This window comes from Candidatus Blochmannia sansabeanus (nom. nud.) (assembly GCF_059935345.1).
On the sequence record NZ_CP011795.1, the window covers coordinates 576,716 to 634,386 of the forward strand.

At 29.4% G+C, this 57,671-nt stretch carries 44 protein-coding genes and 3 tRNA genes (2 of these 47 running past the window's edge); 17 read left to right on the forward strand and 30 right to left on the reverse strand.

From position 1 onward, the window contains the following. Window positions 1-1,657, reverse strand: partial view of a DNA gyrase subunit A gene (gene gyrA, locus Bsans602_RS02475; RefSeq protein ID WP_500836949.1) — the 5' portion only. Its footprint begins 899 nt before the window's first position; only the first 1,657 of its 2,556 coding nucleotides appear in the window; the start codon lies at window positions 1,655-1,657; its stop codon lies beyond the left edge, outside the window. 247 nt (window positions 1,658-1,904) lie between these two features. Between gyrA and ubiG the strand changes: the two genes are divergently transcribed. The 4 genes from ubiG (at window position 1,905) to yfaE (ending at window position 6,838) form a co-directional block, all read left to right on the forward strand. Beyond that, entirely contained in the window at window positions 1,905-2,639 is a 735-nt protein-coding gene (ubiG, locus tag Bsans602_RS02480) for a bifunctional 2-polyprenyl-6-hydroxyphenol methylase/3-demethylubiquinol 3-O-methyltransferase UbiG (protein ID WP_500836950.1), read from the forward strand. A gap of 451 nt (window positions 2,640-3,090) precedes the next feature. Then, a complete protein-coding gene (nrdA, locus tag Bsans602_RS02485; protein ID WP_500836951.1) occupies window positions 3,091-5,373 on the forward strand; it encodes a class 1a ribonucleoside-diphosphate reductase subunit alpha in 2,283 nt (760 codons plus the stop codon). Window positions 5,374-5,442: 69 nt separating this feature from the next. Continuing rightward, a complete protein-coding gene (gene nrdB, locus Bsans602_RS02490; RefSeq protein ID WP_500836952.1) occupies window positions 5,443-6,573 on the forward strand; it encodes a class Ia ribonucleoside-diphosphate reductase subunit beta in 1,131 nt (376 codons plus the stop codon). Further along, window positions 6,548-6,838 carry a class I ribonucleotide reductase maintenance protein YfaE gene (yfaE, locus tag Bsans602_RS02495; protein ID WP_500836953.1) on the forward strand — a complete coding sequence of 97 codons (291 nt, stop codon included), beginning with the start codon at window positions 6,548-6,550 and terminating at the stop codon, window positions 6,836-6,838. Before nrdB ends, yfaE begins: the two co-directional genes overlap by 26 nt. An 83-nt stretch (window positions 6,839-6,921) precedes the next feature. Here the strand turns inward: yfaE and nuoN are convergent, their stop codons facing one another. The 18 genes from nuoN to fabB all read right to left on the reverse strand — a co-directional run bounded on the left by nuoN (window position 6,922) and on the right by fabB (window position 29,406). After that, window positions 6,922-8,418, reverse strand: coding sequence for an NADH-quinone oxidoreductase subunit NuoN (gene nuoN, locus Bsans602_RS02500; RefSeq protein ID WP_500836954.1), 1,497 nt, complete (start codon window positions 8,416-8,418; stop codon window positions 6,922-6,924). Window positions 8,419-8,451: 33 nt separating this feature from the next. Beyond that, window positions 8,452-9,996: an NADH-quinone oxidoreductase subunit M gene (nuoM, locus tag Bsans602_RS02505; protein ID WP_500836955.1), complete on the reverse strand. Its 1,545-nt coding sequence runs from the start codon at window positions 9,994-9,996 to the stop codon at window positions 8,452-8,454. Between the two features lie 79 nt (window positions 9,997-10,075). Beyond that, window positions 10,076-11,968 carry an NADH-quinone oxidoreductase subunit L gene (gene nuoL / locus Bsans602_RS02510; protein ID WP_500836956.1) on the reverse strand — a complete coding sequence of 631 codons (1,893 nt, stop codon included), beginning with the start codon at window positions 11,966-11,968 and terminating at the stop codon, window positions 10,076-10,078. After that, entirely contained in the window at window positions 11,965-12,267 is a 303-nt protein-coding gene (nuoK, locus tag Bsans602_RS02515) for an NADH-quinone oxidoreductase subunit NuoK (RefSeq protein ID WP_500836957.1), read from the reverse strand. Before nuoK ends, nuoL begins: the two co-directional genes overlap by 4 nt. Before the next feature lie 5 nt (window positions 12,268-12,272). After that, the gene (gene nuoJ / locus Bsans602_RS02520; RefSeq protein WP_500836958.1) at window positions 12,273-12,812 is read right to left on the reverse strand and encodes an NADH-quinone oxidoreductase subunit J; all 540 of its coding nucleotides are present in this window, start codon (window positions 12,810-12,812) and stop codon (window positions 12,273-12,275) included. 37 nt (window positions 12,813-12,849) lie between these two features. Further along, entirely contained in the window at window positions 12,850-13,395 is a 546-nt protein-coding gene (gene nuoI, locus Bsans602_RS02525) for an NADH-quinone oxidoreductase subunit NuoI (protein ID WP_500836959.1), read from the reverse strand. A gap of 23 nt (window positions 13,396-13,418) precedes the next feature. Further along, on the reverse strand, window positions 13,419-14,393 hold the full coding sequence (nuoH, locus tag Bsans602_RS02530) for an NADH-quinone oxidoreductase subunit NuoH (protein WP_500836960.1): 975 nt from the start codon (window positions 14,391-14,393) through the stop codon (window positions 13,419-13,421). After that, window positions 14,393-17,149, reverse strand: coding sequence for an NADH-quinone oxidoreductase subunit NuoG (gene nuoG / locus Bsans602_RS02535; RefSeq protein WP_500836961.1), 2,757 nt, complete (start codon window positions 17,147-17,149; stop codon window positions 14,393-14,395). Before nuoG ends, nuoH begins: the two co-directional genes overlap by 1 nt. A 112-nt stretch (window positions 17,150-17,261) precedes the next feature. After that, entirely contained in the window at window positions 17,262-18,596 is a 1,335-nt protein-coding gene (nuoF, locus tag Bsans602_RS02540) for an NADH-quinone oxidoreductase subunit NuoF (protein ID WP_500836962.1), read from the reverse strand. After that, window positions 18,593-19,120, reverse strand: a complete 528-nt coding sequence (nuoE, locus tag Bsans602_RS02545) for an NADH-quinone oxidoreductase subunit NuoE (protein WP_500836963.1) — start codon at window positions 19,118-19,120, stop codon at window positions 18,593-18,595. Before nuoE ends, nuoF begins: the two co-directional genes overlap by 4 nt. Before the next feature lie 13 nt (window positions 19,121-19,133). Then, entirely contained in the window at window positions 19,134-20,909 is a 1,776-nt protein-coding gene (nuoC, locus tag Bsans602_RS02550; protein WP_500836964.1) for an NADH-quinone oxidoreductase subunit C/D, read from the reverse strand. A gap of 81 nt (window positions 20,910-20,990) precedes the next feature. Continuing rightward, the gene (locus Bsans602_RS02555; RefSeq protein WP_500836965.1) at window positions 20,991-21,671 is read right to left on the reverse strand and encodes a NuoB/complex I 20 kDa subunit family protein; all 681 of its coding nucleotides are present in this window, start codon (window positions 21,669-21,671) and stop codon (window positions 20,991-20,993) included. Continuing rightward, a complete protein-coding gene (gene ndhC, locus Bsans602_RS02560; protein WP_500837394.1) occupies window positions 21,668-22,048 on the reverse strand; it encodes an NADH-quinone oxidoreductase subunit A in 381 nt (126 codons plus the stop codon). The genes Bsans602_RS02555 and ndhC overlap by 4 nt, the downstream gene beginning before the upstream one ends. A gap of 693 nt (window positions 22,049-22,741) precedes the next feature. After that, window positions 22,742-24,025: a bifunctional tetrahydrofolate synthase/dihydrofolate synthase gene (gene folC / locus Bsans602_RS02565; RefSeq protein ID WP_500836966.1), complete on the reverse strand. Its 1,284-nt coding sequence runs from the start codon at window positions 24,023-24,025 to the stop codon at window positions 22,742-22,744. A 93-nt stretch (window positions 24,026-24,118) separates the two neighbouring features. Beyond that, complete coding sequence (accD, locus tag Bsans602_RS02570; RefSeq protein ID WP_500836967.1) at window positions 24,119-24,982, reverse strand: acetyl-CoA carboxylase, carboxyltransferase subunit beta; 864 nt, start codon at window positions 24,980-24,982, stop codon at window positions 24,119-24,121. 339 nt (window positions 24,983-25,321) lie between these two features. Continuing rightward, complete coding sequence (truA, locus tag Bsans602_RS02575) at window positions 25,322-26,107, reverse strand: tRNA pseudouridine(38-40) synthase TruA (RefSeq protein WP_500836968.1); 786 nt, start codon at window positions 26,105-26,107, stop codon at window positions 25,322-25,324. 443 nt (window positions 26,108-26,550) lie between these two features. After that, the gene (locus Bsans602_RS02580; RefSeq protein ID WP_500837395.1) at window positions 26,551-27,687 is read right to left on the reverse strand and encodes a 4-phosphoerythronate dehydrogenase; all 1,137 of its coding nucleotides are present in this window, start codon (window positions 27,685-27,687) and stop codon (window positions 26,551-26,553) included. 504 nt (window positions 27,688-28,191) lie between these two features. Next, window positions 28,192-29,406: a beta-ketoacyl-ACP synthase I gene (gene fabB / locus Bsans602_RS02585; protein WP_500836969.1), complete on the reverse strand. Its 1,215-nt coding sequence runs from the start codon at window positions 29,404-29,406 to the stop codon at window positions 28,192-28,194. 812 nt (window positions 29,407-30,218) lie between these two features. Here fabB and prmB point away from each other — a divergent pair. The 3 genes from prmB (at window position 30,219) to Bsans602_RS02600 (ending at window position 32,564) form a co-directional block, all read left to right on the forward strand. Continuing rightward, window positions 30,219-31,139 (forward strand): 50S ribosomal protein L3 N(5)-glutamine methyltransferase, encoded by a 921-nt coding sequence (gene prmB, locus Bsans602_RS02590; RefSeq protein ID WP_500836970.1) that lies wholly within the window; start codon window positions 30,219-30,221, stop codon window positions 31,137-31,139. Between the two features lie 17 nt (window positions 31,140-31,156). Next, window positions 31,157-32,221 (forward strand): chorismate synthase, encoded by a 1,065-nt coding sequence (gene aroC / locus Bsans602_RS02595; RefSeq protein ID WP_500836971.1) that lies wholly within the window; start codon window positions 31,157-31,159, stop codon window positions 32,219-32,221. Between the two features lie 271 nt (window positions 32,222-32,492). Next, window positions 32,493-32,564: transfer RNA gene (locus Bsans602_RS02600), tRNA-Arg, on the forward strand. A gap of 329 nt (window positions 32,565-32,893) precedes the next feature. Here the strand turns inward: Bsans602_RS02600 and Bsans602_RS02605 are convergent. Continuing rightward, a complete protein-coding gene (locus tag Bsans602_RS02605) occupies window positions 32,894-34,129 on the reverse strand; it encodes an Nramp family divalent metal transporter (RefSeq protein WP_500837396.1) in 1,236 nt (411 codons plus the stop codon). Between the two features lie 350 nt (window positions 34,130-34,479). On the opposite strand from Bsans602_RS02605, the gene Bsans602_RS02610 reads away from it, so the two are divergent. Then, the gene (locus Bsans602_RS02610; RefSeq protein WP_500836972.1) at window positions 34,480-35,667 is read left to right on the forward strand and encodes a NupC/NupG family nucleoside CNT transporter; all 1,188 of its coding nucleotides are present in this window, start codon (window positions 34,480-34,482) and stop codon (window positions 35,665-35,667) included. Window positions 35,668-36,024: 357 nt separating this feature from the next. On the opposite strand, the gene gltX is transcribed toward Bsans602_RS02610, so the two are convergent. After that, window positions 36,025-37,458, reverse strand: coding sequence for a glutamate--tRNA ligase (gene gltX / locus Bsans602_RS02615; protein ID WP_500836973.1), 1,434 nt, complete (start codon window positions 37,456-37,458; stop codon window positions 36,025-36,027). Between the two features lie 164 nt (window positions 37,459-37,622). Here gltX and Bsans602_RS02620 point away from each other — a divergent pair. Together Bsans602_RS02620 and Bsans602_RS02625 are read left to right on the forward strand one after the other, a co-directional pair. Next, a tRNA-Val gene (locus tag Bsans602_RS02620) sits at window positions 37,623-37,695 on the forward strand. Window positions 37,696-37,718: 23 nt separating this feature from the next. Further along, window positions 37,719-37,791 (forward strand) — tRNA-Lys (locus Bsans602_RS02625). Between the two features lie 301 nt (window positions 37,792-38,092). Here the strand turns inward: Bsans602_RS02625 and ligA are convergent. Then, window positions 38,093-39,880, reverse strand: a complete 1,788-nt coding sequence (ligA, locus tag Bsans602_RS02630; protein ID WP_500836974.1) for an NAD-dependent DNA ligase LigA — start codon at window positions 39,878-39,880, stop codon at window positions 38,093-38,095. A gap of 376 nt (window positions 39,881-40,256) precedes the next feature. On the opposite strand from ligA, the gene cysK reads away from it, so the two are divergent. The 3 genes from cysK to ptsI all read left to right on the forward strand — a co-directional run bounded on the left by cysK (window position 40,257) and on the right by ptsI (window position 43,616). Beyond that, entirely contained in the window at window positions 40,257-41,207 is a 951-nt protein-coding gene (cysK, locus tag Bsans602_RS02635; RefSeq protein WP_500836975.1) for a cysteine synthase A, read from the forward strand. Between the two features lie 370 nt (window positions 41,208-41,577). Next, the gene (locus Bsans602_RS02640; RefSeq protein ID WP_500836976.1) at window positions 41,578-41,835 is read left to right on the forward strand and encodes an HPr family phosphocarrier protein; all 258 of its coding nucleotides are present in this window, start codon (window positions 41,578-41,580) and stop codon (window positions 41,833-41,835) included. A gap of 65 nt (window positions 41,836-41,900) precedes the next feature. Further along, window positions 41,901-43,616, forward strand: a complete 1,716-nt coding sequence (gene ptsI / locus Bsans602_RS02645) for a phosphoenolpyruvate-protein phosphotransferase PtsI (RefSeq protein ID WP_500836977.1) — start codon at window positions 41,901-41,903, stop codon at window positions 43,614-43,616. 497 nt (window positions 43,617-44,113) lie between these two features. Here the strand turns inward: ptsI and cysA are convergent, their stop codons facing one another. From cysA to cysP, 4 genes are read right to left on the reverse strand one after another with little or no spacing between them, the layout of a single operon-like run. Next, entirely contained in the window at window positions 44,114-45,181 is a 1,068-nt protein-coding gene (gene cysA / locus Bsans602_RS02650; protein ID WP_500836978.1) for a sulfate/thiosulfate ABC transporter ATP-binding protein CysA, read from the reverse strand. A 22-nt stretch (window positions 45,182-45,203) separates the two neighbouring features. Beyond that, window positions 45,204-46,058, reverse strand: coding sequence for a sulfate ABC transporter permease (locus Bsans602_RS02655; protein WP_500836979.1), 855 nt, complete (start codon window positions 46,056-46,058; stop codon window positions 45,204-45,206). Then, window positions 46,058-46,891, reverse strand: a complete 834-nt coding sequence (gene cysT, locus Bsans602_RS02660; RefSeq protein WP_500836980.1) for a sulfate/thiosulfate ABC transporter permease CysT — start codon at window positions 46,889-46,891, stop codon at window positions 46,058-46,060. The genes Bsans602_RS02655 and cysT overlap by 1 nt, the downstream gene beginning before the upstream one ends. Then, window positions 46,891-47,910 (reverse strand): thiosulfate ABC transporter substrate-binding protein CysP, encoded by a 1,020-nt coding sequence (gene cysP / locus Bsans602_RS02665; RefSeq protein ID WP_500836981.1) that lies wholly within the window; start codon window positions 47,908-47,910, stop codon window positions 46,891-46,893. The genes cysT and cysP overlap by 1 nt, the downstream gene beginning before the upstream one ends. 1,931 nt (window positions 47,911-49,841) lie before the next feature. On the opposite strand from cysP, the gene tkt reads away from it, so the two are divergent. Together tkt and dapE are read left to right on the forward strand one after the other, a co-directional pair. Beyond that, complete coding sequence (tkt, locus tag Bsans602_RS02670) at window positions 49,842-51,848, forward strand: transketolase (protein WP_500836982.1); 2,007 nt, start codon at window positions 49,842-49,844, stop codon at window positions 51,846-51,848. 176 nt (window positions 51,849-52,024) lie between these two features. Then, window positions 52,025-53,179 carry a succinyl-diaminopimelate desuccinylase gene (gene dapE, locus Bsans602_RS02675; RefSeq protein WP_500836983.1) on the forward strand — a complete coding sequence of 385 codons (1,155 nt, stop codon included), beginning with the start codon at window positions 52,025-52,027 and terminating at the stop codon, window positions 53,177-53,179. Window positions 53,180-53,297: 118 nt separating this feature from the next. Here dapE and Bsans602_RS02680 read toward each other — a convergent pair whose 3' ends face one another. Beyond that, window positions 53,298-53,585 carry a hypothetical protein gene (locus Bsans602_RS02680; RefSeq protein ID WP_500836984.1) on the reverse strand — a complete coding sequence of 96 codons (288 nt, stop codon included), beginning with the start codon at window positions 53,583-53,585 and terminating at the stop codon, window positions 53,298-53,300. A 52-nt stretch (window positions 53,586-53,637) separates the two neighbouring features. Beyond that, entirely contained in the window at window positions 53,638-54,531 is an 894-nt protein-coding gene (gene dapA / locus Bsans602_RS02685; RefSeq protein WP_500836985.1) for a 4-hydroxy-tetrahydrodipicolinate synthase, read from the reverse strand. 459 nt (window positions 54,532-54,990) lie between these two features. On the opposite strand from dapA, the gene bcp reads away from it, so the two are divergent. Further along, the gene (bcp, locus tag Bsans602_RS02690) at window positions 54,991-55,482 is read left to right on the forward strand and encodes a thioredoxin-dependent thiol peroxidase (protein WP_500836986.1); all 492 of its coding nucleotides are present in this window, start codon (window positions 54,991-54,993) and stop codon (window positions 55,480-55,482) included. A 227-nt stretch (window positions 55,483-55,709) separates the two neighbouring features. Here the strand turns inward: bcp and upp are convergent, their stop codons facing one another. Beyond that, the gene (upp, locus tag Bsans602_RS02695; protein WP_500837397.1) at window positions 55,710-56,336 is read right to left on the reverse strand and encodes a uracil phosphoribosyltransferase; all 627 of its coding nucleotides are present in this window, start codon (window positions 56,334-56,336) and stop codon (window positions 55,710-55,712) included. Between the two features lie 756 nt (window positions 56,337-57,092). On the opposite strand from upp, the gene Bsans602_RS02700 reads away from it, so the two are divergent. Beyond that, the gene (locus Bsans602_RS02700) at window positions 57,093-57,260 is read left to right on the forward strand and encodes a DUF2633 family protein (RefSeq protein WP_500836987.1); all 168 of its coding nucleotides are present in this window, start codon (window positions 57,093-57,095) and stop codon (window positions 57,258-57,260) included. A gap of 264 nt (window positions 57,261-57,524) precedes the next feature. Here the strand turns inward: Bsans602_RS02700 and ureG are convergent, their stop codons facing one another. Then, window positions 57,525-57,671: the end of an urease accessory protein UreG gene (ureG, locus tag Bsans602_RS02705; protein ID WP_500836988.1), read on the reverse strand. The gene runs 480 nt beyond the window's last position; only the last 147 of its 627 coding nucleotides appear in the window; its start codon lies beyond the right edge, outside the window; its stop codon occupies window positions 57,525-57,527.

Here is a 57,671-nt window from a genome sequence, read left to right on the forward strand (position 1 = left end):
GTTGATATTTTACATAACCTTGATATGACAAAGTCACTACTACATCCTTTTGATTAATTAAATTTTCAATATTAATATTTTCAATATTACTACTAATTTCAGTACGACGAGGATCATTATATTCTTCTTTTATGGTCAGTAACTCTTGTCGAATTACTGCCATAAGACATTTCGGATCCCTCAAAATAGAAATCAAATTTTTTATCTTTTCTAACAAACTACTGTACTCTTTTAATAATTTTTCATGTTCTAAAGTAGTAAGTTTATGTAATTTTAAATCTAAAATAGCTTGAGCCTGATCTTTAGTAAGATAATATTGATTATTACGAATAACATTACTTACTTCTAATTGATTAAATTCAGCAGAATTAATAAAACCTGTTTGCCTCATATCAAGAATGTTACCCAGATCCCAGGATGACGACATTAAAACAGAACTAGCTTTTGTAGAACTATCAGATTTACGAACAAGCTCAATAATCGAATCAATATTAAATAATGCAATGGCTAAGCCCTCTATAATATGAATACGGTTACGAGCCTTTTTTAATTCAAACATAACGCGACGGGCTACTATTGAACGACGATGGCACACAAAAGCAGATAAAACATCTTTTAATGACATAATCTTTGGTTGGCCTTGATGTAAAGCTACCATATTAATGCAAAATGAAGTTTGTAATGGAGTTAAAGAATACAAATTATTTAAAATAATCTCACTAATCGCATCATGTTTGATTTCAATAACTATTCGCATACCATCTTTATCAGATTCATCACGTAAATTATATATTCCTTCAATGCGTTTTATTTTTGCTAGTTCAGAAATTTTTTCCAACAATCGAGCCTTATTAACTTGATAGGGAATTTCATATATTACAATAGATTCCCGACCGCTCTTCACATCAGTTTCAATTTCAGCTCTGGCACGAATACAAATTTTCCCTCGTCCAGTACTATATGCCTCTTGAAGACCACTGCAATCATTAATAATAGCAGCAGTAGGAAAATCTGGCCCAGGGATATATTGCATTAATCCCTCAGTAGTAATCTCCTCGTTGTCTATAAACGCTAGACATCCGTTAATTACTTCAGAAAGATTATGCGGAGGAATATTTGTCGCCATCCCCACGGCAATCCCAGCAGAACCATTAATTAAAAGATTAGGAATTCTAGCAGGTAGCACCCCCGGAATCTTTTCAGTACCATCATAATTAAATTCATAATCTACAGTTTCCTTTTCTAAATCTAATAACAATTCATTTGCTATTTTAGACATACGTACTTCAGTATAACGCATAGCTGCTGCTGGATCTCCATCTACCGATCCAAAATTACCCTGTCCATCTACCAAAGCGTAACGCATTAAAAAAGGTTGCGCCATACGTACAATAGTCTCATATACTGCAACATCTCCATGGGGATGATATTTTCCAATAACATCACCTACTACTCTAGCTGATTTTTTATAACCCTTATTCCAATAGTTACCTAGTACCTGCATAGCGAATAATACACGCCGATGTACAGGTTTTAATCCATCTCGCACATCCGGTAATGCACGTCCAACAATTACCGACATAGCATAATCTAAATAAGAACGCGTTAATTCTTCTTCTATATCAATCTGTGTAATTTCTTTGGCAAAATTATTCATGCATTTATATCCTCTATTTATTCTTTAATTATATGTATACTAGAAACTAACTTAAATTATCTATAATCTATAATATAGACTATTTAGCAATATAAAATTATTCAACAAAAAATAAATGCACTCATTATTGTATACATATCATATAATTTATAACTATATTTTAATAAACTAACAGTTTTGTAAATTGTTTATGTTCCTAAATTAAATATATAAAATTTCACATTTATTGTTTCAGGAAAATCTTAACATGAAAGACATAATTGTCGACAAACTTACAAAAAATCAAAAAAATATAAATAAAAAAGAAATTAATAAATTTAACGTATCCATATCTAAATGGTGGGGTCCTCGCAATATATTTAAACCACTACATCATATCAATTTGACACGTTTTAATTACATTATCGAACACAGTAATGGACTATTTGGAAAAAAAATATTAGATGTTGGATGTGGTGGAGGTATTTTGTCAGAAAGTATGGCAAAAGCAGGAGCAAAAGTTATTGGATTAGACATAAGTACTTCTGCTTTAGAAGCAGCAAAATTACATGCCTTAAACCAAGACCTAAATATTCACTACACACAAGAAACAATAGAAGATCATGCTCTCAATCATATTAATTACTATGATGTAATAACTTGTATGGAAGTTTTAGAACATGTACCAGATCCTGTATCAATTGTTTATGCCTGCTCCACCATGATTAAAATAAATGGATCAGTATTTTTTTCTACATTAAATCGTACTTTTAAATCATGGCTATTGATTATAATAGGAGCTGAATATTGCTTACGCCTTATTCCAAAGGGTACTCACAATTTTAACAAATTTATTACTCCGTCCGAGTTATTGGAATGGATCGACTCTACCATGCTAGAAGAACAAAACATTACTGGCTTATATTATAATCCCTTCACAAATAAATGCACCTTAATACACAACATTGATACAAATTATATTTTGCACACTCAACGAAAATAAATATTCCTATATCTATTAAACAAAAATATTAACGTAATTCCCTAATAAATATTTATATGATTAAAAGATAATTTAATATAACAAACATAATCTTCAAAAATATAACCCAAATCATATGGTCATATTCAAAATAAACAATATTTCTAATAATTCATTAAAACTCAATGCATTTGTTTCGATGCGTTTAAAATTAAAAAGTAATATAATATAATGCAATAATAGTTTTTTATTACACAATTAATTACAATTAATTTTTCAAATACTTATATCAAATTGAAATAATGCAACATTCTTCATTTATATTATTATGTAATTATTATTATTTTTTTACACATAAAAATTATAGTGTCATCATTAATTCATTATTGTATTACAAATCTAAGCTAGAATTTATTCATAACGAATTACTGTGACTAATACTATTAGTATTTTAAAATAGGCATGTACTTATATGAATCAAACTCTACTAGTTACTAAACGAAATGGTCATCACGAACCTATTAATCTTGACAAAATTCATCGAGTTATTAATTGGGCTGCCAAAGGCTTAAAAAAAGTTTCTGTCTCGCAAGTAGAATTACGCTCTCACATACAATTTTATGACGGCATAAAAACTTCTGACATTCAAGAAACAATCATAAAATCAGCAGCAGACTTGATTTCTGAAGAAGAACCAGATTACCAATATCTAGCAGCACGCTTAGCAGTATTTCATTTACGTAAAAAAGCATATGGGCAATTTGAACCGCCAAAACTTTACAATCATGTATTACGATTGGTACAAATTGGAAAATATGATAAACACTTGCTAAATGATTATAATATAGAAGAATTTGAACAAATGGATACATTTATTGATCATTGGCGGGACATGAATTTTTCATATGCTGCTATAAAACAGTTGGAAGGAAAATATTTAGTACAAAATCGAGTAACCGGAGAAATTTATGAAAGCGCTCAGTTTTTATATATATTAACTGCAGCTTGTTTATTTTCTAAATATCCTAAAAAAACCCGCATGAATTATATCAAACAATTTTATGATGCAATTTCAACTTTCAAGATTTCTTTAGCAACACCTATTATGTCTGGAGTACGTACTCCTACGCGCCAATTTAGCTCTTGTGTATTAATCGAATGTGGTGATAGTCTTGATTCTATCAATGCAACATCTAGCGCTATTGTAAAATACGTTGCGCAACGCGCTGGAATAGGTATCAATGCTGGACGCATTAGAGCATTAGGTAGTCCAATACGTAATGGAGAAGCATTTCACACTGGATGTATTCCATTTTATAAACATTTTCAAACAGCAGTAAAATCATGTTCTCAAGGAGGTGTACGTGGAGGAGCCGCTACATTATTTTATCCTATTTGGCATTTAGAAATAGAAAATTTACTCGTTTTAAAAAATAATCGTGGGATCGATTCCAATCGAATACGTCATTTAGACTATGCCGTACAAATCAATAAATTAATGTATCAACGTCTTATTCAAGGAAAATATATTACACTATTTAGTCCATCCGATGTCCCCGGATTATATGAAGCTTTTTTTACTAATCAAAATGAATTTGAGCGCTTATACAATACATATGAAAATAACCCCAATATTAGACACCAAAAAATCAAAGCAATAGAGCTGTTTTCTTTAATGATGCAAGAAAGAGCTTCTACTGGAAGAATCTATATTCAACATACAGATCACTGTAATACTCATAGTCCCTTCAACAGTACCACTACACCAATTCGTCAATCTAATTTATGTTTGGAAATAACATTGCCAACAAAACCTTTAAATAATATTAATGACTATAATGGTGAAATCGCTTTATGTACATTATCTGCTTTCAATCTTGGTAATATTGAAAATCTTGATGATTTATCTGAATTATCTACTCTGATAGTACGTGCTCTCGATGCTCTATTAGATTATCAAGATTACCCTATTCCTGCTGCACAACGTAGTGCTATAAGAAGACGTTCTTTAGGAATTGGAGTAATTAACTACGCTTATTATCTAGCTAAACATGGAGTACGTTATTCAGATGGGAGTGCTAATAAACTCACGCATCGTACTTTCGAAGCTATTCAATATTATTTATTAAAAGCCTCTAATAATTTAGCCAAAGAAAAAGGATCTTGCGAGTGGTTTAATGATACTTCATATGCAAAAGGCATACTGCCTATTGATACATATAAAAAAGACCTGAATTTTTTTATCAATGAACCATTACATTATAATTGGGAAGATTTACGCATTAAGATCAAACAATATGGATTACGAAATTCTACGTTATCTGCATTAATGCCATCAGAAACTTCGTCGCAAATTTCCAATGCTACTAATGGAATAGAACCTCCTAGAGGTTACATTAGCATAAAAACTTCAAAAGATGGAATTTTACGACAAGTAGTGCCTGAGTTTATTAGGCTAGAATCTGCTTATGAATTATTATGGCAAATACCAAATAATCGAGGATATCTTCAATTAGTAGGAATTATGCAAAAATTTATTGATCAATCCATTTCAACTAATACTAATTACGATCCATCTCGTTTCCCGGAATCCAAAATTCCCATGAAACAATTACTTTCAGATCTATTATATGCATATAGACTTGGTATTAAAACATTATACTATCATAATACTCGTGATGGCGCTCAAGATACGCACAAACTAATCTCACATAATCAGTCTAATATATGTGCCAGTGATGCTTGCGTAATTTAAAAATACAGTTACTATTATCTACAGTATCTCAATCATATATTCATGTTTTGATTTAAAATAGGAACAAAAATGACTTATACAATTTTCTCTCAAAATAAAAACAATCAACTACTTGAGCCAATGTTTTTAGGACAACCGGTGAATATTGCTCGATTTGACCAGCAAAAACATTCCATTTTTGAAAAACTAATCGAAAAACAACTTTCTTTCTTTTGGCGTCCAGAAGAAATAGATATTTCTAAAGATAGAATAGACTTTCAATCGTTACCAGAGCACGAAAAACACATTTTTATTAGCAATTTGAAATATCAAACATTATTAGATTCTATTCAAGGACGCAGTCCCAATATAGCTTTATTACCATTAATTTCAATACCAGAACTAGAAACTTGGGTAGAAACTTGGTCATTTTTTGAAACTATCCACTCCCGTTCTTATACTCATATTATTCGCAATATTGTCAATCGTCCATCTTTAATATTTGATGATATTATCAGTAACAAAGAAATTTTAAAACGTGCTAAGGATATTGCAGTGTACTATGATAATTTAATTGAATTAACCAGTTATTATCATATTTTAGGGGCTGGAATCCATCGTATTAATAATAAAACTATCACAATAAATTTACATGAACTCAAAAAAAAGTTATACTTGTGTTTGATTAGCGTTAACGTGTTAGAAGCCATTCGTTTTTATGTAAGTTTTGCTTGCTCTTTTGCATTTGCTGAACGAAAACTTATGGAAGGTAATGCAAAAATCATACGATTTATAGCCCGCGATGAAGCTTTACATTTAAACTCTACCCAACATATGCTCAATTTAATGCGCTCTAGACTAGATGACCCGGAGATGGCTGATATCAGCGCAGAATGTCAAGAAGAAAGTTATGCGCTATTCTTAATGGCTGCAGAACAAGAAAAAAATTGGGCTAAATATTTGTTCAAAGATGGTTCTATGATAGGATTGAACAAAGATATACTGTGTCAATATATTGAATACATTACCAATATGCGTATGCAAGCAATCGGACTGAAAATACCCTTTAACACTAAATCTAACGTAATACCCTGGATTAATTCTTGGTTGTCATCGGACAATGTCCAAGTAGCGCCCCAAGAAGTGGAAGCTAGTTCTTATCTAGTAGGCCAAATAGATTCTAATATTAAGGATGATGAATTTAATGATTTTCAACTGTAAAATATTCATTTTTTCAGAAAAATATCTAAACATACAATTTCATCATAATAATAAAAGATATCGTTCTCTATTAGAAGCGTTGGAAATACACCGTATACCACTGCTAAACTATCAATGCCGATCGGGTTATTGCGGAAGTTGCCGTGCCTTATTAATAAAAGGAAAAGTTAGATATCATAAAGAAACTTTAAGTTATGTTAGTTCCAACGAAATTCTAACTTGTTGTTGCGTTCCTATAGAAAATATTATATTAAAATTATCCTGACTCTGACGCATGCTTATTTAAAGCAATGTTCTTATTAAAGAGTGTATTTCTAAATTTTATTAATCGTATTTAATATTGGTTGTTTAAAACGATACAATTACACTATTTGCGTGTATTAAATGAATAAAGTAAATTATAGGTTGTGGATATAATCCTAAAAATAATATAAAAAAAGATACAACAATTACTAATACTCCATTTGGAGTGATCATCCAACTACTAGACCCAGAATTAGAATTAATACTGAAATAATTTCTACTAGGATTGAGATATAAATGTATTATAATTCTTAAATAATAGATTATACTAATAACACTGCTCATTGCTATAAAAATAGTGAGCCACCATAGTTGACTATCTATTCCTAACACAAATAAATAAAATTTACCAACAAAACCTAATGTCATCGGTATTCCTGCTAAAGATAATATTATAATTGTAAATAATACTGATAATATTGGTTGACGCCAAAAAAGACCACGATATGTAAACAATACATCTTCTGTATATGCACCAGTACAAAAAAATGACATTATAGCAATAACACCAAATGCTCCTATGTTAGCAAGTAAATAACTTATTAGATAAATACCAATAGCTTCTAGAGCAATTGGATTGGTTTTTAATGCCGAAATTATACCAATTAATGTATAACCTACATGTGCAATCGACGAATAAGCTAGAACACGCTTAATATTATTTTGCTTAATGGCCATTAAATTTCCAAATAGCGTTGAAAAACATGCAGTTCCTGATAAAAATATACAAAATATCTTATTATACTGATCAGGAATAATCATGAACAATCGTATCAAAACTGATATTATAGCTATTTTGCTACTAGTTGTTAAATATAATGACACTGCAGAAGGGGCTCCTTGATATACGTCAGGAGTCCATAAATGAAATGGAACCAATGATAATTTAAATCCAAGCCCGACCATCACCATACCTAATCCTGTAATTAACAACAGTATAGACTGATGCGATACGATGACATGTAATACACGACTAATACTAGTAAAAGACAAACAACCAGTTACAGCATATATCAGTGCTATACCAAGTAATATAAATGATGAAGATATCCCAGATAATATAATATATTTAATACTCGCTTCTAAAGAAAATTTTTCAAAGAAAGAATAACCTATTAATCCAAATAACGGTAATGAAATCAATTCTATTCCTAAAAATAATATACCTAAATGACTAGCACTCGCTAATAGAATCCCTCCAATACTAGAAATAAGCAATAACAAATAAAATTCATCACGATTACTTGAATAACTCAGTAACCAATTATAAGCCAATATAGCACTTGCTAAGCTAGCAACCAGCACTAACATTATATATAATATAGAAAAATTATCGATACATATTGATTGAAAAATATTTTGAATGCCTTGATTCCATACCATTCCAAGTGACATCATCGATACACTCAATCCAAATATTGTCAATACAGCATGTAAAAATAAGTTACGACGATATGCGATAGATAGCAGAATAACGACTGTTGTCACTCCAATAATTAGTACAGGAAGTAACGCGATGATTTGCATCCAAGTTATGATCATTAAGAATTATAGCCCTATTATATTACAATGTGATTATATTGAATAATTATATCCTTTTAACCAAACATAAATACTTTGCATAGTTATACATGAAGTATCTAAAATACATTGCGGAGACAAACCAAGTAAAAAAACACATGATAATAATATTATAATGATACACTTTTCTCGTAATGTCATATTAGTTAATAACTTATTACTTCTATCGACAGTAGAAATTACTATTGGACCATAATACATACGTTGTATCAAAATAAGAGAATAAAGTGATGAAAATATTATCCCAAAACAAGCTAGTATTGTAATTGCAGGAGCTACTTTAAAAGTACCAAATAAAATAGCTACTTCTCCAATAAAATTTCCAGTTCCTGGTAACCCTAATGTTGCCGCCGAAAAACATAAAGAAAATGCAGGAATTAAATGTACACGACTCCATAATCCTCCCATTAACCGCATATCTCTAGTATGTATTCGTTCATATAATTGACCACAAAGTATAAACATTCCAGCAACCGATAAACTATGAGAAATCATTTGTATAACAGCACCTTGATATGATAATTGAGCACCACTATAAATTGCAATCAATACAAACCCCATATGAGATATACTAGCGTATGCAATTAAACGTTTAACATCAGTTTGTACAAATGCCATACAAGCTCCATAAAAAATATTCAATAAACCTAAACACATAGCAATTGGCGCAAAAGATTTTGAAGCACAAGGAAATAACGGTAAAATAAACCGAAAAAATCCATAAGCTGCTGTTTTTAATAAAATACCCGCCAAATCTACTGACCCAGCAGTGGGCGCTTGACTATGGACATCCGGCAACCATGAATGAAATGGAACAATTGGCATTTTTACTGCAAAAGCAAAAAAAAACCCTAACATAATCAAATATTCCATATGCGATGATAATATCGTATTTAATAAATCTTGATAGCTAAAAGACCATACTCCGTTCGTACTATAATTTATAGAAACAAGAGTAATAATAGAAAGCAACATTAACAATCCACTACATTGAGTATAAACTAAAAACTTAGTAGCAGTATTAATACGCTCAATCCTGTTTATTTCTTTATGTCCCCATAAAGATATTAAAAAATACATCGGAACAAGCATTATTTCCCAGAAAAAAAAGAACAAAAACATATCAATTGCCAAAAAAACACCAATGACTCCACCTAAAATCCATAATAAATTAAGATAAAAAAGACCTTGAAAACGATTAATTTCACACCAAGAGCATAATACCGCCATGCATCCTAAAAATCCGGATAATGTCACCATTAATAAAGAAAATCCATCTAACGCTAAGTGAAAATTAATCCCGAATCTTGGAATCCAAGGATATATATATTCTAATTGCCATTGAGGAAATACATACCCTGTTGAATATACATCTAACACATGGTTACACTTATTTTTCCATAAAAACAAAGTGGTAAAAAATGTTACACCCATTCCAGATAAAGCAAACCAACGAGGCATCCAATACCCAATGCGTTCTGATTGCCAACATAATAATCCGAAAATAAAAGGAATAAATATTAAGATAAGTAATAACATACTATTTTATTTTTCCCGCCTAAATATATATGCTAATGTTTATATTTTCTTTACATCCATCTAGTAAGATTAAACTAACCTATATATGATCATGTGTTAAAATTATTATTAATATAATAATTGCCCCTATATTCATTGAAACTATATACCAATTTAACTTTCCATTAGCACTTAATGCCAAACCACTCTTAAGCCAACATAATAATGACATAAAAATATTTATAGTTATATTAACTGGATCAGAACAAGATAATTTTTTTGTTATAAACAAATATGGTTTTATAAATATTAATTTATACAACCAATCAAATCCCCATCCGTAGTAACATAATAATATTATGTATCGCTTCACTATTTCAGATAAATGAGGCCTGATAATCCGTCTTGTAATACTATTATCTAAAGAATCCAGCCAAAAAATTGAAGCAAACCAAATACCAAAAATCACTAAAAAACCAGATGCTATTTCAAAATATATTTGGCTATAATTACATACTGTATTGGTATTAGTACTCACAATATCTACTGATAAAGGTAATTTTATCCATCCACCAATAAACGTAGATAATAACAATAATACAACTAAAGGAAAATTTTGAGTAATTTTATTACATATGCGCGGCTCTATTTTATTAGAGCCATGAAACACAACAAAAATCATACGAAACGTATAAATAGGTGTTAAAAATATTCCTATTAATCCTGAAAACAGAAAAAAATAATCATGATTAACCAAAGTTTTTAACATAATCAGTTCTTTCGAATACACTCCAGCGGTAATTATAGGTACTCCAGATAAAGATGCGCCACCTATTAAGAAACATATATAAATGAAAGGTATGGATTTGTATAATCCTCCCATTTTAAAAATATTTTGTTCGTATCTGCAAGCATAAATTAATGAACCTGCCGCTAAAAATAATAATGCTTTAAAAAAAGCATGCGTTACTAAATGAAACATAGCAGCTCCCCAATGACGCCCTCCTAAAGCTAAAAACATGTACCCTATTTGACTAATAGTAGAATACGCTAAAATTTTTTTAATATTACTTTGTAATAATGCTGAACAACTAAAGAACACTATAGTCAATGAGCCGATAATACCAGTCAAATATAAAATATTTGGAGTCATCACAAAAAAATTGTTCATACGAATTATTAAATATACGCCAGAAGTCACCATAGTGGCTGCATGAATTAATGCTGATACCGGAGTTGGGCCAACCATAGCGCTTATGAGCCAAGTTTGCAAAGGTAACTGAGCCGATTTCCCTATTGCTCCAATAAGCAACATAAAAGATATCCATGTAATATTACTAAAAAAATAACACGATTCAGTATGTTTAAATTCTAATTCTAACAATTTACTAAAACTTAAGGTTTGATATTGATCAAAAATCATAAATAGTGCACATATCAGACATATATCTCCAAAACGAGTGATAACAAATGATTTTAATGCCGCCATTCCATTTCTAGAATTAAAATAATAAAATCCAATTAATAAATAACTACATAAACCTACACCTTCCCATCCAAAATACATCAACAATAAATTATCTGATAGTACTAAAAGTATCATATTAGCCATAAACAAATTAGTATAAGCAAAAAAACGAGCATAACCTTCATATCCCCTCATATACCAAGTAGCATATAAATGAATAATAAATCCCACTCCAGTTATTAATGATAACATGATCAAAGATAATCCATCTAACCTAAGCGCTACAGTAATACATAAAGCATTAATAGAAAACCATGTCCAAAGATTCTGAATAAACACAAAGGTCACGTCATTACCAATATTACAATAAAAATTAAATATCATACATACAGTAATGAATAGCGATATACTTACCGTGCCTACTCCTATTATAGCAGAAATACTTTCAGACCATTTTCCTTGAGAAATAGCTAATATAGTGAATCCTAAAAACGGAAACAGTATAGTTAAAAAAAGCAGATTCATCCACGCATCCCACTAATTTTATCAATTTGCAATGTATAACAACGACGATATAATTGAAGTAATAAAGCTAAAGAAATTGCAGATTCAGAGGCGGCTAAAGTGATGACTAGCACATACATAACTTGACCATCTGATTGATCCAAATAAGATCCAACGATTACAAAAGCTGAAGCAGCTGCGTTAATCATAATTTCTAGTCCTAATAACATAAATAACAGATTACGTCTTATTATTAGGCCTACTAATCCTAATACAAATAAAATTATAGATAAACTAAGACCATGCGATAAAGGAATCATATTTTCTATTCTTTCAACTGATCAGACACAATATAATTATCAGATAATTTATGATTTCGTGCTAAATGAAACACAGAAATTAATGCGGTTAATAATAATAATGATGCTAACTCTACCATTAATAGATATGGTCCAAATAATAAAATACCAATTTGTTTTAAATCTATCATTGATTTATTTATGTTAATAAAACAATCTTTTAATCCAAAAGAAACATACAATAAAATAATAAGTAAAATACTTGTTAATAATATAGCGCCACAACCTAATATGGGATTTAAAAATCTACCTTTCCGCGCTCTAAATGTAATAGCAGGTGCATTAAGCATCATTATTACAAATACAAATAAAATCATGATAGCTCCTGCATAGATAATAATCTCCACAGCACCGGCAAAAGAAGCTCCTAAAGAAAAAAAATTACACGATATAGATATAAATGAAACTATTAGATATAATAAAGCATGCACTGGATGATAATGCACGATCACACATATCGTAGATATTATTGCTACAATACCAGAAATATAAAATAAAGCCGTCATGATATATCCCTCACATTGACCTCTCTTAATTTTAAAGTTAAGGCAATATATTTTTAACGCTTATAGGCTGTTCTTCATTTTTTGCGTCTCCCTTTTTCTTATTCAATATTTCTTTACCAGAGAATCGATAAAAATCATATTCTGGATATTTACCAGGACCTGATATTAATAAATCAGATTTTTCATACACTAAATCATGCCTTTTAAAATCACTCATTTCAAAATCTGAAGTTAACTGAATAGCTGCAGTTGGACATGCCTCTTCACACATACCACAAAAAATACATCTAGAAAAATTTATCCTAAAAAATTCTGGATACCATCGTCCATTATCTACAGATTCTCCCTTTTTTAAAGAAATACATCCTACTGGACATGCCACAGCGCATAAATTACAAGCTACACACCGTTCTTGGCCTGAAGCATCTCGAGTCAATACAATACGACCACGATATCTATGTGATGGAATACACGGAACATCAGGATACATCTGAGTCTCACGTGTACTGAATGCCTGCATTCCTATCATCCAAATACTGCGCAATATAGAACCGATATCTATAAAAATCTTTCTCAACTTCATTATATTTAACCTATATCAATAATTTATAACAAAATAATAACAGCAGTACTTAATACATTAAATAAAGTAATAGGGAATAAAAACTTCCAACCTATCAACATAACTTGATCATAACGTGGACGTGGTAATGCCGCACGTATCAATACAAATAAAATCAAAAACAAAAAAGTTTTACCAACAAACCAGATGATAGGAGGGAACCAAGGTCCTTTCCAGCCTCCAAAAAATAACGTTACAATAAACGATGAAATTACAATCATACTGATGTATTCAGAAATGAAAAACAAACTAAATTTGATACCAGAGTATTCAATATGATAACCAGCAGCTAACTCTTGCTCTGATTCTGGTTGATCAAATGGATGTCTATGACACAAAGCTATGCCTGCTAAAAAAAAAGTAATAAATCCCAAAAATTGAGGAATTATGTTCCATAAATATAATTGATCTTCAACTATATTTTTTAAATTAAACGACCCAGATTTAGCAACTACACCCATTATAGATAATCCTAAAAATACCTCATAACTAAGAGTTTGAGCTGCAGCACGTATAGATCCAATTAAAGCATACTTATTATTACTTGCCCAACCTGCAAGTAACACCGAATAAACCATTAATCCTGACGTCATAAGAAAAAATAATACGCCAATATTACAATCCAATATCACCCATGTAGGAGTAAACGGGATAATTAACACACTCATTAATGATGAAATAAAAGCTATTATTGGAGCTAAAATAAATATAACACGATCAGAAAACGGAGGAATCCAATCCTCTTTAAACGTGATTTTAATTAAATCAGCCAATAACTGCAATAATCCATTCCAACCTACTCGATTCGGACCATAACGATTTTGAAATAATGCTAATAATCTACGTTCTAAGAAACTCATATATGCACCACAGGCAACTACCACTAACAAAATAATTATTGCATGAAGAACAACAGAACACCAATGTGATGTAACAATTTCTGATGAACGAAAAATCATTATAGCACTCCATGAACATCATGTGCGTACATACCAGACAAAAATACAGGAATATCCGGAAACCCTAAAGGCAATCCAATATGTCCTTTGGGCAAATTAGTACTAAATTTTATTGGTAAACATAAAATTTGTTCAGCACACGTAAATTTAAGCAACATATTTTTTTGTATTTTTAATTGTAACGCATCTGATTGATTCATCATGACATAGGGATTCGGCATACTTTCCTTAATACACTTAGATCGTTGAGAAGTTTCTTCGCTTCCAAACAAATGCCAATAAGGCACTATTAACCATCGATCAATATTTTTAATTATTTTAAAAGATTGAGGAATCATGTCAAACCAACTTAATATTGCACTATTATTAATGTGTAGTACACGTACTCCTGGATCTCCAGAATATAAATGCCCACCTACTTTATCTTGAAATTTATTCCAAGCTTGAGGAGAATTCCATCCTGGAGCCCATGCAAATGCTACTTGTTTATGCACAGATTGAATATTATGACTCCCTTCCATAGAAAAAGAAAACATCGTGTTATTATCTTTTGATATATAAGGTTCATGCACATCAATATTAGTATGCATAGCCGTACGTCCACTATAACGATGTGGAGCCCGAGCTAATTTTTGTCCATAAATACGAAAAGATGCGCCTGGAGATGTTTGTTTAATGCCAATTAACTCTGGAAAACGATAAACAATCATATCTATGATTTGATCAATATCCAAACTTTTTTTCCTAACATAGTTAGTATAACGATCATGTATTAAATATAACCACCTCCAACTTTCCAAAATAACCGCATTCCTCTCATACACCTGTGGCTTATATACACTAAAAAATCTTTGTGCTCGTCCTTCATAATTAATCACAGTTCCATCGCTTTCAGCGAAGCTAGAAACCGACAAAACTAAATTTGATTTTTCTTGAATCACATTATATTGATGATCCAATACAATTAAATAATTAATTTTCTTTAAAACAGCATTGACTTGAGCTGTCTTTGCATGGCGATATAAATCGTTTTCTAACACAATTAAACCAATAGATGAAGTCTGATTACTACAGATATCAATAAGAGCTGTATCCAAACTTTTGTTACCTAACATCACTAAACCCATACTATTTACTTCACTCACAATAAAAGTAATACCAACATCACTCCCGCGATTTTTTAAAGCACGAGCAATGTTTGCTGCAGAAGCAATTAATTCCTTACTACCTGCATTAGTACCTGAAATAATTAATGGTTTACGAGCTTCCATTAATTTTTGTACAGCTATATTTAATTTATTGTTCAATTTATTATAATCAAAATCTTTAACTGCAGGAGCAGTATTATCTAATGCATGAGCAATAGCAAAACCGAAACGTGCTTGATTTTGTGCTGAATCATAATATGTTAATGCAGCAATATCATCTAATTTTGTTTGATCGGTACCGGTAATTAATATAGGATTTCTAACGTTTTGAGAATTATTTATAACAGCTGCAGATTGCCAATCAAAAATTCCCTGAGCTTCCGCTTCCTTGCGAGCTTTCCCTTTAGAAGCTTGTCGTACTGATAACGCTAAGCGCGCTCCAGTTTGAGTTAAATCTTCTCCCAATATCAATATCGTATCGTAACTTTCTATTTCACGTAATGACGGAACATAAATTCCACTATTACGCAATATTTCAACTATGAATAATAATCGTTCTTGTTCACAACTATTAATACCAGTATAAAAATTATCTGGTCCTACTAGCTCCAACAAAGCAAAATTACTCTCCACACTAGCACGAGAAGATCCAATACCAATTATTTTATTACAATTATATTTCAGTGCATTAACAGATTCTTGTATCGCTTGTTCTTCATTAAGAACAACCCAATCATCGTCTTTTTTCTGCAATGGATTCTTAGGTCTATTATCAATATTGACATAATCGCAACCAAATCGACCACGATCACACAAAAAATAAGTGTTAATATTACCATTATACCGATTTTCAACACAAGATAACTTCCCGTAACGCTCACCTATAATAATATTACATCCAATACTGCATTGCTGACAAATACTAGGGGCAAAAAGCATATCCCACTTACGTGCATAATATTTTGATTGTGTTTTATTGGTAAACACCCCAGTAGGACATACTTCTACTAAATTACCAGAAAACTCACTTTGTAACATACCATCTGTAGCTCGTCCAAAATAAATGTTATCATGTGCCCCAAATACACCTAAATCATCCCCACCAGCATAATCACTATAATAACGTACACAACGATAACAATTAATACATCTATTCATTTCATGAGAAATAAATGGCCCTAAATATTGATTATAATGTGTACGCTTAGTAAATCTATAACGACGATATGTCTGCCTTGTCATCACTGTCATGTCTTGAAGATGGCAATGACCTCCTTCTTCACATATAGGACAATCATGAGGATGATTAATCATTAATAGCTCTAATATATTCTTTCTAAATTCTTCTACCTCATCATCAAAAACAGTGATCACACTACCGTCCGATACTGGCGTCATACAAGACATCACTAAATAACCTTCCATATCATTTATCTTATTATCACGATATTTTTTAACGGCACATTGTCGACAGGCTCCAATACTACCTAAAGCAGGGTGCCAACAAAAATAGGGAATGTCGAATCCAAGAGACAAACATACTTCTAGTATATTTTTCGAGTCTTCTACTGTATACTTCTTCCCTTCTATGTAAATAGAAACCATCATTTTAATATACCAATTTTATTTTTGTTTAACGTCTCAAAAATTAATCAATGAATACATCCCGTTCGTTTTAACCAAATTAAGTATACATAATTAATTTAGTTAACTATAAAAACTAATTAATTTGCTGCACACAACGAATATACTTTGCTTCTTGTTGATCGAATGTACAAACTCCCAATTCAAATTCATTCCGAAAATATATTAAAGCACTTTTCAAAGGTTCTATAGCGCCTGGAGCATGAGCGCAAAAAGTTCTTCCAGGTCCAAGTGTTTGACATAATTGCTCTAATAACTCTATATCTCCAGGTCTACCATCTTTATGTTCTAAAGAAATCAATAACTTTACTATCCATGGTAAGCCATCTCTACATGGAGTACACCAACCGCAAGACTCCCGTGAAAAAAATTCTTCTAAATTACGTACTAAAGAAACCATACTTACAGTATTATCTATTGCTATTGCCATACCAGTTCCAAATCTACTACCAGAAGCTGCAATATTTTCAAAATCCATAGGCACATCTAAATGATCTGGAGTTAAAAAATCTGTACTTGCTCCCCCAGGTTGCCATGCTTTTAAAGTCAATCCAGCGCACATACCTTGAGCATAATCTTCTAAAATTTCTCTAGCAGTTGTTCCAAAAGGTAACTCCCATACTCCTGGTTTTTTTACTTTTCCGGAAAATCCCATCAGTTTCGTACCTGCATCATTACTTTTTTTAGAAGAAATATTCTTATACCAAGTCACTCCGTGCTCAACAATTCCTGGAATATTGCATAATGTTTCAACATTATTAACACATGTAGGTTTACCCCACAAACCTACATGATTAGGGAATGGTGGTTTAAAACGCGGCACTGCTCGGCGACCTTCTAAAGCATTAATCAATGCCGTTTCTTCCCCACAAATATATCTTCCTGCTCCTGTGTGTAAAAACAATTCACAATCAAACTCACTATTAAAAATATTTTTACCAACCAATCCAATTGATTTGATCTCACTAATAGCACGATTTAAATACTCAGCTACGGTCATATATTCATATCTCAAAAAAATATACGCTCGTGACACTCCCAAAGCATAACTTGCAATCAACATACCTTCTAATAATAAATGAGGTAATCGTTCCATTAAAAATCGATCTTTATAAGTCCCTGGCTCCATTTCATCTGCATTACATATTAGATAACGAGAACAACTTGGCTTATTTTGCCACATCATAGACCATTTTATTCCAGTAAAAAACCCACCACCACCACGACCTCTTAAACCAGAATTACTAACTAATTCAATAATCTCCTTTGGAGACATACAGGTAATTGCTTTATGTGCAGCCCTATACCCATTTTTAGATTGATATTCACGTAGCCATACTGGTTTTTCATCACAACGCATTCTCCACATAAGTGGATTATTTTCTATATTGAAATTATAAGTACTACTCATAGATACTGTCCTAATAGTTTAGTAATCATTTCTGGAACCATATTAAAATAAATATCTTTGTTTATCATAATTACTGGTGCTTTATGACACATACCTAAACAACAAGTAGGCAATAATGTAAATCGATTATCTAAAGTGGTATCGCCTATCCTAATGTTTAACACACACGTTAATGTTTTTTTAATTTTTTCACATCCAATTAAATAACATACTATACTATCACAATACCTAATAATATGACGACCTACTGGTTGACGAAAAATTTGATTATAAAATGTAGCTACACCTTCTAAATCAGCAACAGAAATACTTAACATTTCAGAAATCAATACAATTGCTTCATCTGATACCCATCCACGATTTTTCTGGATAATTTTTAACGCTTCAATAGAAGCAGCCCGTATATCTTCATAGTGCGCGCACTCTTCTTGAATAGCGTTATTTTCTTCTTGACTTAATTGAAAACCACCACCATCACTATTATGTAAACTGACAAATACATGATTAATTTTATTTATAACCATATCGCCTCACTAATTAACGATCCACATCAGACATAACAAAATCAATACTACCTAAATATACAATTAAATCAGATACTAAACGTCCGCGAATCACATATGGAATTTGTTGTAAATGCGGAAAACTGGGAGTACGAATACGCGTACGGTAACTCATAGTATTTCCATCGCTAATTAAATAATAACTATTAATGCCTTTAGTAGCCTCAACCATTTGAAAAGATTCATTCGCTGGTATAACAGGACCCCAAGACATTTGAAGAAAATGAGTGATAAGTGTTTCTATATGTCGTAAAGTATATTCCTTCATAGGTGGAGTAGTTAAAGGGTGATCTGCTTTAAACGATCCTATTGGCATATTTTGTAGACATTGCTTCAAAATACGTACACTTTGATATATTTCTTCTACTTTTAACATCACTCTACTATAGGAATCACTAATGCCATTTCCTATTGGAATATCAAAATCAAAATTTTCATAACCAGAATAAGGACGCGATTTACGTATATCAAAATCAATACCAGTAGCACGCAATCCTGCGCCAGTTATTCCCCAATCCAATGCGTCCTTGGCATTATATGCTCCGATGCCGCAAGCACGTTTTTTCAATATACTATTTTCTAATGCTGATTTAACATAAAAAGAAACACGATTTGGTATCCAATCAAGACACTTTTTCAATAAAGAATCCCAACCTTTAGGCAAATCATGAGCAACGCCTCCAATGCGAAACCATGCTGGATGCATACGAGATCCAGTTATTAACTCAACAACATCATAAATTTTTTGCCTATCAGTAAATGCCAAAAAAACTGGAGTCATAACTCCTACATCTTGCAAATAAGTGCTGATATACAATAAATGACTATTAATTCTAAATAATTCAGACAACATAACCCGTATTACTTTTACTCTATCTGATACTGTAATTTTAGCAAGTTTTTCGATGGCTAAAATATAAGGCATTTCATTTATACATCCTCCTAAATACTCAATACGATCAGTATAAGGAATATAACTATGCCAAGTTTGTCGTTCTCCCATTTTTTCAGCGCCTCGATGATGGTAGCCAATATCTGGAACACAATCCACAATTTCTTCTCCATTTAATTGTAAAATAATACGAAATACTCCATGTACTGAAGGATGATTAGGCCCTAAATTAAGAAACATAAAACTTTCATGTTGCGCATGTTTCTGCATACCCCATTCTTCTGGCTTAAATAATAATTCTTCCATTGCTAAATTTTCTTTTCGTTTCGTAAAAGTAAAATAATCAAATTCTGTAGCTCGAGCTGGATATTCTTTTCGTAACGGATATCCGCTCCAATTCTTTGGCATAATTATATGAGTCAAATTAGGATGATTATTAAAATGTATTCCAAACATCTCCCAAGTTTCCCGTTCATACCAATTCGCATTTATAAACAAAGAAACTACTGTTGGTAAATACAGAGAATTTTCTAATAAAGGAACTTTTATAAGTATATCATCATTACGTAATATAGAAATTAAATGATAAAACACCGTAAAATCTGATTTTGGTAACCCTTCTCGATGTATACGTAACCTTTCATCTATACCATGCAAATCATATAACATAATATATGGTTGTGATGTCGTTTTCAAAAATGTCAATACTGGAATCAAGATCTCACGGTTTATCCAAATTATTAAAGTACCAGTATAAGAAGATTGCAATACAAAAGAATCAGAGCTAAATACAGAAAATAAATCGGCCAATATTGAATGAATATTTGTAGTAAATTTGCTTGTAAGGTTATTATACATAATATCATTAACTAATTATAACCATTAAACAACTCATTCCTAGTATTTACCATATTGCACTATTTTTATTTAAAATAAACATCAAATCTCATCATCCGGAGCAGAAAAAATAGTTTCCGCAATACGAGTATCACGCTTACGTTGCCGTTCCGATTGCATATTTTTTCTATATATTCCTTTATTTCCTAATATCCAAGAAAGAGGACGTCGTTCTTCATTGATCGATTTCTGCAACAATAATAATGCCTGAATATATGCTTCCGGTCTAGGTGGGCAACCAGGGATATAAATATCTACTGGAAGAAATTTATCCACTCCTTGTACTACAGAATAAATATCATACATGCCACCAGAATTAGCACAAGCTCCCATGGAAATTACCCACTTAGGTTCTAACATCTGATCATATAATCGTTGTATTACTGGAACCATTTTAATAAACGGTGTACCAGCTATAACCATAAAATCTGCTTGTCGAGGAGATGCACGTAATACTTCTGAACCAAACCGAGCAACATCATGTATTGCAGTAAACGCAGTAGTCATTTCAACATAACAACAAGATAATCCAAAATTATAAGGCCATAAAGAATTACTCCGCCCCCAATTAACAATTTTGTGCAATAACACACTCAATTTTCCAAAAAAAACATTCCGTTTAATGTTTTTTTCTAATGGATCTGACACAATCTTCTTTTCCTGAAGAGGATATCGATCATCTTTGTCATAGTCTGTTCTAGCTTTCGTTAAAGTATATTTCATACTCGTTTCCTTTTGCTATTTTTTAACCGTTTTGTGATACTAACATTACAATGATTTACACGATTTTCATGGCGCGTTGATTGTTCTGTCCAATCAAACATACCAATTCTTACTAAATATATTAAACTAGCTAGCAAAATAAAAATAAAAATAAAAATTTCACTAAATCCTATCCAACCTACATCTCGTATGGATACAGCCCAAATGTACACATATATTCCCTCTATATCAAAAATTACAAACATCATAGCCATCAAATAAAATTTAACAGAGAATCTTATTCTAGCATTCCCTACAGATTCAATACCTGATTCAAATGGCACATTTTTAATACGTAAATCAGAACGTCCTCCTAAAAAATATCCACACAACAACATAAAAAGACATAAGATCAAAATACCAACTATAAATGTTATAATTCCTAAATAATGAGTATTATACAAATTGTATACCTTTTTTATTTGATCATTAACTACTTTAATCAATACAATTACATCTTCTTATGAAGAAAAAACTAAAATATTTTTACTTTTAATATTTTATTCAAAATTAATTAATAACTATTTATTACATGGTCTATTTTATATATTTCAAAAAACTATTTTACATAATCCTATGCACCTTATACGGCTTAAACTGATAATTATATCCATTCCAATTACGCATTACTTATACTATATAAGTATAATTATTTTTATACTATACAAGATCAACATTATAATTTTAAATGAAATATTCTCATAAATATTTTCTATTTACGTTATAAAGATAATATCATCACAACTATTAAATTTATTTAAATCAACCAAAATATAAAAATTAAATTTACTATTACTCTATTCTTCTAGAAAAAACGTTTTTTAAAAATAAATACAAAATAATGTATAAAATTTATCTAAATTTATTTAATGACCAATATTGCAATAAGTGTACTAAAATATACACAATGTATAAAACTATAGCATCTTAATTACTAAAAAATTATTAATTATCAGTTTTTAATCATTATTAGATTTCATCATATAATATAATCACACTGATTTACTACTTATATTAAAACTATAAACAAGCTAATAGCCATCATTTATTATTTTTCTCATAATTGGGCTTACAGTATGAAATGATCCAAATACTATAACACAATCATCAAGCGTCGCATCAGACATAGCTTGCTTCCAAGCCTCCAATATATTACTAAATTGATGAACATTGGAATTAAATAAAAAAACAGATAATTCTTCAGAACTCGCAGACAATGGCGTATCCAAATTAGAACAATACCAAACATTGACTAAATGACTTAAACAACAAATAGTACCCCGAATATCTTTAGTTTTTAGCATTCCTATAACCATCCTTACATTACCTATCCTGTTTGTGAGAAAAGCAGCTAATCGTTTAACCAAATAATTAGCAGCATGAGGATTATGACCTACATCCAAAATCACAAGCGGGCTATAAGTGATTATTTGAAAACGTCCTGGTAAATTAGCAACTCGTAACCCATGACATATGGCTGATTTAGCAACTAAAAAAGGTAACCAATATAAAACACTCAACGCAGTAGCAGCATTTTCTAATGGAATTAGAGGTAACGGTAAATCATGTAACAAACAATTATAACTAGAATGCCCCCACCATATCCATTTATTTTCATAAATATTAAAATCCCAGTCACGTCCCCGTATAAAAAGTATTGCTCCATGATATTTAGCCATGTTACTTATAGTTATTGGAGGATAACTATCACCAATTACTACTGGTTTGTTAAAACGAAAAATACCAGATTTTTCTTGTGCAATCATATCACGAGTTGTACCCAAAAACTCAATATGATCTATTGCAATATTAGTGATTACAGAAACATCAGGGTCAACAATATTAGTAGCATCTAATCTACCACCTAATCCAACCTCAAGAATAATCAAATCTAACTTTTCCTGCTTAAACATATATAAAGCAGATAAAGTAATAAATTCAAAATAAGTCAATGCAATCTGATTACGAGCATTTTCTATAGCAGACATTGCTGTAATATGAATATAATCCGGAACCTCTTTCCCACAAATACGAACTCGCTCATTGTAAGAAAGTAAATGAGGTGAAGTATATAAACCAACCGTATTATTATTATGTAATAAAATAGTTTCCAATAGACTACATGTCGTTCCTTTACCGTTTGTACCTCCTACTAATATAACATATGCCGCGGGATGTATCAGATCAAGATCAATAGCTATTTTTCGTATCCTATCTAGATTTAAATCAATCGACGCACAATTTAAATGTTCAATATAATATAACCATTCTGTCAATGACGATTGAGCAGTGGGGATAGATAAAATTTTATTCATATCTCGCGCAATATTTCAACTTTATAATTATATAAATCTACAAACCTAAATGATAACAATGAGATACATGCTCATTTAAATAAACTGCAACAATCAACTTTGCGGTATTGGTTTATTCATTAACTTTGCCAATAATCCTGCTACCTTAAATCGTAAATCTGGTCTACGAACAATCAAATCAATTGATCCTTTCTCTAATAAAAATTCACTACGTTGAAATCCTAATGGTAACTTTTCCCGAACTGTTTGTTCAATAACTCTAGGGCCGGCGAACCCTATAAGAGCTTTTGGTTCAGCAATATTTAAATCTCCTAACATGCCTAAACTAGCAGATACCCCCCCCATAGTAGGATTAGTTAAAACAGAAATATATGGTAAACAGTGCGCGCGTAAATTAGCCAACGCAGCGCTAGTCCTAGCCATCTGCATCAAAGACATCAAAGCTTCCTGCATGCGAGCACCACCGCTTGCAGAAAAACAAACCAATGGACACCTAATTTTTAAAGCTTGATTTACCGCATACACAAAACGAGCTCCCACTACAGAAGACATTGATCCACCAATAAAAGAGAATTCAAAAGAAGCGGCGATAATCTCCATGCCATATAAAGTACCTTGCATAACTATCAATGCATCCTTTTCTTTCGTTATTTTTTGTGCTGCAATCAGACGATCTTTATATTTTTTCAAATCTCTAAATTTCAAAACATCTTTAGGTTTGAATTCACTTCCTAATTCAAATGTACTATCTTGATCTAAAAAAGAAAATAAACGCACTCTGGCCGAGATCAGCATATGATGGTCGCATTTAGGACATACTTCTAAATTACGCTCTAATTCCTTTTTATACAATAATTGCCCACAATTATTACACTTAGTCCATATACCTTCTGGGATATTTATTTTTCGTGTTGGAATAATGGTGCTTTTGTTAATAATCCGTTCAATCCAACTCATTTTTAACCCTTAATTTTCAAATTATTTTTAACAAAATCATATTTATTGCATAGTATTCATATACTGAATATGACATACATTATGTATACGCGTAAATTTTTGATAAGAAAAATATATTACTCTTAAAATACACCTCTTAATAAAAATACAATATTATTGGTAATAATATTATAAAATTAACATGATATTATAATATATAGATAACATATTTTTATGAAAATCTAACAGCAATACTCCGTTCGAATAAATACTGTTTATAAAAATAACTACAATTATTTTAAATTTATTTCTTGTTAAAATATAAATATATAAAACATCAAAACACGAATATCAATATATTTATACGCACCACAATTCCTCTCTAAAGGAAGAAGGAATAGAAAAATATGAAGGATATTTTACTTCTACTAAATATAAACCATTAGCTGGAGCAGTTACACCAGCTAACGATCTATTAGAATGATTTAACAAATCTAAAACCCATGTTGTTGGTTTTTCTCCACAACCAACTTTTACTAAACTCCCTACAATATTTCGTACCATATGATACATAAAAGAATTTGCTTTAATATCTATCACAATACATTTACCTGTACGTACAATACGTATATGATACAATTTCCTTCGCTTTGAAGGCGATTGACAGCCTGCCGCACAAAATGAAGTAAAATCATTCTCTCCTAATAAAAAGTGAGCAGCATCACGCATCTTATTAATATCTAAATATTTTTTATAGTGCCAAGTTTTACTAAATAACAAAGCAGATCTAATGTAACTATTATAGATTACATAACAATAACGACGAGAAATTGCACTAAAGCGAGCATGAAAATCCTGATTTACTAATTTAGCCCAACGTACACAAATTTTCGATGGTAAATAATGATTAATACCTAGTGTCCAAGCAGATTTTGAACGTCGAGAACCAGTTTCAAAATGAATAACTTGTCCCAAAGCATGTACTCCAGAATCGGTACGCCCCGCGCAAAATATAGTTACTCGCTCAGCTGTTATCTTTTTTATAGCATATTCTATATAACTTTGAATACTAGTCACATTTTTCTGTCTTTGCCAACCACAATATGCAGACCCATCGTATTCAACACCTAAAGCCAATTTTTGCATCACGTTACAGTTTTAATTATATATTTTTGTAGCAACACATCTATGTTAAATGTTAATAACGTTCTATTAGTCCTACATTGAACCAAATCATATCTAACTAATACTGTCCTTCCCAAACATAATAATATTATATAACAAATCAACTTGATCCTGATTAATATGTACATAAATCATAAATTCACTAAATTTAAGCATAACATCAATCTTATAATTACAAACAATTAATTATATATGAATTTATACCTAAACACTACAATAACTGCTATAAGACAAAATACATAAAAATACTCTATCAGAATATATAAAATAATCTTTTACGCAATATACTTTTATTATATAAATCTCTTATCACTTTAACGTGTAAACATAATAAATAATACATGATTATACAGTTAAAAATTAGTATTTAGATAACATATACATGTATGTATGCGTATATAAAATCAAATACAACATACTGTTATACCTAAATTAGTGAGTATTTCATTATTATAATCTACATAAGTTTCTACGCACAATGAAGACCACTCCCTACGATTTAAATAACGTCTACGTAGCTTATCAAAACCTCCTTGTACTGTAGCGAATCTCCTTAATAAAAGATCATCAGAATGTATGTTATACATAAATTTAATCAATTTATTTAATAACATTTCATCTATTTTTTTCTCTACTTTCAGATAAGAAATAACAGAAGGCTTTAATTCAAATAAATTAACTGTGTCAAAAATATTAAAAAATTTACAGTACTCATGATATATTTGAGTAACACTTCGTATTTTACTTTCAAGAGTGTATCCAGCAATATGCGCAGTACCTATATCTACGTAAGATAATAGGGGTAAAGATAACTCAGGCTCTGTTTCCCATACATCTAGTACTACATTTAATATTTTACCATTTTCTAACACTTTTAATAACGCGTTATTATCTATTACAGAACCTCGAGAAGTATTAATTAAAATACGATTGGAAGGTAATGCTTCTAAAACATCAATATCAACCATATGCCATGTAGGATAACTGCCATTATAAATTAAAGGAGTATGAAAAGTTAAAATGTCCGCCTCAGAAACTAATTTTTCAAAAGATGTCCAAGACTGGTTATGCTGACTCCTTATATTCCTTTTTGCTAATGGGGGATCACATAACAAAGTATGTATACCAAAACTATTTAATCTTTCATGCAACAAACCGCCAATATGTCCTACTCCAACAATTCCAATAATTTTATCACGTAAAAAAAATCCATTATGTTCTGCTAACCAAAATAATGCTGCAAAAACATATTCCACTACTGCCACAGCATTATTTCCTGGAGCATACACAAAATTAATACCATACTTTTTTAAATAATTTTGATCAATATGATCAATGCCAGAAGTTACGCTGCCTACAAACTTTACAGAATCACCATCTAATAATTTTTGGTTAACTTTTGTTACTGAACGTACTATCAAAATATCTGCGTTTCTTATATCTTTAGCAGAAATAACACGTCCTGCACATATAATTATTTTATTATGTAAACCAAATAATCTATGGATATGCGGTATATCTTTATCAACCAAAATTCTCAAATTCATTCTCCAGGAAAACTATCCCATATAGAAATAAATTAGTCACTTTTCATAATCTTATATAACTTAAAATTTAAAACAATATGAATATAAAATTATATAAATCTATTTTCATAAATTTATTATATTTTAATTTTGTACACCACACAGATCTATGCTCTAAAACAAACAACAATGTATATCCAAATCAATAAATCCATATTCAGCATCATCACTAATATTTGCTAAAATATGATCCCATAAAATATATACAATATTACAAATAATAAAATATTACCTATAATAAACTTGTTAATTTCCGCGATCAAAATAGTCACTATAAATATTAATTGCTAAAATATCCAAACCTCATTCATGAAGTACAAATATAATTAATGGAAACAAAAATATCGCTAACTAAACATTAATATTTTAACTATCAATAAAAATTGATATATGCAATGTACAAAAATCTATAGTACTGTACCGCTCAGATAACCAACACTGTTAAAATAATAATATACTTTAAGAATATTTACGCATAACTAATGTAGCATTTGTTCCTCCAAAACCAAAACTATTAGTCATAACTGTTGTTAATTTGCGGTAAATAGGTTTATTGATAACAACATTCATATTTTTTATATGTGGATCTAAATGATCAATATTAATACTAGGAGCAATGAAATTATATTTCAACATTAATAAAGTAAAAATAGTTTCATGAACTCCAGCAGCACCTAATGAATGTCCGGTCATTGATTTTGTAGAAGAAACAGCAGGATGTTTATCTCCAAAAATTTCATGAATTGCCCAAAGTTCTTTAATATCACCTATTTGAGTTGATGTACCGTGAGCGTTGATATAATCTATTGGACCAACAACATCTCTTAATGCCATTTTCATACATCGAATCGCTCCTTCTCCAGAAGGAGCGACCATATCACAACCATCAGATGTAGCCCCATACCCAATAACTTCTGCGTAAATATGCGCACCACGATTTAAAGCATGCATTAATTCTTCTACTACAATTATTCCTCCCCCTCCCGCAATTACAAATCCATCTCGATGAACATCATAAGGACGCGACGCTTTTTCCGGTGTCATGTTATACTTTGTAGATAAAGCTCCCATAGCATCAAATTCACAAGCCATTTCCCAACATAATTCTTCTCCTCCTCCAGCAAAAATAATAGATTGTTTTCCTGATTGAATTAATTCAACTGCATTGCCAATACAATGTGTAGATGTAGAACAAGCAGAACTTATAGAATAACTAACTCCACGAATTTTAAAAGAAGTAGCTAAGCATGCCGATACACCCGAAGCCATAGATTTAGTTACCATATAAGGACCTACTCCCCTTAACCCACGCGAAAGCATCCCATTAGATCCAGATACTTGATTACGTGGTGAACCTCCTCCGGATCCAACAATCAATCCCGTTTGATCATCAGTAATCATACTTGCAGATAATGCAGAATCTATTATGGCTTGCTCCATAGATAAATAAGTATAAATAGATGCATCACTCATAAATCTAGAAATTTTGCGATCAATTAATCCTGATGTATTAATTTTAATGTTACCCCAAATATGACTACGCATGCCTGACTCTTCTAGTTCTTGAGAAAAAGTAACTCCAGATCTACCATTTTTTAAAGAAATTAAAACTTCGTTCTGATTATTTCCAATGCTTGATATAATCCCTACACCAGTGATAACAGCACGTTTCATATTTAATATACCTCATGACAATAATGTTTTGTAATATCAAAATTACACTAAATCTTAAAAAGATCCACTTAAAATGTTAATCATATAAAAGTAATTGTTAACATAAAAAATAAATCAATCATTTGCAATTCATTATGTATTACACAAACAAATCAAAAATATTTTTACCTATATTTGGAATACCGTTTCCTCAATTAAAATACAAGATATAAAACGCATTACTTGTAAGTAACATTTATACTGTACCAATACCAACTGGCATTAATCACATTATTAACACAGCTAATTATATTTAATAAATATCAAAATATAGTATTTACCAAAATAATGGCACTATATCCTATCTATTCAAAAATCATAATACAGTCATAAAACACAATAATAATCATTGTAGTTTATTAACAAAAACATAAATATTTATCTGTAAACCTGATAACTAATTTTTTAAATTAAGAATACTGTACCGGTAAGGACTATATTGATCATCTTCACTATATTATATTTATTACTAATAAATTTATTTATATACCAACATTATTATGATATTATTGAAATTGGCATATAAATGTTTGTAAAATAATTTACATAATTAATAACTCATGCTATCATGTACGATATGACGTATAATAAAATTTATGTCTTAGACATTGACTATATAGTATCCACTGTTACACTAAGATTCCTGCCTAAATATATAATAGTGTTTTAAAATAAAAATATAATCATTTTATACTCTTCCTAAAAGACAACATTATATTCTCAAATACAATCACTTTAAGCGAACATTTATCTTATTGTAGGAGCTATAATCTATGAAAAACACAACTAAAAAAATATTGACAGAAATGCATACTATATTAGATATGTTACGCTGGAGCAGCAGTCAATTTAATGCCAATCCAATTGTTTATGGTCATGGTACTAATAATTTTTGGGATGAAACATTATATCTAATATTGCCTAGTTTAAACTTGCCTATAAATATTCCAACAGAAATATACCAAGCTCGTCTCACTAAGAAAGAACGAGCAAACATAATTAAACTGGTTCACCGTCGTATTAACAAACGCATACCAGTCCCTTACTTAACTCATAAGTCATGGTTTTGCGGTCTAGAATTCTATGTAGATAAACGAGTATTTATCCCTCGTTCTCCAATCGGAGAACTAATCACATCATATTTTCATAATCTATTACCTCAATATCCATATCGCATTCTTGATATAGGTACGGGTAGTGGATGTATTGCTATCGCAATCGCAATCGTCTATCCAAAATCTGAAGTAGATGCAATAGATATTTCTATAGATGCATTGCAAGTAGCAGAACATAATATTAGGTTACACAATTTAGAACATCGTGTTGTTCCTATATATTCAGATTTGTTTCAAAACTTACCAAAATTAAAATATGATCTAATAATAACTAACCCTCCTTATGTAAACAATTCATATATATATAAATTACCAAGAGAATTTCATTATGAACCTGTGATATCCTTGTCTGCTGGCAATAATGGATTAAAGATAATTCAAAAAATTTTGATAAACGTTGTACATTATTTAAATACAGATGGAATTTTTATATGCGAAGTAGGTAGAGCTAAAATGGCATTAATAAAATGCTTTCCAAATATACCTTTTCGTTGGTTACAACTTTATCACGGAGGCGAAAATGTGTTTATGTTAACTTATAAACAATTATTATCTTTTAACAAAACCTGTATAATTTAACAATTAAGGAAATGACAATGGCTGGTAATAGTATTGGGCAATTTTTTAAAGTTACAACATTTGGAGAATCCCATGGATCTGCAATAGGTGGCATTATTGATGGAGTACCTCCAGGTCTTCCTTTAACGACACAAGACCTACAAAATGATCTAAATCGTAGACGTCCAGGATCTTCTCGTTATACTAGTCAACGATCAGAATTGGATATAGTAGAGATTTTATCTGGTGTTTTTAACGGAAAAACAACAGGCACCAGTATAGGTTTATTTATAAAAAATACTGATCAACGATCTCCAGATTATGAAGAAATAAAAGATTTATATCGTCCTGGGCATGCTGATTATACTTATGAAAAAAAATATGGTTTTAGAGATTATCGCGGCGGAGGACGTTCTTCGGCGCGTGAAACAGCAGTACGAGTAGCAGCCGGAGCTGTCGCCAAAAAGTATCTATTTAATATGAAAAAAATAAAAATTCGTGGATTTTTAGCACAAATAGGTAATATTCGTTGCAATTTTAAAGATTGGCAGCAAGTAAATAACAACCCATTTTTTTGCTCTGATATTGAACAATTAAGCGCATTAGATACATTAATAAATGACTTAAGAGAATCTGGAGATTCTATTGGCGCAAAAATAACAGTAATAGCAGAAAATATACCGATTGGGTTAGGTGAACCTGTATTCGATAGACTTGATGCTGATTTAGCCCATGCACTAATGAGTATTAACGCAGTAAAGGGTATAGAAATCGGAGATGGATTTTCAGTTGTTACAAAACATGGAAGTGAACATCGAGACGAGATGACATCAAATGGATTTCAAAGTAATAATGCTGGAGGAATTTTAGGAGGAATTAGCAATGGACAACCAATAATTACACACATAGCCGTCAAACCAACTTCAAGTATAACAGTACCAGGGAACACCATTACATCTACAAATAAAGAAACACAAGTAATTACTACAGGACGTCACGATCCATGTATTGGATTAAGAATAGTACCCATAGCAGAAGCCATGATAGCTATCGTTTTGATGGATCACCTGCTCAGACAGCGCGCGCAATGTGGAAATTCATAATAAGAATTTTTAAATTACAATCAGAACTCAATCAATAAAATTGACATGTTTACATAATATCAGCTTATTTACAGTCAATTATAAATAGATTTTATACGTTAAATTATTACATTAACAAATTATTTTTTATAAAAACAGTATTCATTTTTTAAAAACATACGCTTTCGATCTTAACGCATAATATTTATCTATCATTTTTAAATTACCTAAAATAATACATAAATAATTACACATAAAATCAAATAAACAATTAAAATTTTTATAATAACAAGTCTTCGTAGTTAAACGGATATAACGAACCTCTCCTAAAGGTTAGTTGCAGGTTCAATTCCTGTCGAAGACACAATTATAATTTTAGTAACGCATATTACATATTATCTAAATTCTCTAGAGATACTAAATAATTATTAATAGTATATACTATAAATCATTGTATATTGTATATAAAATACATACCAACATATACGATTAATTGTCTGTATCTTTTAAGAAAAATTATCAAACTCTTAATAAAATACTAAATATTGACACACTGTGTATAAATATAGAAAATTTATATATTAAATTAAAATATATTTTTTACATTAATGATATTTATCTAATAAATTAACTTCTTTACAAACACACAAAATTTTTAAAGAAATAGCTCTCTATATCAATTTATTTGATATACTAAATAATAATACCAACCAACAAATATATATTTAATATTATTACTATTATTGTAATCAACCAACCAATCAACTTAATTGATAAAGAATTTACTAATTCATCCATTAATTTAGCATTTCCAGTAAACACTAACAATGGTACCAATGCAAGCGCAATACCAAAACTAAGTAATACTTGACTCATTATTAAAATACGCGTGGAATCAATCCCAAAAGAAATAACTATAAATGAAGGTAACATAGTAATAATACGACGTAATAACAATGGAATATGGAAATGTACAAAACCTTGCATCACTACTTGGCCTGCTAAAGTACCTACTACTGTTGATGATAATCCCGCTGCTGTCAAACTTAAACCAAAAACTGTGGCAGCGGTATGATTCAATAAAGGAGATAACGTTAAATAAGCCTCATTTAAATTAGAAACACCAGTATATCCACTGAAATGAAATACTGCTGCTGCAGTAGCCATCATAGACAAATTTACAAATCCAGCAATGGTCATTGCAATAGCAACATCTAATTTCGTAGAAGAATATCGATCAGCTTTACTTGCCATCAGATTATTATCTTGAGTAAGGGAAGAGTGTAAATAGATAACATGCGGCATAATTGTAGCACCTAAAACCCCTGCTGACAAAAATACTGCTTCTCTATTTGGAAGTATCGGCAATAATACACTCATACCTAATATAAGAAATTTAGGTTTCGAGTAAAATAACTCAATGACATAAGCAATCGCCACAAAACATAATAAACCTCCAACAACAAATTCCAATGGTTTTCTACCATATCTTTGTAAGGTTAAAATCAAAAAAGTTGCCACACCTGTCAAAACTGCGCCATATAACAAAGATATACCAAATAATATTTGAAATCCAATAGCAGCTCCAATAAATTCTGCTAAATCTGTAGCCATAGCAATAATTTCAGCTTGAATCCAATATATCCATACAACTGATCTTGGAAATTGATCTCGAATATGTTCTGCCAAATTTTTTCCAGTAGCAATTCCAAGTTTTGCAGAAAGCAATTGAATTAACATTGCCATCATATTTGCCCATACTACAACCCACAATAATTGATAACCAAAAGTAGCTCCAGCTTGTATATTAGTTGCAAAATTTCCAGGATCTATATATCCAATAGCAGCTATAAAAGCAGGACCAAGTAACGAAAATTTAATTTTTCTAATAGAACGATGCTCAACTATTATATCTTGCTTATTTAGCATACTAATAGCCCTCATAAAATCATCTTATTCGACTAACTTTATATACTTAAATAAAATAATTATATTATAATGGAGATAATAATTATTTAATGATTAAATTTAAGATTATAATCTCATCATACACGATAATTGCATTTTATATTGCTAATAAGTATAGCACAGGCTAACTTCTAAATTATATTTTTTAGATATATTAATAATCTTTTAATCATCATAGCATAGGTTTACATACAAAATTGAAATCTAATTGAATTGCTTACATATAACGTTATAACTAATTTTGTTCCTGTTTCTTTATATATATATAAAATAACGAAAAACTTTTTTATTACATTAATGGAGTAAATATTGTGTCTCGTATCTTGCATTTTATTCTAGGATTCACTGCAATAGTAATTCTATCACTACTCGTCAGTAGTAATCCAAAAAATATTCGTATACGTTTTATTTTTCAGATACTAATCATAGAAATTTTATTAGGATACTTTATTTTACATTCTCAATTAGGATCAGATTCCGTGCAAAGGTTATGTATTTTATTTAATGCGCTATCAATTTTTGCGTTAGAAGGTACTGATTTTGTTTTTGGAGGAATGCATTCACAAGGATTAGCTACCTTTTTTTTAAACATACTTTGTCCAATTATTTTTGTTTCCGCGCTAATTGGCATTCTACAGTATACCGGAATATTAAAATTCACTATTCGAATAATTGGAACTATTTTATCTAAAATTAACGGGATGGGAAAATTAGAATCTTTCAATGCTGTTAGTTCACTGATTTTAGGACAATCTGAAAATTTTATAGTTTATAAAGATATTATCAAAAATATATCTGAGCCCAGAATGTATACTATGGCAGCAACTGCTATGTCTACAGTATCTCTCTCTATCATGGGAACATACATGACTATGCTAACTCCAAAATACGTTATAGCCGCATTAATACTGAACGTATTTAGTACTTTTCTTATATTATCACTACTTAATCCTTATATAGTACAAAAAGAAAAGGACCTATATGCAGCCGATTTACATATTAGTAATCAGAATCTCTTTGAAATTATAAGCGAATATATTTTAATTGGATTTAAAATAGCTATTACTGTTGCTGCAATGTTAATAGGATTTATTGCGCTCATCTCTGCTCTTAATGCAATATTTAAAGTATTACTTAACGTATCTTTACAAGAAATTTTAAGTTATATTTTTTTTCCATTCGCTTGGATTATAGGCATACCTACAGACGAAATATTACAAGTCAGTAGTATAATGGCGATTAAATTAATCTCTAATGAATTTATTGCCATTATAAATTTACAAAAAATTTCTGACACTTTATCATCCCAAACTGTAGGAATAATATCAGTTTTTTTAGTTTCATTTTCTAATTTATCATCTATTGGTATTGTGATAGGAGCTATAAAAGGATTAAATAACACACAAGGAAATATAATATCAAATTATGGATTTAAACTAATATACAGCTCTACATTGATCAATATGTTATCAGCTACAATAACCAGTTTAGTAATATAATTTTTACTAATAAATAAAATATTTTATATATTTAACTATAAATCGTATATACTTAATAGTATTACATTAATATCATTTAAAAAATTAAATAATTTTTAAAACGGCAAAAACAAAAAATAATAAAACAAGATATATTATACAATGTATAATAAAATATTTTTAAAAATAAATAAAACTACACATACTCGAATCAAACTCCGACAACCTCTTTTTAAACGTCATACTTAGAAAAGTATTCTAAGTAATAAAAACAATTAAAATCCTAAAACTTATTATAAATAATCATAAGCTCTTTTACTTATTATAAAAATATGACCTTGATTTATATATTCAGGTTAAAAATTCAATTATAATTGATCATTTATTTACATGTCGAATGCAATTCGTTGCAATATAATGTAAAGCTTGATCAATACGCTCTAATACACGTGATTTTCCAATAACATATATAGTACCGCTCAGAGCTGGAGAATGATCCATTCCAGTCAATGCTACACGCAGAGGCATCCCTATTTTATCCATGCTGACATTCAATTCATTAACAGTTTCCGTAATAACAGATTTAATAACTTCTGGTGTCCAATAAACTATATTACTAAATTTTTTTTTTAAATACTTTAATGGCAGTATTGTAATAGGTTTCAAATAATCTTTAGCTACCCTATTTTCAAATATATTAAAATCCATATAAAAATAATGACAATTATTTGCAATTTCTTTTAATGTTCTCGAGCGTTTTGCAAATAATTTTATTATATCAGTTAATTTTGGGCCATTTTGTGTATTTATTCTTTGTTGACGCATGTGCCATGACAAATGTGAAGCTACATAATCTATTGGCAAATGATTAATATAATAATGATTTAACCAAAGCAATTTTTCAAGATCAAAAATACTAGGAGATTTACTAATTCCACTAAAATCAAAATATTTTTTCATCTGTTCAATACTAAAAATTTCTTGATTACCATAAGACCATCCTAATTTTATTAAATAATTCAGTATAGCTTCAGGAAGAAACCCATCATCACGATATTTCATAATTCCTAACGTTTCATGACGTTTTGATAATTTTTTACGTTCATGATCTAAAATCATTGACACATGAGCATATATTGGTATTGGAGCTTTTAATGCTTTTAAAATATTTATCTGACGCGGAGTATTATTAATATGTTCCTCTCCTCGTATAATATGAGTAATTTGCATATCCATATCATCTACTACAACACAAAAATTATACGTTGGAGAACCATCAGCACGACGAATAATTAAATCATCTAACTCTTTATTATTGAACGTAATTGTACCTCTAATCTGATCATGGAAAATCACTACACCTTGTTGAGGATTGCAAAAACGTACTACATAAGAGTTAACACAAGTATTATAATCTATAACTGTAGATTTTAAACGACAATAACCATCATATTTAGGTTTTTCTCCATTTTTTATCTGATTTAACCGCAATAATTCCAATCGTTCTGATGAACAATAGCATTTATAGGCCATATCATGTTGAATCATATAATTGATCACACTATTATAACGAGCAAACCTATCAGTTTGAAAATAAGGACCCTCGTCCCAATCTAAATTAAGCCAGCGCATCCCCGAAACGATAAATTTAACAGCATCATGTACAGAACGTTGTAAATCAGAATCCTCTATACGCAATACAAATTGACCACCTTTCTTACGAGCAAACAACCAAGAATATAAAGCGGTACGAATATTTCCAACATGTATAGAGCCTGTAGGACTAGGAGCGAATCTAGTTTTAATGTTCATAAAAATTAAATACCTAATTGTATGTAATATATACTACTCATTTAAGTTCACACAATATTAAATTTGATTTAACATGTAACAAATTACAACTAAAATCTCTATTTTTATAAAAATCCATTGACTCATGTCAATGAATCCATATAATTCAATCCAAGCAATAGAGAAGGTGATTAGCTCAGTTGGCAGAGCATCTCCCTTACAAGGAGAGGGTCGGCGGTTCGAGTCCGCCATCACCTATTTTATTTATCTTAACAAACTTAGGGTCGTTAGCTCAGAAGGTAGAGCAGTTGACTTTTAATCAATTGGTCGCAGGTTCGATTCCTGCACGACCCAAGGCACTAATTATTTTAAGCACACTCATCACAAGATGATAATCTTAAATAATTAATATAAAGTTAATCACATCTTTACATTATTACAATATTAATTTATTGTAAATCACTGCTCTTCACTGAAGTTTAAAAGTTAAAACATATAATACCAGCTTTAAGTTTAAATAATTAAATTCCATTAAATATAAATAAATATTCATTAAAACTTAAGTTTATAATATTTTATGTTTACCTGCATTGTTTTAACAATTAACTTTATTGTAACATTCCTATAATTTTTTAACCGTTTAAAATTTTTTGTTTTAAATAATAATATTTAATTGAATTCCAACAGAAGGATCAATTAAATCCTGAACATTTTTTAAATTATCAGGATCTCTAAAAAAATGATATATATTATTACCCACAATTAGTCCTATATATTTTAAACTGGACAATGATTGTAAATCAGCAGTCATTAAATTTTCAAGAGTTTGATATGCAACAGCTAAGTTATTAGCTACTGTTTCACCTACACCATGAATACCTAATGCATATATAAAACGAGCCAAAGTAATTTTTTTAGAATTCTCAATAGCCCATAATAAACGTTCAATATATTCCACACCAAATCCTTCTAAACAAAGTAACTTATTTTTATTTAAATTAAAAAAATCAACCGGAGCAGATACTAAATTTTTATTAACTAATTGGTCAATGATTCTCTTTCCCATGCCACAAATATTCATTGCTTTTCTGGAAACAAAATGTTCAAGCGCTGCCTTTCTTTGAGCAAGACATGCTAATCCAGCTGTACAACGCAATATTGACTGACGATACCACGTAGCAATCAAAGATCCACATATCGGGCAAAAACGTGGCAGTGCTATAGCTTTCACACAATCAGTACGTTGCGAAAAAACGACTTCTAAAATTTTAGGGATAACATCTCCAGATCTTTGTACACGAACCGTATCGCCAATCATTAATCCCAATCTCTTGATTTCATTAATATTATGAATACTAACTTTCCTAATTATAACATCAGAAATTACAATAGGCTCTAAATAAGCTATTGGGGTAATAATACCTGTTCTTCCAACCTGGAAAGTTACATTATTTACTCTAGCAGATCTTATCTCCGCCGGAAATTTATAAGCAACAGCCCAATTAGGAACTTTAGACCCACAACCTAATTTATTTTGATATTTACAACTATTTGTTTTAACAACTACTCCATCAATACTAAACTCTAAACTAGCTCGTATTTTCTCTATATATGAATAATATTCATATACTTTATCAATGCCTCTAACTAAACGAATATGATTACTAATTGGTAAACCCCACCCTTTACATAACTGCAATCGTTCCCAGTGACTATCTGGTAATTCTTTTTCTCCAAAATAATCACTAACACCATAACAATAAAAACTTAACGGCCGTTTAGCAGTAATTGCAGGATCTAACTGACGTAATGAACCAGAAGCAGCATTTCTAGAATTAGAAAAAGGTCTATTACCTTCCTGAGCTGTTATCTTATTCAATTGTAAAAAGCATAATTTAGATATAAATACTTCCCCTCTAATTTCTAACAAATGTGGTAGTTTATCATGATTATTGACATCAATATTTAAATGCATAGGAACCGAATAAATAGCACGCACATTTTTAGTAATATCTTCTCCAATTTTTCCATCACCTCGAGTTGCTGCACAAACCAATTCCCCATTTTTATATAATAAACTAACTGCTACTCCGTCTATCTTTAACTCACAGCAATATGAAATAACATGATTATCATTGAGTTTAATTTTTATTCGTCTATCGAATGATAACAATTGACACGATTTAACAATACTATTTAAAGATAGCATTGGTATTTTATGATTTATTTTTTTAAAATTATCCTGCAACATACCTCCTACACGTTGAGTAGGAGAATTTTCTGTAATCAAATGTGGATAAACTTTTTCTAATTGATGCAACTCTGCTAATATTGCATCATATTTTTCATCAGATACTTCAGATTCATGTTTTATGTAATATAAATATTCCCAGTGACGTAATTTTTTTCTTAAGTTCTGTATTTTTTTTTCAATACATTTCATAATATAAATATCCCGATACATAGGAGTAGGATCATTGATATACACTTAAAATAAGTATGTTCACCACATGTAATTAAATAAGAATAATACTAATGTCTCAAATCATTAACTTATTTGATATACACAATACTTGAATATAAACAATTATTGAATTTACTTTCATAAAATGATCTATAGTAATAGATATAACATTTTAATAATTATTATATAATAAGTGCACATCTACAACAATTAATGCATAATAACTGGTTTCATTCTGATATAAAATATTTAATATTAATTTATATTTCAATTTAATTCTGTCTGTCTTTTAAAGATATTAAATTTTAAAACAAATATAACATGTAATATTATATGGCGCTGAGGAACATTAAGTATGCACAAAATTTATCAAGACAATTCTTATACTATCGGCCATACTCCATTAGTCCGTCTTAATAAAATTGGAAACGGACACATTATAGTTAAGATAGAATCTAGAAATCCCAGCTTTAGTGTTAAATGTCGTATTGGTGCTAATATGATTTGGGATGCAGAAAAAAGAAACCTATTAACACCAGATACAAAACTGATAGAAGCAACAAGCGGCAATACTGGTATTGCTTTAGCCTACGTAGCAGCTGCACGTCACTATAAATTAACTTTAACCATGCCAGAAACAATGAGCATTGAACGCCGTAAATTAATTAAAGCCTTAGGGGCTGAAATTATATTAACAGAAGGAAAGAATGGGATGAAGGGAGCTATCTCTAAAGCAGAAGAAATCGTTTCTTCTGATCCTAAACGTTATCTGTTATTACAGCAATTTAGTAATCCTGCAAATCCAGAAATTCATGAAAAAACAACAGGACCTGAAATTTGGAACGACTCTAATGGGCAAATAGACATACTTGTAGCTGGAGTTGGTACAGGAGGAACTATCACTGGAATTGGCAGGTTTTTTAAAAAACATATAAAGACAAATAAAAAAATAACTATCGTAGCAGTAGAACCAGAAAACTCTCCAGTCATTACTCAAGCATTATCTGGTCAAAAAATAAGCCCAGCACCACATAAAATTCAAGGTATTGGTGCCGGATTTATTCCAAAAAATCTTGATTTAACTTTAATTGATCATGTGGAAACAGTAAGTATAGACGCAGCTGTTAGTTATGCTAAACATTTAATGGAAAAAGAAGGAATTTTGGCTGGAATTTCTTCAGGTGCTGCATTGGCAGCTGCTATACAATTACAAAAACACAAAATCTATGAGACTAAAAATATAGTAGTTATACTACCATCATCTGGTGAACGATATTTAAGTACTGTATTATTTTCAAACTTATAAAAATTATAATTTTTATATTAATAGTAAACAAAACAGAAAACACTCATTGTGGGTGTTTTCTGTTTATATTCTTTAATAAATAAAAACTATACGCTTTTATTTATTAAAGAATATATAAAAACATTGAATTAATTACATTATATAAATAGAATACTATATTTTCTACTATATTATAAATAATCTTAACAGCATTAACAAAAACATCTTTAGTTCATATTCTATTTTGAATGTGATATACATAAAAGATATAACAAAATCAACAAATTATTTATATAAAAAATTTGGTTCGTCTATATTCATAAAAATATTTAATTTAATAAACTTAAAAAACATTATTTTCATCATATTACTTAATCAAATGGAGATAAAAATGTATCAAAAAGAAATTATGATTACCGCTGCCAATGGTTTACATACTCGCCCAGCTACCCAATTTGTAAAAGAAGCAAAAAACTTTAATTCTGACATTACAGTGATCTCTAATGGAAGAAAAGCAAGCGCTAAAAGTTTATTTAAACTACAAACACTAGGATTAAGTAAAGGTTCTATAGTTATTATTTCTGCGAATGGCATAGATGCAGAACAAGCAGTTCAGCATTTAATTAAGTTCATTTCTAAACTTAAATAAAAAGATAATACAATTAATCAATATGTAGATAATAAACTCTCCATAACTCTAATGAAGGTAGAATTATGATTTCAGGAACTTCAGTATCACCTGGCATCGCCTTCGGAAAAGCGTTGCTATTACAAGAAAAAAAAATTCTCATTAATTCAAAAAAAATCGCTATTGGTTCTATTGAACAAGAAATTAATCGATTTATTTCTGGACGCGCTAAAACTTCTAAACAATTAAAAGAAATTAAAAATAAAATAAAAAAACAATTAGATTCAAAGAAAGAAGCTATTTTTGAAGGCCATATCATATTACTAGAAGATGAAGAACTGGAACAAGATATCATCAGTCTTATTAAAGAAGAATTATTTAGCGCAGATGCTGCTGTACATTCAGTAATTGAAACTCAAGCAAAAGCCTTAGAAAAACTAGAAGATGAATATTTGAAAGAACGTGCCACCGACGTACGAGATATAGGAAATCGTTTATTAAAAAATATTTTAGGCATCCCAATTATCGACTTAAACTCAATTACTGAAGAAGTAATCATTATTGCTGTAGATCTTAGTCCATCAGAAACGGCTCAATTAAACTTAAAAAAAGTGTTAGGATTTATCACTGATGCTGGAGGAAAAACCTCACACACCTCTATCATGGCTCGTTCTTTAGAATTACCAGCTATTATAGGTACTGGCGTTATTACAAAACAAGTTTCTAATGGAGACTTTATAATACTTGATGCTTTAAATAATAAAATTTACATTAATCCAACTCCAGACATCATTAAAAATATCAATATATTAAAAGAAAAATATATTTCTAAAAAATATGAGTTAACTAAATTTAAACATCTTCCAGCAATTACTCTTGACGAACATCAAGTACGAATATGCGCCAATATCGGCGGTACAATACACGATATAATTAAAGCTAAAGAAAACGGAGCTGAAGGTATAGGATTATATAGAACTGAATTTTTATTTATGAATCGTAATGCATTACCTACAGAAGAAGAGCAATTTCAAGCTTATAAAGAGGCAGCTGAATCAATGATTAATCAAGCTGTAATTATACGTATTATGGATATTGGAGGTGATAAAAATTTACCTTACATGCATCTTCCAAACGAAGAAAATCCATTTCTCGGATGGCGGGCAATTCGCATAATGTTAGATAGAAAAGATATACTACATACCCAACTACGTGCTATCTTGCGTGCTTCTTTTTTTGGTACACTACGTATAATGTATCCTATGATTATTTCTGTAGAAGAAATAAAAACCTTAAATACAGAACTAAATTTACTAAAAAAACAACTACGTAAAGAAGGAAAAAAATTTGATGAAAATATTAAAGTAGGGATTATGATCGAAACTCCTGCTTCTGCAATTATCGCTCATCATTTAATCAAAGAAGTAGATTTTTTCAGTATCGGCACCAATGATTTAACACAATACACTCTTGCAGTAGATCGTGGTAATAAATTAATATCTCATTTATACAACCCTGTATCTCCATCTATTTTAATATTAATCAAACGAGTCATTGAAGCTTCACACTCTGAAGGAAAATGGACAGCTATGTGTGGGGAAATGGCGGGAGATGAGTGCACTACTTTACTATTATTAGGAATGGGATTAGATGAATTTAGTATGAGTTCTGTATCCATCCCACGAATAAAACAAATAATCCGTAGTTCACACTATTGTGATGCAAAAGAAATGGCAAAACAAGTCTTAAATTATCCAACCACAGAATCAATAATGCATTTACTGATGCAATACAAACAATAACACACTTATACTTATATAAAACAAACATGAGTTATAACATTAATTTTTAATTACAATACAATCTGTCTCATGAAAATATAAACCTAAAGAAAATAATAACTTTATAAATTATCAAAATATACGATCTATTATGAAATTTAACTATACTAATATACGTACTTATAAATAAAAATAACAAAACAATATATATAAACTAAAAATTTATATTACCTAAAATATACTCCTATACGAAATACCTTATTGACTTAATCTATATAATTTTAATTAGTATTCTTTTCCAGTTGCTTATTCGACCATTTTAAAAATCTTACAATCTACGCACAAAATAAATCTTTTATATAGTACTTAAATCTAAACAGAATCATTAACTCTTTTATATGCATAACATACACAATACAACTCACATAAATAAAAATTGCATCAATTATCGCTTATATCTTGATCTTTAGAGATCATACGAATATCTCAAGAAACAAAATATTATTACTTACACTGGCTTACAACGCTGTTTCTCCTGAAAATAATCGCGCATTATGCCCACTTAAATAACAGCATGATCCACATTCTGGAATACCGAAAATATCCCTAATCCCTATAATTATAGTTAATAACTCTTGGTGCCAACCCAAAGGCTCTACACTTAGCTGCCAATAAAATCCATGTAAACTAACATTAACAATCTTAGCTGGTAATGGATGTAATACATTAGATTCTTTACTAATATCCATTTCCCACGGACGAAAAAATAATTCAACTTTTCCCTGCAAATCAGGCACATATGGTAAAGACCAATGATAAGACCCAACAGATAGTTGTGAACCACATACTATTCCTTGTAAACAATTAACCTCACTTAAAAATTCTAAAACAAAACGAGTAGCTGGAACACACCAAATATCTTTAGGTGTACCTATCTGTTCAATAATTCCTCGATTCATAACCACTATCCTATTAGCAACTTCCATTGCTTCTTCTTGGTCATGTGTAACAAAAACACTAGTGAATTTAAATTCACTATGCAACCTGCGCAGCCAACGACGCAATTCTTTTCTAACTTGAGTATCCAAAGCTCCAAAAGGCTCATCTAATAGCAAAATTTCTGGTTCAATTGCTAATGAACGAGCTAGAGCTACACGTTGTTTTTGCCCTCCAGAAAGTTGAGCAGGATATCTATCCCCTAAACCTTCTAATTGAACCATAGTTAACAACTGCATCACTTTTTTATTAATTGCATGAGAACTCGGGCGTTTATGACGCGGTAACATTCTTATCCCAAAAGAAATATTATCCGATACTGTCATATGACGAAATAAAGCATAATTTTGAAAAACAAAACCAACATGACGATCACGTGCATTCACTTGACTTACATCTTTACCTCTAAAACGTAAACAACCACTATTATGATGTTCTAATCCAGCAATAATACGTAATAATGTTGTCTTTCCAGAACCAGATGGACCCAATAAGGCTATAATTTCTCCAGATGCAACATGTAAAGAAATATTGGTTAATACTTTGTCATAACCAAAAAATTTATTGATTCCATCTATTTCAATGCTCATTTCTTATTCTCTACCGCAAATATTAATTCATATGTTTCAAATGACTTTGCAAATAATTTTTTATAAATAACATAATAATTGAAACAGACGCTAATAATGATGCAGCAATAAATGCACCAACAGTATTATAATCTTGGTATAATAATTCTACATATAATGATAAGGTGTATGTTTCGCCACGTATCAAACCTGATACTATGGATACCGCGCCAAATTCACCAATGGCACGAGCATTAGTCAAAATAGCACCATATAATAAAGCCCAGCGTATATTTGGAAAAGTAACATAACGAAACATCATCCAACCAGAAGCTCCAAGAAGTACTGCTGCCTCATCTTCTTGTCTTCCTCTATTTACCATCACCGGAACAAGCTCATGTACTACGAAAGGACAAGTTACAAAAATAGTAACTAATACTATTCCTAACCATGTAAATATTATTTGTATATTATTAGAATCTAACCAATTTCCTATTATATTATTATTTGTATAAAGTAATAAATATAACAATCCAGCAATTACTGGAGAAACAGCGATAGGTATATTTAAAAAAACTAATAAAAATTGCCTTCCATAAAATTTAAAACGAGTGACTAACCAAGATATCAACACTCCAAAAAATATATTGATAGGTACAGTAAATAACACTACAACAATCGTTAAAAAAATTGCATGCACCATATCCTTATCAATTAAATTTGTTCTGACTACTTTTAGTCCTTCTGAAAAAGCAGATACAAAAATCACAATTACAGGTACTAACAATAATACTGTTGATATAAACATAGTTAAACTAATTAAAAACCATTGGTTCAATGTAATACGATCGACACAATCATTATTTTTATTGAGATAATTATTAAATATGTGTATCACTAAGATCCTTTAAACCTCCGATTTATTCGTAATTGAAACATATTAGTAAAAAATAATAATAATAAAGAAACCATTAAGATTACAGAAGCAATAGCGCTAGCTGCTGGATAATCAAATTCTTGTAAACGAATAAAAATAATTAAGGATATCACCTCATTCTTCCATGCAATATTTCCAGCAATAAAAATAACTGCACCAAATTCACCTAAGCTTCGGATAAAAGATAACACTACTCCAGACAGCCAAGCTGGTGCTAATTCTGGAAAAATTATATTATAAAAAATCTGCCAATGATCAGCTCCAAGAGTCTCTGCTACTTCTTCATATTCTTCAGAACACTCTTCTAATACTGGCTGTACCGTACGTACTACAAATGGAATACTTGTAAAAATCATAGCAATAGATATTCCTATCCATGTATATGATACTGTAATACCTACTCGAGATAACCAACTGCCATACCAACCCGATGTCGAAAATAATGTTGCTAAAGTTAATCCTGCTACTGCAGTAGGTAAAGCAAAAGGCAAATCTATTAATGCATCCAAAAATTTTTTACCAGGAAATTGATATCTAGTTATTACCCATGATACTAACATGCCAAATATAGCATTAAATAATGTTGCTGATCCAGCAGATACCAGGGTAATTTTATAAGATACCAATAATGCTGGATCTGTAATTATATCCCAATATTGAGAAAAATTCATTTGAGATAACTGCATTATTAATGCACTTAAAGGTAATAATAAAATCAAGCAAACAAATAATAAACTACTGCCAAAAGCTATACCAAACCCAGGTAATACATATTTAACTGAAAAAAATAACATCAACGATATCCTGTTGCTAATAATTTATCTAATTCACCGCCACGCTTAAAATGCGTCTCCATAAGAATATTCCAATTATCATACTGATCCTCTATCCTAAATAATTGGCTCTCAAACGATTTATTCTGATTTATTTGAACAATACCCATATTTGTACGATACCCAAACTTAGCAATAATCTTTTGAGCTGGAGGAGTATACAAATAATTTAAATAAGCTTGTGCCACATGTTTGGTTTTATTTCGAATAACGTTCCTATCTATCCAAGTCACTGGAAATTCCACTAAAATATTAGGATTAGGTATCACAATATCATAGTTATTCGATCCATGTTTCTTCTGTATCAATTTTGCTTCAGATTCGAAATTAATTAATACATCTCCCTGATTGCGATCAACAAAAGTAGAAGTAGCAGCACGTCCTCCAGTATCAAATACTACTACATTTTGTAAAAATTTTCGCATCCAAAATCGAGTTTGTTCTATATCTTCATTACTGTTTTTAAAAAATACATTCCAAGCCGCTAAATAAGTATAACGTCCATTTCCAGAAGTTTTAGGATTAGGAAATACTATTTTCATCCCCTTATTAGTTAAATCATACCAATTATAAATTCCTTTTGGATTTCCTTGTCTTACTAAAAAAGCCATAGTTGAATAAAATGGTGAACTATGATTAGGGAATCGATTTTGCCAATCTTCAGGAATTAATTTTCCACGATCGTGTAAAATTTGTACATCTATTACCTGATTATAAGTGACTACATCTGCGCGTAATCCTTGTAATATAGCCATAGCTTGTCTGGTAGATCCTGCGTGAGACTGACGAATAATTAATGTTTCTTCAGGATTTTTATCTTTCCAATATTTGATAAAATTAGAATTAATCTCTAAAAACAATTCTCTAGATACATCATACGAACTATTTAATAAAACGGTTCCAAAAACTGCAGCATAAAAAATACAATATAAAAACACCATTATTCTGATTGTTTTAAAAAAAATACGTGTAATAATCATATATATCCAAATATAAACACGATTACTAAAATAGAGTTTCTTTATTCTAGAGAATATGATATATTATGCATATAATTGTGAAATGGATCGTATGTAAATATATATTTACATAAAAATTTATTAACCAATTACTAGTATACAAAGTAATATTTGTATGATATGAAATTAATTTATAATTAATAATTTATTAATTAATAAAAAATTAATATTTTACATATTTTAAAATAGAGTACTACAATAATTAAAATGATTCTACATAAAGATAAAAAATTATATTATTAAAAGAATCAAAAATATAAAACAATTATATATAAATTAAAATTCAAATAAAACATTTTATTCATTAGAATAAAGAATTTAAATACGCTTATCTATCTTTTATAAAGATTCATTCATAATGGATAATTTTACATACTTTATATAAATCGTTTTAAAATAAAACACCTGTTTTAAAATCTAATTAAAAATTATCTAAACATTAATAATATTTATTCATTAAATAATATATGTAATTATTATTCAAAAAAAATTACAATCAATTATTTAATATCAAACATAAATTACATCTTTTATTCTATTCATCTCACATTCACCATCTCATTTATTATGATAATTAATATACACAACCTAAATTTACTCTTCTATCCGATCTCAAGAATTGATCACTCTTTTAATTTAATATGACAACGTTATTCTAACTAGAACAATATATAATTATTATTAACGTAATAACTGTATCAATTCTTAATGATAATTAAGAATCATAATTTTTACTATTTACATAAGAACATCTTTGTATAACAAAGATGCATAAATATTGAGCTAATAAATAATATGCAAGACTTAATCTCTAAATATATAAGATATAATTGATATCATTTGAAATATCAATTCAATTCTAATAAAATACATTTATATTTTATAAATTAAATTAATGATAATGATCAAACAATTACTATTATCATTCCACTATGACTCCTCTATACTAAGTAGTAGTTGATTAATTAAATAATTCACAATAGCTATAACATAAATAAAATATACCAATATCATTAATTATGATGATCTATACAATGCAATTATCGTTAATTCATTCATTATTTAAAAATCAATATTACTACATTTAGTACATATTACTTTAAAATATTATGACCTATAATATTAAAACAAATAATATATACACTTACACAATCAAAAATTAATAGTGAATATAAACACTCAAGTGTTATATAACATATCTAAACGCGTATCTATTAACCGAATAATAACATCATTTATGCCAAATAAATAACAACAAAAATATTATAAATTAATTAAAATATATCACAAAAATAAAAAATTTACTTTACACTATTATTAATACTGTTAGTATTTTTAAAAGGATATTAAAACAACATAAAAATTACAAATAATAAAAATATCCAATTTAATTGGACATCATTATTCTCTTTTAATCAACCACATATACATATCAAAACCAAATATATATTTTAATTTATAAATTTTTAGACCTTATTTACAATAAATGCTATCAATATATTTATTAAATAAATATGATATTAGTAATTATGTTATTACATAAACAATAATTAAAAATTGTTCTTGCTATAAACAATATGACTATCATATGATTAATCTCAATATTAGTTAACTACCATGAAAATAAATAAATTTAAACTACAATTAAACATAATTACATGATTATTGTTCCAAAATTGTCAAGGTATTAGTGTTAAATATACAAATTCCTAAATATTTTATTTCCTATCATAGATAAAATATTTAATGAATCTATTTTTATATCATTCTTTTTAAGACATAATCAAAATAACATGATTGCAGCAAAATAATTCAAGACACTCAACAATGCTCTATAAAAAATAGTATTTTGATAATCTTTTAATTAAAATTTAATATTAGGAAAACACTTTATGTTAACAAATAAAATATTAGCTAATGCTATACGCATACTAAGCATAGATGCTATACAACAGGCTAATTCTGGGCACCCTGGTTGTCCTATGGGTATGGCCGATATTGCTGAAGTATTATGGAGAGATTACATAAATCATAATCCAAATAATCCAAATTGGATTAATAGAGATAGATTTGTTATGTCTAATGGACACGGATCAATGTTACTATATAGCGTATTACATTTAACTGGATATTCTATATCTATAGAAGATATAAAAAATTTCAGACAATTAAATTCTAAAACACCTGGACATCCAGAATACGGACATACTGATGGGATCGAAGTGACAACAGGACCATTAGGACAAGGCTTGGCTAATGCTGTAGGATTAGCGATTGCTGAACGAACGCTAGCAGCTCAATTTAATCGTATGAAATTTAATGTCATTGATCACTATACTTATGTATTTTTAGGAGACGGGTGCTTAATGGAAGGCATTTCCCATGAAGTTTGTTCATTAGCTGGAACTATGAAACTAAATAAATTAATTGTATTCTATGATAATAATGGTATTTCTATAGATGGCGATATAAAAGAATGGTTCACAGATGATACTGCTATGCGCTTTGAATCATACGGATGGAATGTAATACATAATATAGATGGGCATAATAGAAATTCTATTAAAATTGCAATTGATAAAGCTAAATCCATACCAAATAAACCATCATTGTTGATATGTAATACTATTATTGCTTTTGGATCACCAAATAAAAGTGGCACACACAGTGCACACGGAGCCCCGCTAGGACCAGAAGAAGTAGCTGCTACACGAAAAATGCTTCATTGGAATGAACCTCAATTTGTTATACCTAAAAAAATATATAAATTATGGAACGCTAAAATAGCAGGGCAAGAAAAAGAAGATTCTTGGAACCAATTATTTAGTCAGTACACATTTATTTATCCTGATTTATCAAAAGAATTAATAAGACGAATACAACGAAAATTACCTGATGATTGGTACAAAAAAACACAAAAATTTATTGAAAACTTACAAATGAATCCTAAAAATATTGCTACACGTCAGGCTTCTCAAATTACAATTGAATCTTTTTCTAAAAAACTGCCAGAACTTTTTGGCGGATCAGCAGATTTAACACCCAGTAATTTAACAACTTGGTCTAAATCTTCCTCTATTATGAAAAATGCTGCTGGAAATTATATTCATTACGGTGTACGCGAATTTGGAATGACTGCCATTGCTAACGGTATTGCTAATTATGGCGCTTTTTTACCCTATACTGCTACGTTTTTAACATTTGTTGAATATGCACGTAATGCAGTTCGTATGGCAGCGTTAATGAATAGTCATCATATTATGATTTATACTCATGATTCTATTGGATTAGGAGAAGACGGTCCGACTCATCAACCTATAGAACAATTATCAAATTTACGTATGACTCCGAATTTAATAGTATGGCGCCCCTGTGATCAAGTAGAAACAGCAGTTGCTTGGAAATCTGCAATTGAACATCACGGACCAACCGCATTAGTGTTATCTAGACAAAATCTTGTACAACAAGAACGTACATCTATACAAACTAACAATATTGCTCGAGGAGGATATATTCTTAAAGATTGTCAAGGCATACCTGAACTAATTATAATTGCTACTGGATCAGAAATAATACTAGCTGTACATTCATATTACCGATTAACTAATGAAGGATACAAAGTACGAATTGTTTCCTTACCTTCTACTCATATATTTGATCAACAAGATATATCATATCGTGAACATGTATTTCCTAGTACAGTAATTAATAGAATAGCTATTGAAGCTAGTAGTACTGATTATTGGTACAAATATGTTGGATTATATGGTGAAATAATAGGTATGAATACATTTGGAAAATCAGCTCCACCAAATCAACTATTTAAATTTTTTAACTTTACTGTCGATTATGTAATCGAGAAATCATATAAATTACTAAATAAATTTATAAATAAGTAATCATAACATATTTTATATATAATATATTTTACGACTTTAATTTATATAGTAAATATGATGTAAATATATTTATCCATGCTGATGTTTACGTATATTGAAAATATAACTTCAAATATGTGAAATTATTAAACTTCAAATATTTTTGATCCATACTATTATAAATAGGAGCATACAATATGAATTGTTCTAAGCTAGAAATATTAGCCCAAAAATTAATTCAACAGCCGTCAGTATGTCCGAGACATAATAGTTGCCATGAAATAATTATAGATTATTTACAACGATTAAATTTTAATATAGAAATCATGCGATTTGATGATACATTTAATATTTGGGCGTATCATGGCGACAAAGAACAACATACATTGTTATTTCTTGGACATACTGATGTAGTAGCTCCTGGCAACTTACAACGCTGGAATTACCCTCCATTCTCAGGATTAATACATAATAATGTGTTGCACGGACGAGGAGCGGTAGATATGAAAGGTGCATTGGCTGCTATGTTAATTGCCTCTGATAATTTTATAAATAAAAATCCTAAGTATCCAGGCCGACTTGCGTTTCTTATTACTTCTGATGAAGAAGGAACTGGAATCAATGGAACTACTAAAGTTGTAGAATCTTTAATGACACGCAATGAGCATATAGATTATTGCATAGTAGGTGAACCATCCAGTCAACATACAATAGGAGATATTATAAAAAATGGAAGACGTGGCTCACTGACGGGAACATTAACAGTATACGGATCACAAGGACACGTAGCGTATGCCCAATTCTTGAAAAACCCAATACATTTAGTTATTCCAATATTATCAGACCTCTTACACAACACTGCATGGGATCAAGAAAAAAATAGATTCTTCCCTCCTACTACTATACAAATTACAAATATTTATACAAATAATAACAATAATAATAATGTGACACCTCACACAGTTACATTAAATTTTAATTTTCGTTTTAATAATAAATCTTCTATTAAAAATATCAAAAAATATATAAATAAGATACTTTCACATCATTCTTTGACTTATAATATTGATTGGAAACTTTTTGCAGAACCTTATTTTAGTAATCCAGGAAAATTAACTGATGTTGTTGTCAATGCTATTAAATATTATCAAAAAATTGAACCTTGTTTAGAAACTACAGGAGGTACTTCTGATGGACGTTTTATAGCTAAAATGGGAGCAGAAATTATAGAATTAGGAGCACGTAATCACACTATCCATAAAATCAATGAATATATTGATTTAGCAGATCTAAAATTACTTAGTTCTATATATCAAAAAATAATAGAAGATTTATTGTTAAATCGAAAATAAATGTAACAAATGATATTTATTACATTTATTTTCGATTTAACTTCAATAATGAATATGCATATTCTTTCGTATACCTACAAACACAATGACAAAAATTTCTTATCTTAATACAATTAAATTAATTTTCAACATCAATTAAACAAGATGTATGTGCTATTTCTGTAAGGAAAACTATTGGAGGACATATATTTAATTGCTTGCCTATTTTTTGAGTGCTAATAGTATCAAGATTACTAATCTTTGGAATAACATAATTATCATATGATGATACAGATAATAAAACACCTAAATTTTCCGGTAAGTTTAATTCTAATAAAGATACAGTATTTAAATATTCTAAATTTCCATTAAGTTTACAACGATTTTCCTGGTATATTTCAGAAGAACAAGCCGATAGCAATATCACACATAAAATTTCTAAAAAATTTAACATTAAAACCTTTATATAAAATAATTATCTATAATTTATTAAGTACAAACAGTCCTGAATCTATTAAAGCCTTCTTTAATACATGACAATATACCTCCGACAAATAAGTCATAGGTAAACGTAAAGTATCATATGAAATCAATCCTAATTCCTTACAAGCCCATTTTACTGGGATAGGATTAGAATCGATAAACAACGCCTTATGCACGGGCATCAAGCGTTGATTAAGATATTGTGCATTTAAAAAATCATTTTTATTTGCTAATTTACATAAATCAGCCATTTCTTTTGCAGCAACATTAGCGGTAACTGAAATTACTCCGACTCCTCCAAGTTTCATAAAATCTAATGCACTTAAGTCATCTCCACTTAATAAAATGAAATCTTCATGAACTAACTGTTTTAATTGATTTACCCTATTTAAATTTCCTGTCGCCTCTTTAATACCAATTATATTTTTTATTCTTGATAAACGAGAAACAGTACTCGGCATCATATCACAACCAGTGCGCAACGGAACATTATATAATATCTGGGGTAATTCTGTGCTTTCTGAAATAGCTTTAAAATGTTGAAATAACCCTTCTTGATTAGGACGATTATAATAAGGTGTTACACTTAAACAAGCCGCTATATCGCTATTATTAAATTTATTAGTTAATGAAATAGCCTCTGCTGTTGAATTTGCGCCAGTACCCGCTATAATAGGCAATCTACCATCACTAAACTCTAAAGTTTTCATAACCACATCAACATGTTCTTCCTGTGTAAGCCCAGACATTTCCCCAGTTGTTCCAACAGAAACAATGGCTGATGTACCACTAATAACATGATAATCAACAAGTTTTTTTAAACTTATCCAATCTATAGAACCTTGTAAATCCATTGGGGTAATTAAAGCGACTATACTTCCAGTAAACATGAACTATTATCTCCAATAAACTTAATATATAAAAGATTTTTTATATTTAATGAAACCTGACTCAACAAAAAACCAACATAAAAGATTTAACTTTATTTACATATAATAAGTAATATTATAATTCTTATAGTTATGTACTACAGCGCACACATATATATGAATATACATATCATTTACCATCGTTTAATATTCTAAATGAATTAAAAATTATTTTCATTATATTTTTGATTATTAAGTAAATTATTATTCGTTAAAGATATATTCAACACTAAATAATCATTTAGAAATAGTTCTCTAGCATTCCCATAACAAATTATTTCTTAAATTACTATCATCATATGATGGATGGTATTGAACCCTTTTAAATAATTTAATTATATTTCTATACAAGAGCTAAAAGTAGTATTAAAGTGTAATTAATTTATATAAATTTATTAATTATTTCAATGGAATATTATTATGGCATTATTACAACTCGGAGATAAAGCCCCACACTTTATTTTACCTAATCAATATGGTATTTCAGTAGATCTTTATTCTTTCATAGGAAAAAAAGTTCTTATTTATTTTTATCCTAAAGCTATGACGCCAGGATGTACCATACAAGCATGTAAATTAAGAGATAATATAGATATATTTAAGAAATTAAACATAGAAATAATTGGAATCAGTAATGATAAACCAGAAAAACTTTTGGAATTTTATGAAAAAGAAATGTTACGTTTTACTTTGCTCTCTGATGTATATGACACAGTGACTAAGAAATTTGGAGTATGGGGAGAAAAAAAATTTATGGGGAAAATATATAATGGGATACATCGTATTAGTTTTATAATAAATTCTACTGGAATTATAGAGCAAGTATTTACACATTTCAAACCTATTGATCATGATCAAATTATACTACGTTACCTAAATTATAAACCTATAAATGTAAATAATTTTATGTAATTTATTATATGACTATATAAAATATAATTGCATGATATACGAAAATTAATACCATCAATATTTAAAAATTATTAAAAACTATATCTATTATAATTATTATAATAGATATAATTCTGTACCATGAAAATATATCATCAATAATATATTGAATTTTATTCATTAATACAGTATATTTTATATATACTTTATATAAATAATTTTTTAATTTTATATATATATTTTATATATTATTTAGTTCCAAATGTTTTATCGCCAGCATCTCCAAATCCTGGAATAATGTAACCATACTTATTAATTTTTTGATCTATAGACGCTAAATATAATTCAATGTCTGGATGTTTTTTTTCTAAAGCTTCAATGCCTTCTGGAGCTGCTACTATTGATAAAACTTTTATATTATAACATCCAAATTTTTTTAATAAATCAACAGTAGCAATAATTGATCCGCCAGTAGCCAACATGGGATCTAATACCATAGCCATACGTTCATTTATGTTGTAAACTAATTTATGAAAATATGGAATTGGTTCCAGAGTAATTTCATTACGATAAATTCCTATTATACTGATACGTGCGCTCGGAAGATGTTCCAATACCCCATTCATCATACCCAAACCAGCCCTTAAAATTGGAACTACTGTTATTTTTTTTCCTTTAATACGTGCAATTTTAACTAATCCACACCATCCTTTGATAGTTACTATTTCTACTTCTAAATCATCAGTAGCTACATAAGTTAATAAACTTCCTAATTCTGCAGATAACTCTCTAAAACGTTTAGTACTAATGTCACAAATACGCATTAATCCTAATTTATGTTGAACTAACGGATGTCTAATTTCAACTATTTTCATATCAATTTTATTCTCCATGAAAGTACATTCTCAAATCTGAAAAATTATACTTTCTAATTACCATTTATAATAACACTTATAAATTTATTAAAATAAATATAAGATATTATTTAATTGATATCTGTAGAATCAGATTGATAACATAAGTGCTTACATAAAATTGATTACATCATTGATTCTGCATACGCAACACAAATCAAATTTTAATATTTAAAACAATATATTATAATATCTATTGATATCATTGATTATTTGAAATAATAATTATTATACATAAATATAAAATATTTCATCATCAACAATATTTTTATATTTATATATAATATAGCAGTAAATGTATAACTATAGTATAGACGAGCCGTAAGAATGAAATTTCATATTTAATATATTAAATATGAAATTTGAATTAAATATACCATAAACATCTAATACTAGTATTGTTGAATAAAACTTCAGTAGCAATGATTTATTTTATACACTGTATAAAATAATGTTGTCTAAAAAAAATAAAACAAAATAATTACCAATAAAATTTATATAATTTATTAATTTTAACTTATATAAACTAGTTGTTTTAAAATCTAAAATAAAAATTATTTTTATTAATTTTCAATTGAAAATTTAAATATTAAAATAGTACAGCTTATAACAAAGAGTTTTTTATTGAATAAAATACATATTTATATAAAAATTTATAAAAATCATATTGTATAATATTACTTTGTAACTCTTTTAACAAAGATACTAGTCGTTTATATGAAAAAAAAGAAAACAAAAGTACGTATTACTAAATGGGTATTATTTATTAGCTTTATGATATTATTTATTAGGTTAATATATGCTTCTATCAATGCCTGGAATTATCATAAAAACAAAAACAATGATAAAAGTAATCCTATCATATTATCAAGTAACAAAATATAATTATTTATTTACATCAAAGATACAATACTTGTGATTGACTTCTATTAAAAAGTAAACAACTTAACAAATTTTATATTTTTACCTATAAAATTATAAATAATAAGAATTTTTGCAATATCTTTACTTTACAACAAAAACCCACATAACAATGACGTGTGTACTAACATTATTTATATATTAAAATTTTAAAACTTTCATTTATTGGTTCATTAAGTATAAATTCAAACGTATAAACTATCATTATGCAACAATATCTTTATATCTTTAATTTAATAATGATAACCGTTTCTCTAAAATGAAATCAAGAACCAATTGTACACCATGACCTATTTTTAAATTGGTAAAAGACCATGGTAAACCCTTTCTCATATAATTTGTATCTCTAGCCATAATTTCTAAGGATGCCCCCAC

Coding starts and splice junctions, on each gene's coding strand:
- ubiG (WP_500836950.1), top strand. CDS start 1,905: ATGAAAGACATAATTGTCGACAAACTTACAAAAAATCAAAAAAATATA.
- nrdA (WP_500836951.1), top strand. CDS start 3,091: ATGAATCAAACTCTACTAGTTACTAAACGAAATGGTCATCACGAACCT.
- nrdB (WP_500836952.1), top strand. CDS start 5,443: ATGACTTATACAATTTTCTCTCAAAATAAAAACAATCAACTACTTGAG.
- yfaE (WP_500836953.1), top strand. CDS start 6,548: ATGAATTTAATGATTTTCAACTGTAAAATATTCATTTTTTCAGAAAAA.
- nuoN (WP_500836954.1), bottom strand. CDS start 8,418: ATGATCATAACTTGGATGCAAATCATCGCGTTACTTCCTGTACTAATT.
- nuoM (WP_500836955.1), bottom strand. CDS start 9,996: ATGTTATTACTTATCTTAATATTTATTCCTTTTATTTTCGGATTATTA.
- nuoL (WP_500836956.1), bottom strand. CDS start 11,968: ATGAATCTGCTTTTTTTAACTATACTGTTTCCGTTTTTAGGATTCACT.
- nuoK (WP_500836957.1), bottom strand. CDS start 12,267: ATGATTCCTTTATCGCATGGTCTTAGTTTATCTATAATTTTATTTGTA.
- nuoJ (WP_500836958.1), bottom strand. CDS start 12,812: ATGACGGCTTTATTTTATATTTCTGGTATTGTAGCAATAATATCTACG.
- nuoI (WP_500836959.1), bottom strand. CDS start 13,395: ATGAAGTTGAGAAAGATTTTTATAGATATCGGTTCTATATTGCGCAGT.
- nuoH (WP_500836960.1), bottom strand. CDS start 14,393: ATGATTTTTCGTTCATCAGAAATTGTTACATCACATTGGTGTTCTGTT.
- nuoG (WP_500836961.1), bottom strand. CDS start 17,149: ATGATGGTTTCTATTTACATAGAAGGGAAGAAGTATACAGTAGAAGAC.
- nuoF (WP_500836962.1), bottom strand. CDS start 18,596: ATGAGTAGTACTTATAATTTCAATATAGAAAATAATCCACTTATGTGG.
- nuoE (WP_500836963.1), bottom strand. CDS start 19,120: ATGGTTATAAATAAAATTAATCATGTATTTGTCAGTTTACATAATAGT.
- nuoC (WP_500836964.1), bottom strand. CDS start 20,909: ATGTATAATAACCTTACAAGCAAATTTACTACAAATATTCATTCAATA.
- Bsans602_RS02555 (WP_500836965.1), bottom strand. CDS start 21,671: ATGAAATATACTTTAACGAAAGCTAGAACAGACTATGACAAAGATGAT.
- ndhC (WP_500837394.1), bottom strand. CDS start 22,048: ATGTTGTTGTGTGGATATTTTTTAGGAGGACGTTCTGATTTACGTATT.
- folC (WP_500836966.1), bottom strand. CDS start 24,025: ATGAATAAAATTTTATCTATCCCCACTGCTCAATCGTCATTGACAGAA.
- accD (WP_500836967.1), bottom strand. CDS start 24,982: ATGAGTTGGATTGAACGGATTATTAACAAAAGCACCATTATTCCAACA.
- truA (WP_500836968.1), bottom strand. CDS start 26,107: ATGCAAAAATTGGCTTTAGGTGTTGAATACGATGGGTCTGCATATTGT.
- fabB (WP_500836969.1), bottom strand. CDS start 29,406: ATGAAACGTGCTGTTATCACTGGTGTAGGGATTATATCAAGCATTGGA.
- prmB (WP_500836970.1), top strand. CDS start 30,219: ATGAAAAACACAACTAAAAAAATATTGACAGAAATGCATACTATATTA.
- aroC (WP_500836971.1), top strand. CDS start 31,157: ATGGCTGGTAATAGTATTGGGCAATTTTTTAAAGTTACAACATTTGGA.
- Bsans602_RS02605 (WP_500837396.1), bottom strand. CDS start 34,129: ATGCTAAATAAGCAAGATATAATAGTTGAGCATCGTTCTATTAGAAAA.
- gltX (WP_500836973.1), bottom strand. CDS start 37,458: ATGAACATTAAAACTAGATTCGCTCCTAGTCCTACAGGCTCTATACAT.
- ligA (WP_500836974.1), bottom strand. CDS start 39,880: ATGAAATGTATTGAAAAAAAAATACAGAACTTAAGAAAAAAATTACGT.
- cysK (WP_500836975.1), top strand. CDS start 40,257: ATGCACAAAATTTATCAAGACAATTCTTATACTATCGGCCATACTCCA.
- Bsans602_RS02640 (WP_500836976.1), top strand. CDS start 41,578: ATGTATCAAAAAGAAATTATGATTACCGCTGCCAATGGTTTACATACT.
- ptsI (WP_500836977.1), top strand. CDS start 41,901: ATGATTTCAGGAACTTCAGTATCACCTGGCATCGCCTTCGGAAAAGCG.
- cysA (WP_500836978.1), bottom strand. CDS start 45,181: ATGAGCATTGAAATAGATGGAATCAATAAATTTTTTGGTTATGACAAA.
- cysT (WP_500836980.1), bottom strand. CDS start 46,891: ATGTTATTTTTTTCAGTTAAATATGTATTACCTGGGTTTGGTATAGCT.
- cysP (WP_500836981.1), bottom strand. CDS start 47,910: ATGATTATTACACGTATTTTTTTTAAAACAATCAGAATAATGGTGTTT.
- tkt (WP_500836982.1), top strand. CDS start 49,842: ATGTTAACAAATAAAATATTAGCTAATGCTATACGCATACTAAGCATA.
- dapE (WP_500836983.1), top strand. CDS start 52,025: ATGAATTGTTCTAAGCTAGAAATATTAGCCCAAAAATTAATTCAACAG.
- dapA (WP_500836985.1), bottom strand. CDS start 54,531: ATGTTTACTGGAAGTATAGTCGCTTTAATTACCCCAATGGATTTACAA.
- bcp (WP_500836986.1), top strand. CDS start 54,991: ATGGCATTATTACAACTCGGAGATAAAGCCCCACACTTTATTTTACCT.
- upp (WP_500837397.1), bottom strand. CDS start 56,336: ATGAAAATAGTTGAAATTAGACATCCGTTAGTTCAACATAAATTAGGA.
- Bsans602_RS02700 (WP_500836987.1), top strand. CDS start 57,093: ATGAAAAAAAAGAAAACAAAAGTACGTATTACTAAATGGGTATTATTT.